This is a genomic window from Parendozoicomonas callyspongiae (assembly GCF_023502345.1).
In the GTDB taxonomy this organism is placed as follows: domain Bacteria; phylum Pseudomonadota; class Gammaproteobacteria; order Pseudomonadales; family Endozoicomonadaceae; genus Sansalvadorimonas; species Sansalvadorimonas callyspongiae.
Genome location: NZ_JAMFLX010000028.1, coordinates 1 through 57,671 on the forward strand (window position 1 = coordinate 1; position 57,671 = coordinate 57,671).

The 57,671-nt window shown below is 49.4% G+C and carries 51 protein-coding genes (1 of these 51 running past the window's edge); 22 read left to right on the forward strand and 29 right to left on the reverse strand.

Annotated elements, in window-relative coordinates; all coding sequences use genetic code 11:
• Positions 1–77: 77 nt before the first annotated feature.
• Positions 78–500 carry a VOC family protein gene (locus M3P05_RS16790; protein ID WP_249701203.1) on the reverse strand — a complete coding sequence of 141 codons (423 nt, stop codon included), beginning with the start codon at positions 498–500 and terminating at the stop codon, positions 78–80.
• A 407-nt stretch (positions 501–907) separates the two neighbouring features.
• Positions 908–1,513, reverse strand: coding sequence for a uracil-DNA glycosylase family protein (locus tag M3P05_RS16795; protein ID WP_249701204.1), 606 nt, complete (start codon positions 1,511–1,513; stop codon positions 908–910).
• A gap of 341 nt (positions 1,514–1,854) precedes the next feature.
• Here M3P05_RS16795 and M3P05_RS16800 point away from each other — a divergent pair, with 341 nt between their 5' ends.
• Positions 1,855–2,748 (forward strand): tetratricopeptide repeat protein, encoded by an 894-nt coding sequence (locus M3P05_RS16800; RefSeq protein WP_249701205.1) that lies wholly within the window; start codon positions 1,855–1,857, stop codon positions 2,746–2,748.
• 63 nt (positions 2,749–2,811) lie between these two features.
• Here the strand turns inward: M3P05_RS16800 and M3P05_RS16805 are convergent, their stop codons facing one another.
• Positions 2,812–5,568, reverse strand: coding sequence for a response regulator (locus tag M3P05_RS16805; RefSeq protein ID WP_249701206.1), 2,757 nt, complete (start codon positions 5,566–5,568; stop codon positions 2,812–2,814).
• A gap of 125 nt (positions 5,569–5,693) precedes the next feature.
• On the opposite strand from M3P05_RS16805, the gene cysM reads away from it, so the two are divergent.
• The 6 genes from cysM (at position 5,694) to M3P05_RS16835 (ending at position 13,446) form a co-directional block, all read left to right on the forward strand.
• A complete protein-coding gene (gene cysM / locus M3P05_RS16810) occupies positions 5,694–6,590 on the forward strand; it encodes a cysteine synthase CysM (protein ID WP_249701207.1) in 897 nt (298 codons plus the stop codon).
• Between the two features lie 88 nt (positions 6,591–6,678).
• Positions 6,679–7,296, forward strand: coding sequence for a DUF3605 domain-containing protein (locus M3P05_RS16815; RefSeq protein WP_249701208.1), 618 nt, complete (start codon positions 6,679–6,681; stop codon positions 7,294–7,296).
• Positions 7,297–7,431: 135 nt separating this feature from the next.
• Positions 7,432–8,775, forward strand: a complete 1,344-nt coding sequence (gene rlmD, locus M3P05_RS16820; protein ID WP_249701209.1) for a 23S rRNA (uracil(1939)-C(5))-methyltransferase RlmD — start codon at positions 7,432–7,434, stop codon at positions 8,773–8,775.
• Positions 8,776–8,859: 84 nt separating this feature from the next.
• Positions 8,860–11,124 carry a GTP diphosphokinase gene (gene relA, locus M3P05_RS16825; RefSeq protein ID WP_249701210.1) on the forward strand — a complete coding sequence of 755 codons (2,265 nt, stop codon included), beginning with the start codon at positions 8,860–8,862 and terminating at the stop codon, positions 11,122–11,124.
• A gap of 1 nt (position 11,125) precedes the next feature.
• Positions 11,126–11,977 carry a nucleoside triphosphate pyrophosphohydrolase gene (gene mazG / locus M3P05_RS16830; protein ID WP_249701212.1) on the forward strand — a complete coding sequence of 284 codons (852 nt, stop codon included), beginning with the start codon at positions 11,126–11,128 and terminating at the stop codon, positions 11,975–11,977.
• Positions 11,978–12,510: 533 nt separating this feature from the next.
• Positions 12,511–13,446, forward strand: coding sequence for a helix-turn-helix transcriptional regulator (locus tag M3P05_RS16835; protein WP_249701213.1), 936 nt, complete (start codon positions 12,511–12,513; stop codon positions 13,444–13,446).
• 322 nt (positions 13,447–13,768) lie between these two features.
• Here M3P05_RS16835 and trmJ read toward each other — a convergent pair whose 3' ends face one another.
• Positions 13,769–14,503: a tRNA (cytosine(32)/uridine(32)-2'-O)-methyltransferase TrmJ gene (gene trmJ / locus M3P05_RS16840; RefSeq protein WP_249701214.1), complete on the reverse strand. Its 735-nt coding sequence runs from the start codon at positions 14,501–14,503 to the stop codon at positions 13,769–13,771.
• A 133-nt stretch (positions 14,504–14,636) separates the two neighbouring features.
• Here trmJ and M3P05_RS16845 point away from each other — a divergent pair, with 133 nt between their 5' ends.
• The 3 genes from M3P05_RS16845 to cydC all read left to right on the forward strand — a co-directional run bounded on the left by M3P05_RS16845 (position 14,637) and on the right by cydC (position 18,629).
• A complete protein-coding gene (locus M3P05_RS16845; protein WP_249701216.1) occupies positions 14,637–14,858 on the forward strand; it encodes a hypothetical protein in 222 nt (73 codons plus the stop codon).
• Positions 14,859–15,127: 269 nt separating this feature from the next.
• On the forward strand, positions 15,128–16,936 hold the full coding sequence (gene cydD, locus M3P05_RS16850) for a heme ABC transporter permease/ATP-binding protein CydD (RefSeq protein WP_249701218.1): 1,809 nt from the start codon (positions 15,128–15,130) through the stop codon (positions 16,934–16,936).
• Positions 16,929–18,629 carry a heme ABC transporter ATP-binding protein/permease CydC gene (gene cydC, locus M3P05_RS16855; protein WP_249701219.1) on the forward strand — a complete coding sequence of 567 codons (1,701 nt, stop codon included), beginning with the start codon at positions 16,929–16,931 and terminating at the stop codon, positions 18,627–18,629. Before cydD ends, cydC begins: the two co-directional genes overlap by 8 nt.
• Positions 18,630–18,665: 36 nt before the next feature.
• On the opposite strand, the gene M3P05_RS16860 is transcribed toward cydC, so the two are convergent.
• A complete protein-coding gene (locus M3P05_RS16860; protein WP_249701220.1) occupies positions 18,666–19,562 on the reverse strand; it encodes a sensor domain-containing diguanylate cyclase in 897 nt (298 codons plus the stop codon).
• Between the two features lie 479 nt (positions 19,563–20,041).
• Here M3P05_RS16860 and ushA point away from each other — a divergent pair, with 479 nt between their 5' ends.
• Positions 20,042–21,628 (forward strand): bifunctional UDP-sugar hydrolase/5'-nucleotidase UshA, encoded by a 1,587-nt coding sequence (gene ushA / locus M3P05_RS16865; protein WP_332842026.1) that lies wholly within the window; start codon positions 20,042–20,044, stop codon positions 21,626–21,628.
• Between the two features lie 69 nt (positions 21,629–21,697).
• Here ushA and M3P05_RS16870 read toward each other — a convergent pair whose 3' ends face one another.
• From M3P05_RS16870 to M3P05_RS16900, 7 genes are all read right to left on the reverse strand, one after another.
• Positions 21,698–22,792 carry a lipin/Ned1/Smp2 family protein gene (locus M3P05_RS16870; protein WP_249701221.1) on the reverse strand — a complete coding sequence of 365 codons (1,095 nt, stop codon included), beginning with the start codon at positions 22,790–22,792 and terminating at the stop codon, positions 21,698–21,700.
• 149 nt (positions 22,793–22,941) lie between these two features.
• Positions 22,942–23,355 (reverse strand): nuclear transport factor 2 family protein, encoded by a 414-nt coding sequence (locus M3P05_RS16875; protein WP_249701222.1) that lies wholly within the window; start codon positions 23,353–23,355, stop codon positions 22,942–22,944.
• 74 nt (positions 23,356–23,429) lie between these two features.
• Entirely contained in the window at positions 23,430–24,425 is a 996-nt protein-coding gene (locus M3P05_RS16880) for a threonine ammonia-lyase (protein WP_249701223.1), read from the reverse strand.
• Positions 24,426–24,436: 11 nt separating this feature from the next.
• Entirely contained in the window at positions 24,437–24,976 is a 540-nt protein-coding gene (locus tag M3P05_RS16885) for a GNAT family N-acetyltransferase (protein WP_249701224.1), read from the reverse strand.
• Positions 24,977–24,984: 8 nt separating this feature from the next.
• Positions 24,985–25,356 carry a GNAT family N-acetyltransferase gene (locus M3P05_RS16890; RefSeq protein ID WP_249701225.1) on the reverse strand — a complete coding sequence of 124 codons (372 nt, stop codon included), beginning with the start codon at positions 25,354–25,356 and terminating at the stop codon, positions 24,985–24,987.
• A gap of 99 nt (positions 25,357–25,455) precedes the next feature.
• Positions 25,456–25,791 carry a hypothetical protein gene (locus tag M3P05_RS16895; protein WP_249701226.1) on the reverse strand — a complete coding sequence of 112 codons (336 nt, stop codon included), beginning with the start codon at positions 25,789–25,791 and terminating at the stop codon, positions 25,456–25,458.
• A gap of 860 nt (positions 25,792–26,651) precedes the next feature.
• Positions 26,652–27,974: a dicarboxylate/amino acid:cation symporter gene (locus M3P05_RS16900; protein WP_249701227.1), complete on the reverse strand. Its 1,323-nt coding sequence runs from the start codon at positions 27,972–27,974 to the stop codon at positions 26,652–26,654.
• 571 nt (positions 27,975–28,545) lie between these two features.
• Between M3P05_RS16900 and M3P05_RS16905 the strand changes: the two genes are divergently transcribed.
• Complete coding sequence (locus M3P05_RS16905; protein ID WP_249701228.1) at positions 28,546–28,830, forward strand: hypothetical protein; 285 nt, start codon at positions 28,546–28,548, stop codon at positions 28,828–28,830.
• Positions 28,831–29,711: 881 nt separating this feature from the next.
• Here M3P05_RS16905 and cydX read toward each other — a convergent pair.
• From cydX to brnQ, 5 genes are all read right to left on the reverse strand, one after another.
• Positions 29,712–29,825: a cytochrome bd-I oxidase subunit CydX gene (gene cydX, locus M3P05_RS16910; protein ID WP_249701229.1), complete on the reverse strand. Its 114-nt coding sequence runs from the start codon at positions 29,823–29,825 to the stop codon at positions 29,712–29,714.
• A gap of 12 nt (positions 29,826–29,837) precedes the next feature.
• Positions 29,838–30,971, reverse strand: coding sequence for a cytochrome d ubiquinol oxidase subunit II (gene cydB / locus M3P05_RS16915; protein WP_249701230.1), 1,134 nt, complete (start codon positions 30,969–30,971; stop codon positions 29,838–29,840).
• A gap of 14 nt (positions 30,972–30,985) precedes the next feature.
• Positions 30,986–32,566, reverse strand: a complete 1,581-nt coding sequence (locus M3P05_RS16920; RefSeq protein ID WP_249701231.1) for a cytochrome ubiquinol oxidase subunit I — start codon at positions 32,564–32,566, stop codon at positions 30,986–30,988.
• 312 nt (positions 32,567–32,878) lie between these two features.
• Complete coding sequence (locus M3P05_RS16925) at positions 32,879–33,403, reverse strand: ATP-dependent zinc protease family protein (RefSeq protein WP_249701233.1); 525 nt, start codon at positions 33,401–33,403, stop codon at positions 32,879–32,881.
• 26 nt (positions 33,404–33,429) lie between these two features.
• On the reverse strand, positions 33,430–34,746 hold the full coding sequence (gene brnQ / locus M3P05_RS16930) for a branched-chain amino acid transport system II carrier protein (protein ID WP_249701234.1): 1,317 nt from the start codon (positions 34,744–34,746) through the stop codon (positions 33,430–33,432).
• Between the two features lie 302 nt (positions 34,747–35,048).
• On the opposite strand from brnQ, the gene M3P05_RS16935 reads away from it, so the two are divergent.
• The 4 genes from M3P05_RS16935 to M3P05_RS16950 all read left to right on the forward strand — a co-directional run bounded on the left by M3P05_RS16935 (position 35,049) and on the right by M3P05_RS16950 (position 39,534).
• A complete protein-coding gene (locus M3P05_RS16935; protein WP_249701235.1) occupies positions 35,049–36,380 on the forward strand; it encodes a Na+/H+ antiporter NhaC family protein in 1,332 nt (443 codons plus the stop codon).
• Between the two features lie 9 nt (positions 36,381–36,389).
• Complete coding sequence (pyk, locus tag M3P05_RS16940) at positions 36,390–37,829, forward strand: pyruvate kinase (protein WP_249701236.1); 1,440 nt, start codon at positions 36,390–36,392, stop codon at positions 37,827–37,829.
• A gap of 140 nt (positions 37,830–37,969) precedes the next feature.
• The gene (locus tag M3P05_RS16945) at positions 37,970–38,746 is read left to right on the forward strand and encodes an SDR family NAD(P)-dependent oxidoreductase (RefSeq protein ID WP_249701237.1); all 777 of its coding nucleotides are present in this window, start codon (positions 37,970–37,972) and stop codon (positions 38,744–38,746) included.
• Positions 38,747–38,772: 26 nt separating this feature from the next.
• Positions 38,773–39,534, forward strand: a complete 762-nt coding sequence (locus M3P05_RS16950; protein WP_249701238.1) for a sulfite exporter TauE/SafE family protein — start codon at positions 38,773–38,775, stop codon at positions 39,532–39,534.
• Here the strand turns inward: M3P05_RS16950 and M3P05_RS16955 are convergent, their stop codons facing one another.
• Positions 39,535–40,020 carry an aminoacyl-tRNA deacylase gene (locus tag M3P05_RS16955; RefSeq protein ID WP_249701239.1) on the reverse strand — a complete coding sequence of 162 codons (486 nt, stop codon included), beginning with the start codon at positions 40,018–40,020 and terminating at the stop codon, positions 39,535–39,537.
• A 180-nt stretch (positions 40,021–40,200) separates the two neighbouring features.
• Here M3P05_RS16955 and M3P05_RS16960 point away from each other — a divergent pair, with 180 nt between their 5' ends.
• The gene (locus tag M3P05_RS16960) at positions 40,201–41,199 is read left to right on the forward strand and encodes a pentapeptide repeat-containing protein (RefSeq protein ID WP_249701240.1); all 999 of its coding nucleotides are present in this window, start codon (positions 40,201–40,203) and stop codon (positions 41,197–41,199) included.
• Here M3P05_RS16960 and M3P05_RS16965 read toward each other — a convergent pair.
• The 4 genes from M3P05_RS16965 to M3P05_RS16980 all read right to left on the reverse strand — a co-directional run bounded on the left by M3P05_RS16965 (position 41,180) and on the right by M3P05_RS16980 (position 46,883).
• Complete coding sequence (locus tag M3P05_RS16965; RefSeq protein ID WP_249701242.1) at positions 41,180–41,566, reverse strand: hypothetical protein; 387 nt, start codon at positions 41,564–41,566, stop codon at positions 41,180–41,182. The two genes, M3P05_RS16960 and M3P05_RS16965, sit on opposite strands and share 20 nt — an antisense overlap.
• A gap of 149 nt (positions 41,567–41,715) precedes the next feature.
• Complete coding sequence (locus M3P05_RS16970) at positions 41,716–42,219, reverse strand: aminoacyl-tRNA deacylase (RefSeq protein WP_249701243.1); 504 nt, start codon at positions 42,217–42,219, stop codon at positions 41,716–41,718.
• A gap of 308 nt (positions 42,220–42,527) precedes the next feature.
• Entirely contained in the window at positions 42,528–45,677 is a 3,150-nt protein-coding gene (locus M3P05_RS16975) for an efflux RND transporter permease subunit (RefSeq protein ID WP_283777852.1), read from the reverse strand.
• On the reverse strand, positions 45,678–46,883 hold the full coding sequence (locus tag M3P05_RS16980; RefSeq protein ID WP_249701245.1) for an efflux RND transporter periplasmic adaptor subunit: 1,206 nt from the start codon (positions 46,881–46,883) through the stop codon (positions 45,678–45,680). It abuts the gene before it with no gap.
• A gap of 585 nt (positions 46,884–47,468) precedes the next feature.
• On the opposite strand from M3P05_RS16980, the gene M3P05_RS16985 reads away from it, so the two are divergent.
• From M3P05_RS16985 to M3P05_RS16995, 3 genes are all read left to right on the forward strand, one after another.
• Positions 47,469–48,161 (forward strand): response regulator, encoded by a 693-nt coding sequence (locus M3P05_RS16985; protein WP_249701246.1) that lies wholly within the window; start codon positions 47,469–47,471, stop codon positions 48,159–48,161.
• 134 nt (positions 48,162–48,295) lie between these two features.
• A complete protein-coding gene (locus M3P05_RS16990; RefSeq protein WP_249701247.1) occupies positions 48,296–49,741 on the forward strand; it encodes an ATP-binding protein in 1,446 nt (481 codons plus the stop codon).
• 183 nt (positions 49,742–49,924) lie between these two features.
• Positions 49,925–50,500, forward strand: coding sequence for a hypothetical protein (locus M3P05_RS16995; protein WP_249701248.1), 576 nt, complete (start codon positions 49,925–49,927; stop codon positions 50,498–50,500).
• Here the strand turns inward: M3P05_RS16995 and M3P05_RS17000 are convergent.
• From M3P05_RS17000 to efpL, 6 genes are all read right to left on the reverse strand, one after another.
• Positions 50,478–51,251: a lipopolysaccharide kinase InaA family protein gene (locus M3P05_RS17000; protein ID WP_249701249.1), complete on the reverse strand. Its 774-nt coding sequence runs from the start codon at positions 51,249–51,251 to the stop codon at positions 50,478–50,480. The two genes, M3P05_RS16995 and M3P05_RS17000, sit on opposite strands and share 23 nt — an antisense overlap.
• Before the next feature lie 157 nt (positions 51,252–51,408).
• A complete protein-coding gene (locus M3P05_RS17005) occupies positions 51,409–52,197 on the reverse strand; it encodes a lipopolysaccharide kinase InaA family protein (RefSeq protein ID WP_249701250.1) in 789 nt (262 codons plus the stop codon).
• A 237-nt stretch (positions 52,198–52,434) separates the two neighbouring features.
• Positions 52,435–54,099: an acyl-CoA dehydrogenase family protein gene (locus tag M3P05_RS17010; RefSeq protein ID WP_249701251.1), complete on the reverse strand. Its 1,665-nt coding sequence runs from the start codon at positions 54,097–54,099 to the stop codon at positions 52,435–52,437.
• Positions 54,100–54,139: 40 nt separating this feature from the next.
• Positions 54,140–54,343, reverse strand: coding sequence for a DUF2788 domain-containing protein (locus tag M3P05_RS17015; RefSeq protein ID WP_249701252.1), 204 nt, complete (start codon positions 54,341–54,343; stop codon positions 54,140–54,142).
• A 141-nt stretch (positions 54,344–54,484) separates the two neighbouring features.
• Entirely contained in the window at positions 54,485–55,093 is a 609-nt protein-coding gene (locus M3P05_RS17020) for a YjaG family protein (protein ID WP_249701253.1), read from the reverse strand.
• Positions 55,094–55,106: 13 nt separating this feature from the next.
• On the reverse strand, positions 55,107–55,673 hold the full coding sequence (gene efpL / locus M3P05_RS17025) for an elongation factor P-like protein EfpL (RefSeq protein ID WP_249701254.1): 567 nt from the start codon (positions 55,671–55,673) through the stop codon (positions 55,107–55,109).
• A 143-nt stretch (positions 55,674–55,816) separates the two neighbouring features.
• Between efpL and M3P05_RS17030 the strand changes: the two genes are divergently transcribed.
• Both M3P05_RS17030 and M3P05_RS17035 read left to right on the forward strand, forming a co-directional pair.
• Entirely contained in the window at positions 55,817–56,041 is a 225-nt protein-coding gene (locus M3P05_RS17030; RefSeq protein WP_249701256.1) for a hypothetical protein, read from the forward strand.
• A 126-nt stretch (positions 56,042–56,167) separates the two neighbouring features.
• Positions 56,168–57,136, forward strand: coding sequence for a phospholipase C/P1 nuclease family protein (locus M3P05_RS17035; protein ID WP_249701257.1), 969 nt, complete (start codon positions 56,168–56,170; stop codon positions 57,134–57,136).
• Positions 57,137–57,293: 157 nt separating this feature from the next.
• Here the strand turns inward: M3P05_RS17035 and M3P05_RS17040 are convergent, their stop codons facing one another.
• A protein-coding gene (locus M3P05_RS17040) for an HAD family hydrolase (protein ID WP_249701258.1) crosses the window boundary here: on the reverse strand, positions 57,294–57,671 show its 3' portion. It continues 270 nt past the right edge of the window; only the last 378 of its 648 coding nucleotides appear in the window; its start codon lies off the right edge, out of view; its stop codon occupies positions 57,294–57,296.

The window sequence follows — 57,671 nt, forward strand, 5'->3', positions numbered from 1 at the left end:
TTGGTAAATCAAGTAGGCAATGCTCGGCAAGTGTATCGTATGCAGGGTTACGGTTGAAAGCTGCCTCGGTTTTGTTCTTATGTTTGTCTTTGTGATATGGGATGCTCAGGGTTCAGCTGCAGTAAGTCCCAAAGGTTGCCATATAAATCTTTAAAGACAGCGACAGTCCCGTACTCCTCAGTTTTTGGATCTCTGACAAAATGAATGCCTTCAGAGACCATACGGTCGTAGTCTCTCCAAAAGTCATCTGTATTAAGGAATAGAAAGACCCTGCCGCCGGACTGGTTGCCAATAAAGTCATGCTGCTCTGGTTTAGATGCTTTTGCCAATAACAGAGTTGTACCAGAGGTGCCTGGTGGGGAGACGACCACCCAGCGCTTATCTTGTTCAGGCTGGTAGGTATCTTCAATCAGCTCAAACTTCAGCTTGTTCACGTAGAAATCAATAGCCTCATCATGGTCACGAACGACTAAAGCGATGTGTACGATGGATTGCTTCATTTGTAATGCTCTATCTGCTGGGAAGGTGCGGCCTGGAGCCGTTTATTGGTTACAGAACTGTGAGAATGCCTCTGAGGTATTATCTAAACTTTCCTGCTCGGCAAGCTCCCAGGGACGTTCGCACTGGTTGGTTCGTTGACACCAGGAGTAGCCTGCTGAACCGATGCACCCGTGAGCATCTCTATCAGCTCCTACTTTGAGTTCTGTATTAGGGGCTGGCTCATTGGTGCTACATCCAGCAAGGAGAAAGCTGCAAAAAACTACGGTGGAAAATACTTTAGCCATTAAGCGTACTCTATGGTGAAGCTCTTTAGGGTTGATGTGCTGAGATATCAAAGGCGTGATCAAGTTTAACATCGGTCGTTTAGGTACCGAAGTTATCCGGGCTCAATGGTATAAATCCCTGATCACATGATATTACTCATGCCCTGGAGAAAGTCTCTTTTACCGCCATAGGATGGATGTCTTATGTATTGCACTTGAATATCTGGAAAGGCTTTCTTTATAGCGGTTTCACCTTTTCGGCCAATGCTGGCTATGACTTCCGGCTCATAGATATCTTTTAACTTTCTTAGAATGGTGACGCCAAATTCAATTTCTTTTGACGTTGGAGCTCTGTTTGAATTGCTCTTTCCTTTTAGGTGTGGGTGGAAAGGGAAGGAGTTCCAAAATAGAGGAATTGACCGTTCATGACTTAAGAAATCCCAGACAATTTTTGCGGTGTTTTCTGACTCGGTTTTTGAAAAAACAAGTTTGTCTTTAAAGCGGCAAATATTCGGGTTCTCTGAGTTTGTTAGTTGATAGCTACTTGTGAATGGTATGCCTGTGATACGACAGCCTTTGTATCCTGGGGCTTCGCCAACCAGTAAAACCCTTTTACCAGCGTGTTTATCCATAAACTCAAGGTATACCCTTAAGTTATTGAGAATACTTTTATCCTTGTAAGGATTGTAAATGGTATCGCTGCCATCAAAGCTGTTTAGTGTTGATAAGAAGTCTTCAAGTGTTCTCATATACTGCATTTTCTCAGTGAACAGTCTGTATATACGAAGTGAAAGATTGCTAAGAAATAATACAATCTGGTTAGATTAATTCTTCCAGGGTCGCTGCTGGCAATGACCTGTAATTGAGCAATAGTTCCCTGAAATATCCCGAAAAGCTGCAGGCATACTGCCACTGCTTCCTTCTGTGAGCTATGAGAGATATACGAACAGGCCCAAGCTGAATAACCATGTAAGGCTTGGTTTCGAATATGATCCACATTTCGGCCGGCCGCGAAACGAGAAATTCCCGCCAACCCCCACTTTCAAGTACAATTCCCCGATTATGGATATTCACGGTCAGGAGTTCCGTTTTGTCGATTACTGAACAGCCAAATATCGCAGGCCTGATAACTGAGATCACGGCAGATAATCTGCAGCAGGTCGTGACAGAAGTCTCAAAGGAAACACCGGTTCTTCTGGATATCTGGGCTGAGTGGTGTCAGCCCTGCAAGGCACAGTTGCCAATCCTGATGAAGTTGCTGGAGGAGTACCAGGGCAAGTTCCGTCTGGCCAAGCTGAATGCGGAAGACCCCGATCCCCGTGTCCAGCGTCTGGCCCAGGACCTGATGATGCAGCTGCAGGTGCGCAGTATTCCGGCTCTGGTGCTGGTTCATGGTGGTCAGGTTGTGAATGTGATGGTGGGTTTGCAGAAGGAAGCGGATCTGCGCGCTCTTCTGGATGAAGTAACCATGAGCCCGGCAGACCGTATCCAGCAGCAGATTGAGCAGCTGGTGGCAGACGGACAGGCGGAGCAGGCTCTGCAGCTTCTGCAACAGATTTTGGTGGAAGAGCCCAATAACGGTGAGCTGCAACTTCTGCAGGCCAATCTTCTGCTGCAACTGGGGCAGATTGATAATGCCCGCCAGGTGATCGAAGCGTTGCCGGATGATCTGCCCGGTGCCGAACAGCCTAAGGCCAAGCTGGCGTTTCTGGATATGGCCCAGGATATTGCCCCTCGCGCACAGGTGACAACCCAGCTGGAGGCTCATCCGGACGATCATGAAGCGCGTTACCAGATGGCAATTCACCAGGTGCTGTCTGATGAAATGGAAGGCGCCTTTGAAAACCTGCTGGAGATTGTCCGCAAGGACCGAGCCTTCCGGGAAGATGGTGCCCGCCTGCTGATGCTGCGACTGTTTAACCAGCTGGGTGCTGATCCTCTGGTGCGCCGTTTCAGAAACCGGCTGTTCAGCCTGATGCACTAAAGCACAAGTTCTTATTACCAGGGCGCAGCTTGCACACTGCGCTCTTTTCTTTTTTTCTTCCGCTCAGGCAAGCTTGTCAAAGTTAAACCGTTCCTGCCAAACCAGAAGGCGATTAATCTCGCCCAGCAGTTCATCGAAGGCTTCTTCAAGACTATCCAGGTTTTCAGCCTGTTTCAGCAGTACCTCTAGCTCCCGGCAGGACTTTCGCAGATGGGGAACACCGCAGTAGCGGGCAGCGCCATGAAGCTTATGAACCGCTTCAAGAAGGTGCATGTATTGCTGCTGATGATGCAGGGTTTGCAGTTCCTGGGCATTTTGCTCAAGGTCTTTCAGCAGCATATCCAGCAGCTCATCGGCCAGTTCCTCTCTGCCTCCGGCCAGTCTGACTCCCTCATCTTTATCAACCGGGCCATAACCTCCTGCTGTGGGTGTTTGAGCAACCATGGCTGGCTTTTTGGGGGGGAGAGGCCGGGAATGACTCCAGATAGAAATAACATGGCGCAGCTGCTGATCGCTGATGGGTTTGGTCAGGTAGTCATCCATCCCGGCAGCCAGCAGTTGCTGCTTTTCATCTGCCAGGGCGTGGGCGGTGAGAGCGATAATGGGTAAATGTTGCTTCTTGCCCTCGTTCTTTCTAATGCGGCGGGTGACTTCCAGACCATCCATTTCTGGCATCTGGATATCCATAAATACCAGGCTGTACTCATCTTGCTTGATAAGCTCCAATGCTTCTCTGCCGGAGAAGGCGGTATCAACAGTAATGCCTATATCCCTCAGCATGGTTGCCAGAAGCTTCAAGTTGGGCTCGTTGTCATCTACTGCCAGAACGCGCAGTGAGCTGCAGGGCTCAAGATGACTTCCATTATGGGCTACTGTCTCATGATCTTTTTGGGGAGAGTAAAGTCGTTCCAGTATTTCCTTGGTGCGTACCTGGGATAAGGGACGAGGCAGAATAGCAACTTTGCTGCGACGCAGATGATTCAGGTTGCTGATATCCGCAGTGCTGGACAGAATCAGGAAACGGCTGCCCTTGGGGCTGCATTGCAGGGCTTCACGAATCTGTACTTCTGAAATACATTCCCGGTCATGACCGATGACGATAAATGTTGGCTCCTCGGAACCATTTAACCTTTCGGAGAGTTCTTCGATGTTATGAACATCCTCCACGGCAAAACCACTTTCCTGTAACAGCTGTGAGGCTGAAACCCGATTCCAGCGGCCGGGTTCCAGTAGATAAGCCTTGGGTGGAATGGGTAGCAATTGAGGAGAGTGAACCGCGTGCCGGTCCAGCGGTGCCCGGAAGGTAAACCAGAAACGTGATCCCTGGTCTGGCTGGCTGTCAAACTCAATAGAGCCATGCATCTGTTCTACCAGGTTTTTACAGATAACCAGACCAAGCCCGGTGCCGGTGCTGTTGCGGTTGCGGGAGGAATCAACCTGTGAAAAAGCCTGGAACAGTTTCTTGGCATTATTCCTTGAAATACCAATGCCGGTATCCTCAACACTGATACGCAGGGTGGCATAGGAATCCAGCAGGGTTTCGCACATAACCCGTACAATCACAGAACCTTCATTGGTGAATTTGATGGCATTGGAAAGCAGGTTGGAAATAATTTGCTTCAAGCGGTTGGCATCGCCAATAAGGTTCAATGGCGTATCGGGATAACAAAGTGCAGCCAGTTCCAGGTTTTTGCTGTCGGCGGCCGGGCTGTTCATTGCCAGTACCTCATCGACAACTGTGCGCAGATCCATCGGTGCTTCTTCCAGTACCAGTTTGCCCGCTTCCAGTTTGGCGAAATCAAGAATATCGGCAATGATGGACTGCAGGGCGTTGGCCGCTGTTGAGAGCGTACGCAGATGCTCTTTCTGGATATCATCCAGCTCTGATCTTTGCAGCAGACTGGTATAGCCGGAAATGCTGTTCAGAGGTGTGCGCATCTCATGGCTCATATTGGCCAGAAACTCTGACTTGGTACGACTGGCTTCCAGTGCGACTTTGCGTGAAAGGTCCAGCTCGGCATTCTGCAGCTCCAGAGTTTCCATATTCTCCTGTAACTCTTTAGAGGTCTGCTCGACTTCCTCCTGCATTTCCCTGTGGCTGTTCTGGACCTTGGCCAGCAGCATATTGATATTATGGGTCAGGGCTTTCATAACTGACTTCTGTTCAGGAATCAGACGAACATCCAGATTATTTGCCTTGATCTGTCGTATACCCATGGTGATACGCGACAGTGGATAAGCAATGCTGTTAGCCAGACGAATATGAAAAATAATGGCGATTGACAGAGTGATCAGTGAAATCACCACCCCCAGTAGAATCCACTGGTATTGCTCCAGAAGAACACTCTCGCGGGTGTATTCCAGTTCCAGCCAGTAGCCGGGTTCGACATTGATAGGAGTGGTGGTTAGTAAAGTGTTTCTGGATTTCAGGAGCAGAGGGCGGGTTTTCGGAGCTGGTGTTGGGTAATAGTTATCGGTATTGATTGGCGGTCCAACCTGAATCAGTGCATGACCATCACGGTCACTGATGCGCAGGCTGTTTAGTCCTCGCTGTTTCAAAGCTCTCTGTTCCAAAGCTCGCTGCTTCAAAGAAAGTCGGGCAATATCATTGATCTGCTCAGCTGTCTCATTGTTAAGAACCGATTCGGCATGGATGGCAATCTGCCATGAATCAGCCTCGACCTGGCGAATAAAGTTGTTATTGATCTGGTTAATGGCCAGCAGGGTGCCAAGAGTGCCAAAGCTGACAGTAAGAATCAGAACCGGAACCAGCCCCATTTTAATGATATGGCGCTTCAGCCCATTGAAAATTGTGTCCATGGTCGGTGCTCCCGGCCTTATTATTTTTCTATCTATGGTTATGGTGAAGAAGTCTACTGGTGTTGTCTATAAAACCGGTAGTATGAAAGGAGTATCGGGAAAGAAGAACAACGAGTGGATTTCACGTGAAGTATCCGACCATAGACGCCCTTGTTGGTGGAACGCCTTTGATTCGCCTGCAGCGAATGGGAGCGAACGACCGCAATAATACCATTCTGCTGAAGCTGGAAGGGCAGAACCCCGCCGGTTCGGTGAAAGACAGGGCTGCTCTTTCCATGATCAGCGAAGCTGAGAGAAAAGGGGTTATCAAACCCGGCGCAACACTGATAGAAGCAACCAGTGGTAATACCGGAATCGCTCTGGCCATGGTGGCCGCTATAAAAGGCTACAGGATAAAGCTGATTATGCCGGATCATATGAGCGCTGAAAGAAAAGCCGCCATGACCGCGTATGGTGCTGAGCTGATTACCGTCAGTCAGAAGGAAGGTATGGAAGGTGCCCGGGATCTGGCTTTGGCTATGCAGTCCAAAGGAGAAGGGACGGTTCTGGATCAGTTTGGTAACTCTGATAATCCTCTGGCTCATGCTGAAACCACAGGCCCTGAAATCTGGCAGCAGACTGATGGCGAGGTCACTCATTTTGTCAGTGCCATGGGGACTACCGGAACCATTATGGGAACCTCGTCTTATCTAAAGCAGCAGAATCCGGATATTGAAATTATCGGTCTGCAACCGGCCGATGGTGCACAGATACCTGGTATACGTCGCTGGCCAGAAGCCTATATGCCAGCCATTTTTGATTCCAGAAGGGTGGACCGGGTTCTGGATATTTCCCAGGAGGAAGCAGAAACAACAGTGCGGAGGCTGGCACGGGAAGAGGGGATCTTCTGTGGCGTTTCATCAGGTGGTGCTGTATCTGCTGCATTGCGCGTTTCTTCAAAGGTGAGCAATGCCACCATCGTCACCATTATCTGTGATCGTGGTGATCGTTATCTCTCTACAGGGGTATTTGGAATCGAGTAGTTTGTTACGGGCAGCTGAGTTATAACCAAATCTCCCAGGCCAGTTTGTTGGGCTATAGTCCTGTTTGCTTCAGCTAAGAAAATCGTGAATGCAGTCGATCAATATCAGCAGGATATACCAATGGATTCTGGTTACGATTTTGCTTTCTTCCTACGGACAGGCCTACTCAAATCCGATTTCCTGGCAGGAGCTGATATCTCCTGAATTCACTCCCCGCCGCACTCCAGAGCAGTTGAATTATTACCGCAATCATCTCAAAACTCATCGTGATCTGGGGTTCTCCCCTGAGGTGACTGCCCTGATGGGGATTTTTGGGCTGACGGCAGAACAGGCTCAGAAATGTGTGACTAATGGCTGCCCGCAAGAATATCGTCTGGCGATAACAACGTTTCCGTTCTGGCTGGAAACCGATATTGTTCACTTGGTGGCGTTCAGCAATAAACCTGACTGGAACCGAAATAAACTGCTTACCGGAACCAAAGAACTGTTAAGAAAGAAATTGCCGGAAGTCTTCGAAAGCGGTCACTTTGAATATCATATTTATATCAATCCGCCTTCCAGACGATCTGTTAGAAAACTGGCCCACAGCCATGTCTTCATGCGTGGAGTGAAGCCGGGGCGGGATATTTATCAGCTGGTTTCCCGTCTGCCTTTTAGTCTGCCATCAGTCCCCCCGAAATCCTGGCAGCAGGTATCTGCAGATTAGGGGGGGCACAATCAAACATCGCTGAGTTTGACGTTTAATTGTGAACACCCCCTAAATTGATTTTCCAACGTATTAGTGGATTACAGTATGGGGTAGAAGCTATACAATACTGAGTTTTTCACGCTGTACACCTGCATGTCGTTCAAACGCACCAATCCCTCCCGTCCTTCCAGAATTTCCCGTAACCAGGGGCCACTGGAAGTCACCATTGATTCATTGACCCATGATGGCCGGGGCATTGCCCGTGATCGCGGGCGAGTTGTGATGGTGGAAGATGCTCTTCCCGGTGATCGGGTAAAAGTACGCGTCACTCGCCAGACCACCAAGCGACTTGATGGTGCTGTTGCCAAAATTCTGGAGCCTTCCGCTGATCGGGTTGAGCCTCCTTGCCCATGGTATCAGCAGTGCGGCGGCTGCAATATGCAGCATATCAGCAGTGAAAGCCTGATTGCTTTCAAGCAGGATATTGTCCTGAACCAGTTGCAGCGTTTTGCTGATCTTAAACCCGAGCAGGTTGTTGATCCTCTGCTGAGCCCCGAGTGGGGATATCGTTCCCGTGCACGTCTTGCGGTGCGCTGGTGGAATGGTGAGTTACGCATGGGATTCCGTGCTTCCGGCAGCAAAGATATTGTTCCGGTTGGCACCTGTCCGGTTTTGCATCCGGAACTGGCAGAACTGATCCCGGTTTTAAGAGAGCGGCTGGAAAACAGCAAAAAGAAACGCGCGGTATCCCATATTGAACTGGCCTATGCAGAAAACGGGCATGGCATACTGCTGCGTACTCCGGAAGCCCTTCATGAGCAGGATCGTGAAGCCTGGATGGAGCTGGCGCAGGAAAAGGGCATCCACCTTTATCTTCAGCTTGATTCCCCGGATTCTTTAGTCTGCATCCATTCACCCGATGACTGTGATCATTTACGATATGATCTTGCTGAGCAGAAATTAAAACTGGAGTATTTACCGGTAGATTTTACCCAGGTGAATCCCCATATAAACCAGCAGATGGTTTCCCGGGCGATGGAGTGGCTAGCCCCTGGCAGAAATGATAGGGTGCTTGATCTGTTCTGTGGACTTGGGAACTTCACTTTGCCGCTGGCGCAGAAGTGCCGTGTGGCTGTGGGTGTAGAGGGCGTGGATGCCCTGGTTGAGCGTGGCCATCATAACGCCCGCCTGAATAATCTGAATAACGTTGAGTTTTACCAGGCTGATCTGGCTGCAGAACCCGGTAACCGTCCATGGGTGGCAGACAAGGCTGATGCCCTGCTGCTTGATCCGCCGAGGACCGGTGCGCTGGAAATTCTCCAGCGGCTGGTGAAACATCTCCCGAAAAAGATACTCTATGTATCCTGTAATCCCGCAACTCTGGCCCGGGATGCCAGTTTCCTGAAAGAGCAGGGTTTTCATCTGTCCCGTTTCGGGGTGATGGATATGTTCCCCCAGACAACCCATGTCGAGAGCATCGGGTTATTCGTCCGGTAACAGGTGTTACCGCTCAAGAGGTAGAAGTACCAGGTTTCTGAGGACTGGAAACCTGATGAATAAAGAGGTTGAGAATAGATTCCAATGGTTAAGGTACGTGAAGATCACCCGGTTGCTCCGGATGGCTCCATCGACATTCCATCCTGGCTGGAGAAGCTGAAAACCTATGTCTCCCTGAAGGATGAGCGAGTGGTGATGGAGGCCTGCGAGCTTGCGCGTACTGCCGCAGATGCTCCGGGGGAGAACTCCGTCTGGTCTGAACAGCAGGGACTGCTTCCCATTGGTCTGCAGATGGCCGATATCCTGGCCGAACTGAAACTGGATCAGGCTTCACTGGTTGCCGCTGTCCTCTACCGTGTTGTGCGGGAAGACAGAGTTAGTCTGGAAACTGTCAGGGAGCACTTTGGCGCAGAAGTGGCCCAGCTGATTCAGGGTGTCCAGGGAATGGCTGTTATCAGTGCCATCCAGAACCCGGCCCGCACCCAGGTGCTGGGCCAGCAGCAGGATCAGCTGGAAAAAGTCCGTAAGATGCTGGTCTCCATTGTTGATGATGTGCGGGTGGCATTGATCAAGCTGGCTGAGCGGACCTGTGCCATTCGTGCTGTTAAACATGCTGACCGTGAGCGCCGTCAGCGGGTTGCCCGTGAGGTTTTCGAAATATATGCCCCTCTGGCTCACCGTCTTGGTATCGGTTATATCAAGTGGGAGCTGGAAGACCTTGCGTTCCGCTACCTGAAACCTCAGGACTACAAAAAGATTGCCCGCCTTCTGGATGAGAAACGGGTTGATCGGGAAAATTATATCCAGACCACCATGGACAGTATCCGTGAAGCCCTGGCAGAACAGGGTATTCATGCAGAAGTCAGTGGTCGGGTAAAGCATATCTACAGCATCTGGCGCAAGATGAAGCGCAAGGGTGTGGAATTCAAAGAACTCTATGATATTCGCGCCATGCGGATCTATGTGGATGAGGTGCGGGAGTGCTATGCCGCGCTGGGTATTGTTCATGCCCTGTGGAACCATATTCCCAAAGAGTTCGATGATTATATCGCTACACCCAAAGAGAACGGTTATCAGTCTCTTCATACTGCGGTTGTTGGACCACGGGGGAAAACCCTGGAAGTGCAGATCCGTACCCATGCCATGCATGAAGAGGCGGAGCTGGGTGTGTGTGCTCACTGGAAATACAAGGGCACCGACACCAAGAGTGAAAGCGATAGTTATGAAGAAAAATTGAACTGGCTGCGTCAGGTTCTCGACTGGCAGGAAGAAATTGGCCAGGGCATGGAAGGACTGGCTGACCAGTGGCATCTCGATGTGGAGCCGGACCGGGTCTATGTCTTCACCAAAGATGGTCACGTTGTCGACCTGCCGGTGGGTGCGACACCGGTTGACTTCGCCTACCGTGTTCATACTGAAGTTGGCAGCAAGTGTCGTGGTGCAAAAGTCAGTGGTCGTATTGTTCCGCTGAATACCCCATTAAAAACCGGTGATCAGCTGGAAATTCTGACAGCGTCTAATGCTTCTCCCAGCCGTGACTGGCTGAACCCATCCCTTGGCTATGTTTCTACCAGCCGGGCGCGGGCCAAGATTGTCAGCTGGTTTCGGCGTCAGGATCGGGATTCCAATATCTCTGCCGGTCGTGGCATGGTGGAAGCTGAACTCAAGCGCATGGGCATTGACGGCATCAAGTTCGACAAGCTTGCAGAAAGTATGAAGCTGCAGGATGACGATGAGCTGTTTGCCAAGGTTGGTTCAGGCGATCTTCGTACTCTGCAGGTTGTTCATGCTGCCCAGCGTATGGTTGAGCCTGAGCATCAGGAGCCGGCCACTTTTGAGTTCCGTCCGCGCCAGGCCACCAAGCCCAAGAGTGACAGTGATATCACAGTCCAGGGTGTAGGTGATTTGCTGACTCATATGGCCAAGTGCTGTAACCCTGTACCAGGCGATCCCATTGTTGGCTACATTACTTTAGGCCGTGGTGTTTCTGTTCACAGGGCTGACTGTACAAATGCCCTGCAACTGCGGGAGCAGGAGCCGGATCGGGTGATAGAAGTGAACTGGGGAGTTGATCATGAACCCGAGTCAACCTACCCGGTCAAGGTGGTTATTGAAGCTTATGATCGTGCCGGTCTGCTGCGGGATATCACCATGGTGGTGGCCAACGAGAAGGTAAATGTGACCGATATGAGAACCCATACCCGGTCAGATAATATTGCCAATATCTCTCTGATTATGGAGATATCCGGTCTGGAAATACTGGGGGTTGTTTTGGCCAAGCTTAACCAGCTTCCCAATGTTCTGGATGCACATCGCGACCGCGCTTCCCTGGTGAAAGAAAAGGCCTGATGTGCAGAATAGAAAACCGGAACAGGATGGTTACTCAATCTCTGATCTTTTGAATGTGATGGCCCGCCTGCGTGATCCGCAGGCGGGGTGTCCGTGGGATATTGAGCAGACATTCAAAACCATTGCCCCATACACCCTTGAAGAAGCCTACGAAGTTGTTGATGCCATAGAGCGTAATGATATCGACCATCTCTGCGAAGAGTTGGGTGATCTGCTGCTGCAGGTGGTTTTCCACGCCCGCATGGCGGAGGAAGAGAAGTCTTTTGATTTTTCTGATGTGGTCAATGCCATCGTAACCAAGCTTTTGCGCCGCCACCCTCATGTTTTTCCCAATGCCTCTCTGGCGGACCTGCAACTGAAAGAGTCTCCTGATTTAACACCCGAGGAAGTCAGGATAAAGTGGCAGGCCATTAAAGCAGAAGAGAAAGCGGAAGAGAAAGCGGCCAAGCCGGTACAGGATTCTTTGCTTGATGCTGTGCCCAATAATCTTCCGGCATTGATGATTGCCCAGAAGCTTCAGGACAAGGCTGCCAAAGTGAATTTTGACTGGCCGGATGTTCGTCCGGTTCTTGCCAAACTTCGTGAAGAGCTTGATGAGATTGAAGAGGCTTTAGATAAAGGTGAGCAGGAAGAAATCGCTGCCGAGGTTGGAGATTTCCTCTTTGCGGCTACTAATCTTGCCCGCCATCTGGATGTTGATGCCGAGCAGTCTGTCCGGGGTTGCAACCAGAAATTTCGCAATCGCTTTTCTTATATCGAACGTGCAGTGAAAGCTCAGGGCAGAGATATTAATAAATGCACGCTGGAAGAGCTGGATGCTCTTTGGGATGAAGCCAAGTTGAAAAACTATTAAGGCAAAGGATTTTTCCAGCTTCTCACTGTTTCCAAAATTAAAGCTGATTACCCAGCTGCGTTTATTCGCTACTGGGGAACTTCAGCTGTTATCAAAAACGTACAAAAAAAGAAGTTGGAAAAACGCCGAACTCACTTATTGTAAGAGCTTCATTTTTCCCGTGAACAAGCCTTCCATTTGATTTAATTTCTGCATGCAGAAGTCCGCTTTCCAGAAACCCTTTGATTTCGTAAGCAAATATCTATTTTGTGTGGATTTACCGAAAAAAATACGGCTTCTCTATATGTATTATGAGAAATCCTTACAAAAATGTTGGGCTTTTATCGATTAAACAAGGCATTTGTTGGCATAAAGCAATATTTTCTTCTGTGCCTAGTTTTATGATTCATGTGTCGGAACTTTCCTGATCAGGCATCCCGAAGGTGGGATACACGTTGTTTATTTCTGGAAGGATGCCGATGGCTGCCGTTAATTGCAGCCCGAAATGAACATGATATGACCAGGGTAATGGTCAAAAAGTAAAGGCACCACGCATGCTTGAAAATTTCGGATCCTATCTGAAAAAGCGGCGCAAGGAAGCCGGTCTCACACAGGATCGGCTGGCAATGGCTTTATCGTGTTATTCACCGGTTCTCGCGGGAATTGACTCGGTAACAATCAGCCGCTGGGAACGGGCGACGACAGAACCTACGGGTGAACGTCAGCGCCAGGTTATTGCCTATTTCCACGATGACGTCGAGAAAATCTTCCCATTCCGCTCCAGCCGTTCGCAGGTGCTGACTCCTGATCAGTCTATGGAATACCTGATCCGTCACTACCTGAACTCCCCGAAACTGGGCAGTAAGATCGGAACGTTCCCTGAACGTGATGGACGTAGCTACAGTATTCAGTCGCTGAATAATACAGAGGAAGATCGTTCCTTTCTGGAAATGATTCTGGAATATGACCGTTCCATTTCCAAGAGTGCCGTACCGGTTGAACGGGAACGTCTGGGAGGTTGGCTGGGCAAGTGCAATCGCCTCACTATGGTATGTCGCAAATATGGCCACTATTTTGGTCATGTCGTGGCTTTGCCGGTTAAGGATGAGGTGTTCTGGCAGCTGATCCATGCCCAGAAAGAGATCGCCTCTCTGTCACTTGATGATATTGTGTCTCCCCATGAGCCACACAGTCTCTACGTCTCTTCATTGTACGGTGCCAGCCGTATTGCGGCAGGGCGTTTGATTCTGGAAGTGGTCAGCTACCTGGGGCGTCATTACGACAATGTCAGCCATATTGGTGGTTTGTGTGCAACCAGTGATGGTGCCCGCCTGGCTCGCTCATTCCATCTTGAGCCCTGTGAAGTCGGACCTTCTGTTCCTCATGGTCCGGTACGTTACCAGGGACGTGAAGTGAAGTTTGTTACTTACACCTCACAGCTTGCGCATATTCTGGAAGATCCGGGTCTGCGTAAACTGCTTCCTGCCTAGAAAACGAGACGATTCGGGTCAGTTAACTGACCCGAAAACTTTAGGGGGCGTTCTCAATTAAACATCGAACTCAGCGCTTTCGAGAGTTTCTGTAACGAGGCGTAGTGCCGCAGGAATGCTTATTGCCTTTCAAGGCGCTACAACGAAGCTTACAGGAACTCTCGGAAGCGCCCTGCGGGTGACTCTAAAAGCGGCTATCTGCTGCGTCAGGCTTGCTCAATGTAGAATAACTACGATTTTCACAAGCCCTTCTAACATCTGACCGCTTTTAGAGTCACTGAGTTGATGTTTAATTGAGAACGCCCCCTAATCTCTTAAGCTGTTATTCCGTCGACTCTTTAGTTGCTGCATTCTGGCGAATACGGCTGAGAACTCCCCGCAGAATATTCATCTCTTCCTGTTCCGGACGCGCTCTGTTAAAGAAGCGGCGCAGCTTGGTCATAATCTTTCCCGGATGCTGGCGGATAATAAAATTAATATCTCCCAGTGCTAATTCCAGTTGCTTATAGAACTGCTCCATTTGTCTAGAATCCGGGTAGGGGACAGAATCTTCCTCATCCAGTTTGGAATCAGACAGACTTGCCTGGTATACCTCGTAACACAGGATCTGAACGGCAGAGGCTACGTTTAAAACGGGGTACTCAGGATTGGCATCAATGGAAACATGGAAGTGGCACTGCTGCAGCTCTTCGTTGGTCATCCCTGAAGTTTCCTGACCAAATACCAGAGCCACTTCACCGGTGCGGGCTTCCTGAACTGCCTTTTCGCCACAGCTGCGGGATGTCAGCATGGGCCAGGGGAAGCTGCGACTGCGTGCCGAAGTTCCTATCACCAGGTTGCAGCCTTCAATAGCCTCTTCCAGAGAGCTGACCACCTCCACTTTATCCAGAAGATCACTTGCGCCTGCTGCCATGGCTTCCGCTTCCGGAGATGGGAACTGTTCCGGGTTAACAAGTACCAGCCGTGTAAGGCCCATGGTTTTCATGGCACGAAGGGCAGATCCAATATTTCCGGGGTGCCATGTCCGGAGCATGACAATACGAATGGCGTCCAGCATATATGATGTGTGCGTTCTGAAAGCAAAGCGCGGATTATACATGTGACCGGCCATTTACCGGAAAAGAATAACTTTGAAATGATTCACTATATTGAAAAGAGAGCTGAAAAAAATTCTGTGAGGAGCAGTGGGCATGGATGTCCGGGCGGAACGAAAACAGTATCTTCAGAAGCTGGTCTCTTATCTTCAGCAGAGAATGGGGCTGCCAAAGCGCAGGTTTGTCTGTGCCGTAAGAGATGAGTTTGATAATGGGCTGGGTATGCGTCCCCATGACCGCAAGGTGATTGGCAGTGAAACAGTGACTGCCATTGCTGAGCTGGAGCCGGGAAGGTGCCAGTCTGCAAATGATGATTAAATAAAAATAAGTACCCGGACATACGTAATCATATATTTCTGACTCAATCTCCAGGCCGCCCAGCCGTACCGCAGCTCCGGTCACATAGCTAAGGCTATGCTCCCTGCGCTGCAACCCAACTGGACAGCCTGTTTATTGGCCAGAAATATACGCTTACACATGACCGGCTACTTTAAACATGAAATTGTAATAACAAAGCTGGGCTATCGGATATTTGATGCGTACAATCCGCATACTCTTCAGTAATTGTTAGCTCGGTAGTCATTACAATGCAGAAAGAACGGGAACAGGTATTGCAGTCCTGGCTCCGCTCTCACCAGGTTTCGGTCAAATCATTTATTCGATGTGCTGTTATTCTGGGAGTTGGTCAGTATTTTCTGGTCGTACTTCAGGCCGCTCTTCTGGCCTGGATTATTGATCAGGCCGTTATGTCTGGTGTGGCGTATTCACAGCTCACTTGGCCTTTTATCACCCTGATTGTTGCCGGAATCCTGCGCGGTTTATGTGCGCGGGGCAGAGAACTGGCCGGACATCAGGCCGGAGAAAACCTCCGCCGTAAAATGCGCGGTGAAATTCTGGAAAAAATCTCTGAACTCGGTCCTGTGGTTTTGGCTGAGCGACCTTCCGGCAGCTGGCTGACCTTGCTGATGGAGCAGGTTGACAAGCTCAATAATTTTTACTCCCATTATCTGCCCCAGATGATACTGGTGCGCATACTGCCCCTGTTTACCATTGCCCTGGTTCTTCCTTTCAGCTGGGCTGTTGCTGTGATTCTTCTTGTGACAGCACCTCTTATAGTGGTCTTTATGATCCTGGTGGGTAACAGGGCTGCCGCAGCCAGTCGGCGCAATGTGCAGGCACTGTCACGCCTGAGTGCCCATTTTCTGGATCGCCTGCAGGGGTTGGCGACTCTGCGTTTGTTCTACCGCAGTGCCCAGGAGCGGGCCTCTGTTGCCAGTGCGGCTGAATCGTTCCGGCAGAAGACTATGCAGGTGTTAAGGTTGGCGTTTCTCTCCTCCACTGTTCTGGAATTTTTTACTGCAATTGCCATAGCCTTGACAGCCATGTATCTGGGGATGAGTTATCTCAGTTATCTGGATTTTGGAACCTGGGGTGAGCCGCTGTCTCTGTTTACCGGTTTGTTTCTGCTGTTGCTGGCTCCGGAATACTATCTGCCCCTGCGGGAGCTGGGTACGCATTATCATGCCAAGGCTGATGCCGTTGGCGCGGCCGATGACCTGGAAGCTTTTCTGGAGCAGCCCCGCGAAGTCTTCACGGGAGGAGAAGAACAATGTCCCGATGAAGCCGCTGCCACTGTTTCATTCCGAAATGTTTCTGTTGTGGCTGAAAGTGGTCGTCAGTTATTGAAGGATATCTCTTTCGATATTAATGCTGGTGAGCGTCTGGCGATTGTCGGTTTATCGGGTGCAGGCAAAACCACGCTGATCAATGTTTTGCTTGGTTTTATCCCTTATGAGGGCGAAGTTCTGGTCAATGGCATATCACTCAGGGAGCTTGATCTGGCCAGCTGGCGGCAGAATATTGCCTGGCTGGGGCAGAACCCAAGATTGTTTAGTGGCTCTATTCGGGAAAATATTCTGCTGGCTGATCCCCATGCCTCTGAAGAGGTGGTCAACCGTGTGGTGAGTCAGGCTCATATCGATGAATTCGTCGGACGCCTGGGTAATGGGCTGGATACCCGTGTCGGTGATGATGCGGCAGGTTTGTCGGTTGGTCAGGCACAGCGTGTTGCTTTGGCCCGGGCTTTGATTAGACCATTCCAGCTGCTTGTTCTGGATGAGCCAACAGCCAGCCTGGATCAACATAGCGCCGGTATTGTCAACAGGGCTTTGGATAAAGCCGTTGAAGGGCGAACCATGATTACTGTCAGTCACCGCCAGGACAGTCTGATTAAAGCTGATCGGATCATTATGCTGGACAATGGCTGTATAACAGCCCAGGGCAATCAGGAGAAACTCTGGCAGGAATCCTCTCGTTTCCAGCAGCTATGGCAGAGCTGGCAGGAAGAAGAGCAGGCGATCAACAGTTCAGAAATCGGGGAAGTTGCCTGTGTTTAACTCAAATACTTCAGTATTGAATGATCTGTGGCCCTTCCTGCGTCTTTCTGGTCGTTATGGAGGACGCTTTTCTCTGGGCTTTCTTCTGGGTTTGGTCACTCTTGTGTCCAGTGTTGGTTTGCTGGCTTTATCCGGCTGGTTTATTACCGCAACTGCACTTGCCGGGCTGACTGTTGCCACTGCTCAGGTTTTTAACTTTCTTACACCGGGAGCTGGTGTTCGTGGTTTCTCGATTGCCCGTACTGCCGGGCGTTATGGGGAACGGCTGGTCAGCCATGACGCGACGTTCCGGCTGCTTGCTCATTTGCGCACCTGGTTTTTTGAGAAAGTGGAACCGCTGGCTCCATCCGGGCTGAGAAAGTATCGGCAGGCTGATCTTTTAAACAGACTGGTTGCAGATATTGATACCCTCGATGGCCTTTACCTGAGACTGGTCAGTCCGTTGCTGCTGGCGGTTGCTGGCAGTTGTGCGCTGGTGATTCTGGCGGCCATTTATTCCGGCTCTGTTGCAATACTGCTGGCGATTATTCTTTCTGTCTGTCTTCTGGTGCTGCCTGCATTGTTTTTCAGACTGGGCCGTCAACCCGGTGAAGATCTTGTGCGGGAACGGAGTCAGCTGCGTGTGCAACTGCTGGATTATGTTGCCGGGCAGACTGAGCTGCAGCTGCTGGGAGCGGTTTCCCGTTACCGCACCCGGGTAGAGCAGGCTGAGGAAAAGGTTCTGACCACTGAGCATCAGGTAAACCGGGTAACAGCACTGTCTTTGCTGTTGATTACCGCTCTGACGGTCTCAACAGTAACAGGTGTTCTGTGGTTTGGAGCCCGTGATATGGCAGTTGCCGGTTTGTCTGGTCCGCTGGTGGTTATGCTTGTTTTGGCAACCATGGCGGCATTTGAAGCCATTATGCCGTTGCCGGGAGCCTTTCAGATGCTGGGTCAGACCCAGAGAGCAGCTTCCCGTCTGCGTGATATTACAGAGCAGAAGCCAACTGTCGTTTTTCCTGAAAAGAGCATTAAGGGTGTGTCGCCGGAGGGTCGGGTCAAGCTTCAGTCTGTTGAATTCTCTTATGTACCAAGTGTTCCGGTTCTTCAGAATTTTGATCTAACCCTTGAGGCTGGTGAGCGGGTTGCTCTTATGGGGGCAACTGGTTGCGGTAAATCCTCTGTTTTGCAGTTGTTAACCCGGGACTGGCCTCTGGGCAGGGGAAGTATTGAGCTGGACGGGCTGCCACTGGAACAGTTTTGCGAACAGGATCTGCGTTCCCGTATGGCGGTTATGCCCCAGCGAATCCATATTTTCAGTGCCAGCCTGCGGGATAATCTGCTTTTGGCTTGTGGCGACAGGTCATCTGAGGTTGATGATCGGGAACTGCTGAAAATTCTGGAGCAGGTCGGGCTTGATCATCTGGCAACAGAAGATCAGCTGCTTGATATCTGGCTGGGGTCGGCCGGGCGAGCTCTCTCCGGCGGTGAACAGCGACGTGTTGGTCTGGCTCGGGTTTTATTGCGTTTAAGGGACAGCAAATGTCGTCTGGTTTTACTGGATGAGCCAACAGAAGGGCTGGACCCGGAAACGGAAAAGAAAATGGTTGAGGTTCTGGAGCAGTTGCTGGGGGATCGAACGCTTCTCGTTGTGACCCACCGTCATGCACTTTTAAAACTGGTTCAGCGAGTTGTTAGAGTCGGTAACTAGAAATCAAAAGGCCCTGTAAATCAGGGCCTTTTGCAATCAACCGACTGTTATACAGTTCCGTCCTGAATCCTTGCTTTGATAAAGCAGTGTGTCAGCCCGCTTGATCAGTGTTTTCTCGGTGTCAGTAATGTTGACGACGGTTGCTCCAATGGAAATGGTGACCCGGATCTTATTATCCCCTTCCAGAACATGTGAGCTTTCAATAATCCTGCGAAGTCTGCAGCCAAGCTGTTCAAGGCCAGGCTGCTCAATGTTTCTGATAATGCCGATAAACTCCTCACCCCCCCAGCGCCCATAAAAATCGAATGGGCGCGATGATGATGAAAGGGTGTCAGCAACGAATTTGAGTACCTTATCACCGACATCGTGTCCGTAGGTATCATTGACTCGTTTGAAGTTATCAATATCAAAGAAAAGTATGCCGAAAGGAGTGCCTTTACGTTTGAACTCACAGAGCCGTTCTTTGATTTCCTTATCGATAAAATTCCGGTTGCCGAGCTGAGTGAGATTATCCAGAAGGGCAAGCTTCTCAAGCTCTTTAAGTTTCAGAGTGTTTGCCGCCTGGTTGCTGATATCGGCAATCAGAGCGCTGGCACCCACAACGCAATCATTGTCGTCTGTCAGGGGGCTGACTTTAATATTGACGGGAATTCTATGACCTTTCTTATGGCGCAGATACAGCTCTGATTCATGCATTTTTCCATCATCCATAGCCACGGCCAGTGGACAGGTTCTGATGTAGTTACCTTCGCTGTCCACATTTATCAGGGCGCTGTCTGTGCAGAGTGTGCCAACAATTTCCTGACTGCTGTAGCCAGAGATTCTTTCAGCAGCTTTATTCCAGTATGTGATGACCAGATCCTGGTCCACGAAATATAAGCCGTCATGAAGGTTTTCAATGATTTTCTCAAAGCTGTCCGTGCTAAGAATCATAATGGAACCTCAACATCTTTTTTATGATTCCGGGAACGATCATTTGATCATACGTTTTGCAGGTGAAAAATGTGAGCGATAGGTGTAAAGCATAAAGTTATACGACAGTATCTGTCATTATGTGCTCACTATATTATCATTTTTGACTCTTGAAGGGACGGCGTGCGTTTCATAAAAATGAACAGTATTCAATGCCTATTTTGTATTTTATCGTCTAAGGAGATTAGTAATTATGTCTGATCATATCTATATGCAGACAGAAGCATTCAAAGTGACTGGTTAAATGAAAACTGTGACACTGGTGACATAATAAAAGGCACCATTTGTCAGCTGGATAGTAAATAAACAGAAAAGTTCTGCCTTAACAAATAATTACCTTTGGCTTCCTTGATGTTGGTCAAATTGAAGTCAGCTTGCAAAAGCACACAATACCCTCCCCGGTTTCTCCGGTCTTTTTAATACACACCAAAGACAAGGATATGCCAGCTATGTTAAGCCGTGGTAATGGTATTAAGCTTGGTGCGGTTTCAGTTTTAGCGCTGTCTATTAGCGCCTGTTCCGTATTTCAAACCGAAACAGTCGATACGCTCAAACCTATTCAGGACAAGACGTACAAACTGACTGTTCTTCACACTAACGACCATCACGGCCGTTTCTGGCAGGACCGCAAAGGTCGCTGGGGTATGGCTGCACGTATGACTCTGGTCAACAAGATTCGCAAGGAAGTTGAAGCAGAGGGCGGTAACGTACTGCTGCTTTCCGGTGGTGATATCAACACCGGTGTGCCTGAGTCTGATCTGCAGGATGCCGTGCCCGATTTCATGGGTATGAACAAGCTGGGCTACGATGCCATGGCTGTTGGTAACCACGAGTTCGATAACACCCGCGACATCCTGATGATGCAGAAGGACCTCGCCAACTTCCCATTCCTGTCTGCCAACATTATTGATGAAAAGACAGGCAAAGCACTGTTTACTCCATACAAGATGTTCGAGTTTAACGGTCTGGAAGTTGCGGTGATGGGTCTGACCACCACTGATACCCCCAAGCAGTCTTCTCCTGAGAATGTGAAGGGTCTAGACTTTGTCAGTCCGGTAGAAGTTGCTTCTGAGCTGGTACCTGAACTGCGTAAGACAGCTGATATTGTTGTCGCTGCTACCCATATGGGTCACTATGCCAATGCCAACTATGGTGTAAACGCTCCTGGCGATGTCACTCTTGCCCGCAGCGTAGATGGCATTGATATGGTCGTCGGTGGCCACTCCCAGGATGCGCTTAAGGAACCAGATCAGCAGAACGGTGCTTACATCGTTCAGGCTCAGGAATGGGGTAAGTATGTTGGCCGTGCTGACTTTGAATTCAAGAATGGTGATCTGAAGCTGGTTGACTATGAACTGATTCCGGTCAACCCCAAGAATGCCAAAGTAAAAATTGCCCAGGATCCTGAAATGCTGGCTCTGCTGCAGCCATACCAGGACAAAGGTTCTGAGCTTGTTCAGGGTACTGTTGGTTCCGTTGATGAGCGACTGATGGGTGAGCGCGGTGAAGTCCGCTTCCAGCCTACCAACCTGGGTACTCTGATTGGTGCCGCCTTTATGGAGAAGACCGGTGCGGACTTCGCAACCATGAACGGTGGCGGTATTCGTGCCAGCGTTGACGGTGGCGAGATCACCTATAAGGATGTTCTGACTGTTCTGCCATTTGGTAACACGGTTACTACCGTTGAAATGAACGGCAAGGAAGTAATGGACTACCTGACTGTTGTGGCCACTAAGCCTACCAACAGCGGTGCATTTGCCCACTTCACCGGCATTGATATGGTGATTGATGGTGACAAGGTCAGTGATGTGAAGATCGCTGGTGAAGCGATCGATATGAACAAGACCTACAAGATGGCTATCCTGAGCTTCTCTGCTGGTGGTGGTGACAAGTATCCCAACGTTAGCAAGATGTCTGGTTACGTTGACACCGGTTTCACTGACGCAGAAGTCTTCCGTGAGTTTGTTGAGAAGCACTCTCCTCTGAAGGTTGCTGAATATGAGCCTAAGGGTGTTGTTCGCAAGTAATCTCAAAGAAAAGAGATAATTTGTGATCTATAAAAAAAGGCCTGATAATCAGTCGGGCCTTTTTTACGTCTATTGGTTTCGACACATGGCATCCGGAGTGGATTGAACAACACTCATGTAGTGGTCTCTGTAGCCATCGTGCAAAGCCTGTGTTCCTTTATTTCCCGCATTCTTACCAATAATCCAGGTTTCACTGGCTGGGATACCGGCATCTGCATAGGCGCTGATATCTGTTGAGGCGTTGCCATAGGCACGGGTGATTTTCAGACCTTTATCCTGTTGCAGATGGGTCAGGTATTTGCGTTTAAATGTCTCGGTATCATATCCAAGTGGGCTGCCACCATCATTATTAGTTCGCAGGTGCCATTGGGGGAGGTTGATAACACTGGTAAACCACTCCCTGGTGTCCCTGGTATTCCAGTATGGACGTCCAGTGACGTATATTACTCGATAACCTTTATCAACATAGGCCTGGACAGTTTCTTTGGCGAAGTCCCAGCTGGCAGCTACAGATGTGCCCAGGTAATCACCAACCTGCTCAAAGTCTTTGGTTGTGAGAGTGCCGTCAATATCAAACAGAACTGTTTCCTGACCTTTTGGAACTACAGAAATAAAGCCATCAGCCCAGCTCAGATCACCTTCAACAATCATTCTGACAATATATTCACCTGCAGGCCTGGCCTGAACAGGAACATGCACTTTGCCATCAGAGTCCGTCTTGTAATTACCAAGATATTCCCACTTATCCATCCCGGCTCCGAACAAATATGCATGAACGACTTCATGCTCCAGATCTTTGTGGGTAACAAGGTTGTAATCAAATTTGCCGACGATAGTAACGGACTCAGAGGGGTTCACTATCTCGTCATGAACCATATGGTAGGGTGCACCAATCCGGCTTAGGTAACGGTACTGCCAGTGACTGAACTTCTTTCTTTTCGGTCCTTCAAGGGGAGGAAGGTTAATAGCTCCGCGATAATCCGGACAGGTGCCCAGCGTGACAGGAAGATCAGGTGTCGGGTTGGGATCCGGTTCGGGGGGATTAAGTGCCCAGGCGCTGGATGTACCCAGCGCCAAAGCTATCCCCAGCGATTTTATAAAGGTGGAAACGCTATCGCTATATGTTGCACAGATAAAAGACTGTGAAAGCTTGCCCATAGACATAATGGATATCCAGCTTGTTTCTACCGATAGCAGAAAAAAGTAGGACAATTTTGCAGTAAGTAAAAAAGTTCTGGCAAGATTTAGTCAGAACTTCCATGTTTCATTCTGTTGCTGCATATAACTTCAGTGGCTTTAGCTTGATCATCCCTTCACGCAGGGATGGACATTTTGCCACTCTGAACCAGCTTCAGCATTTCGCCCATTTTCTGATGTACCAGATTGATGGCCTTAAGTGGGCGCAGCATCACTTTAAACTCAGTGATCAGGTTATCCTCATTCCAGCTGATCATATCCACACCGTTGATTTGAATACCATCGATTTCTGTTGTGAACTCCAGAACGGCAAAACCATCACCGATGACTTCTCTCTCATACCTGAAGGGTCCGGACAGCAGAACATGGCTGGCACCCATCAGGTACATCCTGGTCAGTTGTTTTCCTTTCTGCGGGGTGTGGACGACAGGTGAATAAAAAAACACATCATCTGCAAGAATATCCCCCAGAGTAGAGGGATTTTTTGTGGCGATAATGTTATGCCACTTCTCGATCACGGAAGGAATCATAGAGAACCTATTATTCGTGTTATGGCAGCAAGATCCATGTTAGTGGTCACGGTTAATCTGGTATAGCGAAAGCTTTACTCTAATTGCCCGTTAAGAAAGCACGGTTGCTGACTGGTGGTGATTAATTCTTCTGGCGAAGCATTGCAGCCACTGAACTGAAGAGCAACTTTTTTCCCTGCCAGTCTGTCCTTGATTTTCAAGGCTGCCATTATTGATGCACTACCCGCACCTTCAACCTGGTTGTGGGTGTAGTAGGAGGCTAAAGCCATTCCCTGGTAGATCTCTTCTTCAGAAAGCAGGATGAAATCTGCCAAATCGTTTTTATAGATATTGAATGGCACCTCGTAGGCGATTCCGGTCGCAAAGCCTCCGGCAAAGGTTGAATTCTCTGAAGAAAGAGTGGTGCCTTCCCGCCATGATTTGCAGGCTGCAGACGAGCATTCGGCCTGAACAGCGTAAATGTCGATATCAGGATTGATGGTTTTCAGTGTGGTAATAGCAGCCGCTGCTTCGCTGCCTGCGCCGACCGGAACGATCACCGCTTCAATATCTGGTTGTTGATCAATGATCTCAAGAAACTCAGTACCCACACCGTTAATCAGGTGAGGTTCATTGGCGGCGTGAACATAGTAGAGATCTCTGGATTGGCACAGTGATTCAACAACTCTCGAAGCCTCTTCAAAAGTTGAACCCGCTTCAATCAGCTCTGCACCGGTTTCCTGGATAATTCGATTTTTTGCGGGGTTATTGTTTTCCGGGACAACAACCACGGCCTGCATATCAAACCATGAGGCGGCAGTGGCAATTGAGATTCCATGGTTACCTGTTGAAAAGGTAATAACTCCCTTCTCTCCCTGTTTTTTAAGGTGGGCCATAAGGTTGACTCCCCCACGAATTTTAAAGCTGCCAGTGGGGTTGTGATTTTCGTGCTTGATGTATACCTGTGCGCCAATAAGATCCGATAAGCCCTGGTACTGTATCAACGGAGTGGGTTTCAGCCAGTTGTAGACATTGTGTTTGGCTTTAAGAGTTTCCTGCAGAGAGATCGGGTAGTTTTTATTATTGTGCATGCTTTTTACTTTTATCGTGATGTCCACTCTTGTTTTAATAATGCCATGATCACTGTATCCCACCACTGCTGTTTGAAATAACGGTTTTCCCGAAAGAGGGCTTCCTGTCTCATTCCCAGCGATTGGCACAGACGAATGGCTGCTCTGTTTTTGCCGATGGTATCAGCATATATTCGGTGAATATCTAGATGGTTAAAACCAAAATCAATTAAACCTGAGGCAGCTTCCAAGGCGTATCCAGTTGTCTGAAATCCTCTTGCCAGACCGCAGCCCATTGAAGCCTGGTGTTCCCCTTCGAGACGAAGGCCGCAGGTACCAATAAACTGACCGGTTGATTTTAAAGTGACAGCCAATTGATATTTGCTGCGGGGAGACTCCAGAGCCTGTGCAATAAAGAGTTGTACCAACTCTCTGGCTTTGCTGGTTGAACAGTCTTCTTCATCGTAAAAGCGCTGATACTTGGTATCCTGGCACATAGAGATATAAGGCTCTATATCTTGACGCTGGAAATCTCTGAGCTTCAGCCGCTTGGTTTCAATAGCGAATGTCATACCTGTGTTCAGCTCCTGTGATTAAAGCAACTTCGACATATAAAGCTCGTTAACATAACTGCCATCAGTTTTTTTCCCAGACCCTGACCATTATATTTCTGCTTGATACCGATAACACAATACAGCGAATGTCTGTTGCGAAGAAAGTTTCCGCCGATTCCGACAATAAATCCGGTGGCTTCACCGGTATTTTCATGACATGCAATCAGCATGGCCTTTGATTGGGAAGTGCAGAAATCTTCAATATGCTTCTCCTGCTCTTCGGTGGAGGTATTTCTCTCCCCTGGCTCCATCATCATAAAGCGGGTTTCATTATCAAGAGTGTTCAGAAGTTCTGCTAGAGGTTGTCCATCACCTGGCTGTACTGCTCTGATCTGCAATGACGGCTCCCTGTTGTTTATAGATTGGCTGCAGAGATAATTCTGAAAACAGGGAGAGCATACAATCAAAATGGTCAGGGAAAAATTGCAGCAGTGTTGTTATTTTCTGATATAGCGAGTTGATCGGCCATGACAGGTCAACAAGTCAAGCTGGGTCTTCAGCCTGCTGACCACTTTACTCTGCTTTTGCAGTTCTGATTTATCGATAAACAGCTTTTCAAGAGGGCTGGCTTGATTCCTCTTGTAGTCGTACTCGTTACAGAGATAAGTCAGCTTGGCTTTTTCAACAAGCAGCTGGTGGGAGAGGTTGTCGACTTCAGCCTCGGACTCTCTTGCCCACTCTAATTCTTCCCTGCGTTCACGACTGATAGATTTTAAAATCATAATGATGACGGCAAGAAAAGAAAATGCGATAAGGGCAAGGCTGAACTGCATAGGCTTGAATACTTATTAGGAAGCTGATGGCTTGATGTTCCACCAAAAACGGGTGGGGTTCAACAAGTAATCGGTGAAAAATACAGATTTAAAATTGTTCAAAACTACATTGAGTGCTACCAGGGGCTGTTGCAAGTCATAAGAGCCTGTTCATTCATGTGAATGAAGGAGTTTCCAGGTTTTCTCGATTATATCCAGCAGTTAAGGGAATATTGTTCTTTACCGCTGATTCGGATCGCAGCAGACACATCTTGACCGGTAACCTGACTGCTCCGGTGACCTGTGTGATTCTATAGTGGGTCAGTCTGCTCAATCAGATGATCAGGAACCAGATCATTCGTTAGAGCGACAAAAGCAGGTCTGTGATTGTTAGCTGCATTTTTAAACCCCTGTGCTGGAGGTCCAGAGAAAATCAGTTTCGGAACCTGAGAGCTCTCCTGTTGATATAACAGTTTTTGACTGCCAGGTGATTAAAGCTGCCGGGAGAAGCTTGTACATATATAGAAGAGGAAGGAGCTGCACTCTTTCTGTTAGCTCATTGATTGCGTGGGCATTCAGAATATTGAAGCAGGATGAGGCTGCAACGATGAAAATCCGGAGCAGTTGTTTGGCCACTCTATCTGATATCCGATTTCTCCACACAACCAATGATCCCCGATTGAATAAAACATTCCAGATTGAGCCAACCTCATCAGCTGCCTCTCTGATTGATCTATTAAAGGATAGAAGCATTGAGAAAAAAAAGACCTGGGCCTTGTGGCACCAGGTCTTGGATATTGGATTGAGGGCTAGCCTCTACATAAGCCTTTCTGGCTTACTAATAGTGATATATGGCCTGATCCTGGTGTGTTGCCTCAGTATCAGGTAGCTTCACCGGAAATATGGTGAAAGTCGATATGCTCGTCTTTGCTGGCAGCATTGGGATCTTCGAAAACATCCAGATCCATTTCGCCTTCAGACTTGGCAACAATACAGGTTACTGCGCAGTCACCGGTAATGTTAACGGCGGTACGAACCATATCCAGCAGACGGTCAACACCCATAATCAGCGCGATACCTTCCAGCGGCAGACCAACCTGCTGCAGAACCATGGCCAGCATCACCAAACCTACACCAGGAACACCAGCAGTACCAACAGATGCCAGAGTGGCTGTCAGGATAACAGTCAGGTAATCACCCAGACCCAGTTCAATACCAAACGCCTGGGAGATAAATACGGTGGCAACACCCTGCATGATGGCAGTGCCGTCCATATTAATAGTGGCACCGAGAGGAATAGTGAAAGATGCAACCTTATTGGAAACACCCAGACGACGGCTGACAGTTTCCATGGTTACAGGAATGGTCGCGTTACTGGACGCAGTACTGAAGGCAAACATCATGGCATCTTCCATCTTGCGCAGGAAAATGCGAGGGCTCAGACCTGCGAAGATCTTCAGCATGGAGCAGTAGGTGACAAACAGATGGGTAATCAGTACCGCAACCAGCAGCACGAAGTACTTCATCAGGTTGGCGATAGCGCCAAACTCGATTTCGGTAAACAGGCGTGCCATCAGAGCGAATACACCGTAAGGAGCCACGTTCATCAGCAGGGCAACCAGCTTCATCATCACTTCGTTCATAGACATGAACAGATCAGCAACCTTCTTGCCTTTCTCACCGGAAGCGGCAATGGAAATACCGAACAGCAGAGCAAACATAATGATCTGCAGAGTGTTGCCGCTGGCCATAGCTTCAATCGGGTTGCTGGGGAACATGCCCACAATAACGTCACCCAGTGATGGAGCGTTCTTTGCGGCAAAGGTAGAAGTTCCTTCCAGGTTGGTGCCGATACCAGGCTGAACCAGGAGACCTCCAAGGATCGCCAGAGTTATCGCAATACAGGTAGTTGCCAGATAAATGCCAACGGTCTTGAGGCCGAGACGGCCAAGGGAAGTCGCATCGCGCAGGGAACAGGTGCCGCAGACCAGAGAGGTGAAGATCAGGGGAACAACCAGCATCTTCAAACAGGTGATGAAGATCTTGCCGATGACATTGAATAGGCCATTTGTGACATAGTCAGTTACAAACGGATCTGCAGGGAACAGAGAACGAGAGAGCAGGCCGAAGGTCACACCGAGGACCATTCCCACCAAAACTTTGCTCGTCAGAGACAGGTTATTCCAGCGTTTAATCGCAGGCATTCAGTCTTTCCTCTTACTTGAGAATGATTGATGCCATGTTTGAGAGCAGTACTGCGTACAAAGCGCAGGTGCCGGTGCCGGAAATTGTTATCCGGCTCCCGATTGAGCGTAAAGGGTCGGGAAACATGGCGCTGTTATTTGTCGATATTCCGGGCGGGAGAGAAGCGAGGTAAGGCTTAAAAATCTCCAGGTGAGTCAGCAAAAAAGCACGGCTGACAGCGGGCCAATAACAGGCCCAAAATGACAAAACTGCCCGGATAAGACAGATGGAGTCAGGCTGATGGCGAGCACCCTACCAGCGGGGCAGTTGGTTGGGACATGGCATAAGTATTTAATTTTATTGGTTGTTGTGCCTAGTATGGTCGGTTGGATAAGACTTTTTATCTGATAAAAGATGGTGGTTTTCCAAGGTATTTATATCTTTTTTGGGGTAATGCTTCAGGCGCTTGCACGGGGTATTCCCAGGGGATGAACCATCTTGTTATTCATACGAGCAAGTCTGTTATGAGTAGTTAGTGTGGGAAGGGTTTATAAAGAGAGCCTGTGGTCTAGAAAAGGATTTATGATATGGATGGCCGAAGACGAACTCGATCAAACTCACTCTCTGAAGATTCCTTACCTGCTACGAATAGACATGCAGCAAGTACTGAGTGTTCGATCTGTTACAGTGATTACCCGATATTCATTCCAGATCCATCAGGAGAAACTGGTTATATCTCCGATCACGCTATCCAAATTTGTGATCAGGGGCATTATATGTGCTCCTACTGCGCTCCAGAATATTTTCGAAATGAAATTCTTGAGGATAGAAAGTGTGAAATTAAGTGCCCAGGGACTGGGTGTGATCATCGAATGACCAGTGAGCAGATTGAAGGTTTTGTAGGAGCATTCTCTATCCATCTGGGATGGAATCAGGAAAAAACATTCAAAAAACACTTAAGGAAGGTACCACATGCTGTGTCGGAAAGAAGAAGGATGGTTCCCCATGTCCAGAGGTGTTTGAAAGAACAGTTGAGGCAATTAACAAACCCTATCCATGGCTCTGTGAGGAATGTGGGACATTCTATTGCCTGGGGTGTGGTGAAATGCCATTCCATATGGACAAAACCTGTGAACAGGTAGCATTAGAGTCCTATCGAGTGAATGAAGTTGGTTTTCCCATTTCTGTCAAAATAAAAGCAGCTGCGGGAAGAGGGGGGATCTGTAAGTGTGAGGAATACTATGAGCGTTCATCAGGGTGCAACCATATAGTCCATACTCTGGTCACTTCCGGTGGATCTGGCTCTAGCCCTGTTAAAGCATGCGACGCTGCATACTGTTATATTTGCAGGACTCCCTGGGGCGATAAAAACTGTGGCTTCTACAAATGTAATCAGACTCTGATCAAGTGTCTTAAGTGTGACCATCATGCTGTCAGAATACAGGTTGGAACTGAGCACTATGTCTGCAAGAACCAGATGAGCCCTCATGAGTTCTGTAATGGCTGCAAAAGTGTCTGGGGAAATGAGCATCATGATAACAGGGGGTGCCCTCCACCTTCTGGAAGTCCTGGCTCTTCTGTAATGGCGAATGTGTTGTGATACGCAGAGTTGCAGGCACAGGGAAGAGATCTCCGGTGACAAATCTTTAAACACTGGTGGGACTTTAAAAGGGATGGGTGAGTTGCTGAGACATCTTGTCTAGATAATAAAACGCCCCTGGGAGCAGGGGCGTTAAAGTGTTAATTAAACTCTGGTCTTATTCTTCAGTCTTATCATCAAAATCATGCTCATGAAACTCATACCACATGGTATTGATAATCCCGAATGAGCAGGCCAGCAATACGCCGAGTATCCAAGCGAAATACCACATACAGTCAGCCTCCTAGTACAGGGAATGGGTATTGGTTTCGATATGGGCGCTGTCGACCTTGCCCCACATCTTGTAGAAACACCAGATGGTGTAAGCGAACACTATCGGTACAAAAATACCGGCGACGATAGTCATAATACCCAGGGTCAGTTCACTGGAGCTGCCATCCCAGACGGTCAGGCTAACGTTCGGATTGCTGCTGGAAGGCAGAATGAACGGGAACAGGGAAAGACCTGCCGTGGCAATCACGCCTGCCTGGCACAGAGAGCTGCTGACAAAGGTCAGGGCCGCACTCTTTTTGGAAAGCAGCATCACGCCAACACTGCCGATAAAGGCCAGGGCTGGAGCCAGAATCATCAGCGGATAGGTCTGGAAGTTATTCATCCATGCACCAATGGCGCCGAACTCAACAGTTTTGTTCAGAGGGTTGGCTGCGGCATTGGCATCAATGGCACCAACAATCTCATAACCAGGCAGCTGGGTGACCCAGGCACCGCCAAGAGCAAAAGTGACAAACACCACAGCTGCCAGAATGCGAGCCACATGAGCCGCGCGCTGCTCAACCACTCCGGAGGTGCGCAGGTTCAGCCATGCTGCACCCTGCATCATGATCATGCTGATGCTGACCACGCCGCAAAGCAGTGCAAACGGATTCAGCAGATCAAAGAAGCTGCCGGTGTAACTCAGGCGCATGGTGTTATCAAGGTTGAAACCATAACCCTGGAACAGGTTGCCGAAGGCAACACCGAAAATCAGGGCGGGAATCAGGCCACTCAATACCAGGCCCAGGTCACACCATTTCTTCTGATGATCTTCCACCTTGGCGCGATACTCGAAGGAGAGCGGTCGCAGCATCAGGCAGAACAGCACCAGCAGCAGGGCCCAGTAGAAACCGTTGAAAGCTGTGGCGTACACGGTTGGCCAGGCGGCAAAGATAGCGCCGGCGCCGGTGATCAGCCACACCTGATTACCATCCCAGTGAGGGGCGACCGCATTGATAACAATCCGACGTTCAGTGTCGTTTTTACCCAGGATAGTCAGCAGACCGGCAGAACCCAGGTCGTAACCATCGGCGATGGCAAAACCGATCAGCAGCACGCCAACCAGCAGCCACCAGATCAGTTTTAATGTTTCGTAATCAAACATAAAGGCTACCCCTGTCAGTGAGTGCTCATGGCGCTGTCGCCAGAGGTTTTCTGTTCAAAGTGATAACGTCCGGTATGCAGGCTGCTTGGCCCCTGACGGGCATACTTAATCATCAGATACATTTCTACGGCCAGGAAAATGGCATAGAAGATGGTGAAGGCCGCGATGGTCATATACAGATCAGTTTCCGTCAGACTTGATGCCGACATCCACGTTGGCAGCATTCCGGCAATCGTCCAGGGCTGGCGACCATATTCAGCAACAAACCAACCGGCTTCAGCAGCAATCCAGGGCAGAGGCAGACACCACAGTACAATTGTCAGGAACTTGCGGCTCTTGTATTCGGTGCGACGTGCTGTCTTATAGAATGCCGTTGCGAATACCAGCAGCATGATAAATCCACAACCCACCATAATCCGGAAGGAGAAGAACAGCGGCCACACAGTCGGGATCGTGTCTTCTGCAGCCTGACGGATCTGCTCAGGTGTGGCATCGACGACTTTGTCTGTATAACGCTTCAGCAGCAGGCCGTAACCCAGTGTGTCTTGAACTGCGGAGAAGGCTTCGCGGATTTCGGGAGTCTTGTTACCTGCACGCAGCTCTTCGAGCAGACGGTAGGCTTCCATACCATCCTTGACACGCAGCTCGTTGCGATCGATCAGATCCTTGATGCCGAGTACCTGCTTATCAAGAGAGCGGGTTGCAATTATGCCCATCGCCCAGGGAATCTTGATGGCAAAGTCGGTCTCCATGTTTTTCTGGTCAGGAATACCGATCACAGTAAAGGCGGCAGGAGCTTCTTCGGTATGCCATTCTGCCTCAATTGCTGCCAGCTTCACCTGCTGAACATCGCCCAGATTGTAGCCGGACTCGTCACCCAGAAGAATGGTGGACAGGATAGCAGCCATACCAAAACCGGAAGCTACGGCAAAAGAACGACGGGCGAAGCCGATATCGCGGTTGGTCAGCATGTAGTAAGCACTGATGGACAGTACAAACATTGCTGCTGTCGTGTAACCAGAAGCAACGGTATGAACGAACTTCACCTGGGCAATGGGGTTAAAGATAACTTCGGCGAAATCAACCATCTCCATACGCATGGTTTCAAAGTTGAATTCGGCACCAACGGGGTTCTGCATCCAGCCGTTGGCGATCAGGATCCACAGTGCAGAAATATTAGAGCCCAGGGCAACCAGCCAGGTACAGGCAAGGTGTTGAACCCTGGACATGCGGTCCCAGCCGAAGAAGAACATGCCGACAAAGGTGGATTCCAGGAAGAAAGCCATCAGCGCTTCGATAGCCAGGGGGGCACCGAAGATATCGCCGACATAGTGGGAGTAGTAAGACCAGTTGGTACCAAACTGGAACTCCATGGTCAGGCCGGTAGCAACACCGAGAGCAAAGTTGATGCCGAACAGTTTACCCCAGAAGCGGGTCATATCCTTATAGACCTGCTTCCCTGTCATCACGAACACGGACTCCATAATGGCGAGCATAAAGCTCAGGCCAAGAGTCAGCGGCACAAACAGGAAGTGGTACAGGGCCGTCAGAGCGAACTGCAGGCGCGAAAGATCGACAACATAATCAGAGATCATAATATTCTCGCGCGGAAAAATAACAAAAAGAAGAAGAGGTCTACAGGCCAGAGGAGTTCCGGTACTGCAGTGGAACTTGCCCTCGGAACACACCAGTATGAAGTCGTCCTTGAGCGCGGGTCATTATAGTTGGGTCATTTGCGGCTGAAAATTGATTTGAGTCAATATCTGGTTATTTGTACCTATTTCGGTATATTTTGGCGAAATATTTTCCTGGGGGTGTAGCGATAATGTTTGTTTTGTGCTGTAAGTTGTCGTTTCCCAGTGACGCATCATTTCGGGAGTGTGCGTTGAATGCTACGAGTGACCAGTTTAGCCCGTTAAAATGTTTAGAACGGGTTTGCCGGTTAAATTCTTCTTATTGATATCAACTAGCAGGCCGGATAAAAAGCTTCGGCCAAGCAGGATGGGATATTCAAATTTACGCCTGTCAGTCAGAGTAAAAGGTGTACTACGCTGGTCACTGCCCATAACAACAGGAAGGCAGACGACAGGGCGGCACTGGCTCTCGGCACCATGGCGTTTAACCCGGACATAACGCTCAACCGGCAGCTCCATGTTTTTTGTACAGCCGCCACCTCTATTCACCAGTTCAAAACTGACCCAGTCTTTTCCATCCTTTTTGAAGTCTTTGATATTGCGGGCATCCAGTGAGGAGAGCTCTGCGCCTGTGTCAATTCTGGCATCGAGAGCCATTCCAGCAGAAGGGAGGCCAAGGGTTTCCACTCCTCCCAGGATTTTTGTTTCTTTCTGCTGAAATGGTGTGGTTTTGGTATCAGCCTGTAAGGGCAGGTGAATCAGGCAGAAAAGGCAGGCGATAAGCAGGGTTTTGTTCATACCTTCTCCGTCTTTATTTGGGGCTGTTACTTTGGTTTCAGTCCTGACAGTCTTCCAAGAAACTGCATGAGAATCAGTATGATAATGGCGGGTATTGCCCAAATCATATGACTCGTACTGCCGGGCCATGAGGGAATTAAAGTTAGCAGGCTTTCTGGAATTGGGTAGTACGAACGTTCTGTGTTTAGTGCAAAAAGACTGAAAAGGGAAGTGGTAATCAATATCAGCTGAGTTGTTGTCCTGCGCCAGATCAGCCAGTTACGCAGCAGGTTCAAGACCAGCAGGCTGATGGCAAGCGGATAGATAAACAGCAGCACTGGTTCGTAGTAGTAGATCAGTTCTTCCAGGCGCAGGTTCACAGCCAGCAGACAGGCTGCTGCCAGAATCAGAACATAGCCTTTGTATCCCGGCTTTGGCATCAGTCTGGTGAAATAGCTGGCAACGGCGCTCAGACATCCTGCCGCTGTTGTCAGGCAGGCCAAAAGGACAACCCCACCCAGTAGAAGTGCACCTTCGGGGCCAAAGCGCCAGGTGGTAAACCTTGACAGAAGCTCACCACCATTGGCTGGCGCTTCAATCAGATTCCGGCTTGTGGCTCCCAGATTGAAAAGACTCAGGTAGACCGCCGCCAATCCGGTAGCGGCAATAAATCCGGCAAAAATGGTGTAACGCACCAAGGTTCTCTGGTCATGAATACCATGGGACTTCAGGGTGCTGACAATGACCGAACCAAACAGAAGTGCGGCAAGGGCATCCATTGTCATATAGCCATCTGTAAAGCCTCTTCCAGCAGGATCGATAGCGTAGGCTCCCAAAGCTGAACTCGGTGCCAGGTTATTCACAACCAGGGGAGCCAGCCCAAGAACAGCCAGTAATATCATAAGTACTGGAGTCAGCTGCTCACCAATGCGCTCAGCCATTCGACCAGGATTCAGGGCGAGGAGGGCGGCGACAGAGATAAAGGAGATATTAAAGCCTATTCTGACGGCTTCGCTGCTTTTCGGGAAAAATGGATGAACAGCAATTTCATAGGCTACAGCGCCTGTTCGGGGAGTGGCGTAGAGGGGGCCGATCATCAGGTGAATAAAGAGACCAAGAATCAACAGAAACCAGGGAGGAGTATCTCGACCGAGTGCCTGGAAGCCATGGTCACAGCGGGCCAGAGTGGCTATGGCCATCAGTGGCAATCCGACAGCGGTTAACAGAAATCCGACAGCCGTCAGCAGCCATTGATCCCCGGACAGATACCCTGCCATCACTGGAAAAATCAGGTTGCCTGCGCCCAGAAACAGGGAAAAGGTCATAAACCCTGTTGCCATCAATGTACGGGTTGCCTGGCTCATCCCTGCCATCCCCTGTCTGTGTCCTGGTGATTATTCTGTGTTATCGGCTAAAAGAAAGATAATCTATTGATTAGAGGTTTATTTTTAGAGAATTGTGATAATTTCTCATATGCCGGACAACAGGCTCCCTACAATGCGCAGCGTTCGTAAACCCTGTGAACAAACAGCCTTGAGCGGGAAGTTGCTTTTCATTACCTCTAGGTGATGAAAAGCAACTTCTGTAGAAAAAGACAGATGCCACCAAAAGTGGCTGCCTTTGTCGCTTCAAAATACGATATTGAACCGAGCCTTACGTTAACGGTATGAATCCAGAAACCCCTGTTAAACCGATTTCCAGGCCTCTGGCCATGGTCCCTCTCTGCATATTTGTTGCCATTTTCTTTGGCAGTGGTGTCTACCACATGATGCAGGGCACTGAGTTTGCCTTCTATCAAATTAAAGCCCCTGTGGCGGCACTTCCTGCCATGGTTGCAGCTGTCCTGCTGGCCAAAGGCTCGGTGGAAGATCGTGTTCTGCCATATCTGCGTGGCGTGGGTGATATCAATATCGCCACCATGTGTATGGTCTTTCTTCTGGCGGGTGCATTCAGTCAGGTGACCAATGCTATTGGTGGCGTGGATGCGACGGTGTCCCTTGGTTTGAAGCTGCTTCCTGCACCTTTCCTGCTACCCGGTCTGTTTCTGGTTTCCGGTTTTGTCGCTACAGCCATGGGGACATCCATGGGAACGGTTGCAGCCATTGCTCCAGTGGCTGTCGGTATTTCTCAAAGTACCGGTATTGAGATGGCCCTGTGTGTTGGTGCCGTGGTCGGTGGGGCCATGTTTGGTGATAACCTCTCCATGATTTCCGATACCACCATTGCTGCCACCAGAACCCAGGGCTGCAAGATGCGGGATAAGCTGCTGTTTAACCTGCGTCTGGCTTTGCCCGCAGCTCTGATAACAACTGTGATATTGCTGCTGCTCAGCTCTGGTGGCGAGCCAGTGACAGGTGATGTGGAAAACTACTGGCTGGTGCTGCCGTATTTATTAGTTCTTGGCCTGGCTGTGGCAGGAATTAATGTCCTGGTTGTGCTGATGAGTGGTATCCTGTTCTCAACCCTGCAGGGAATGCTGACAGGCAGTTACTCTATCGGAGTGGCAGCTGACGATATCTATCGTGGTTTTGAAAGCATGATTGAAATCATGCTGCTGTCCCTCTTTATTGGTGGCCTGAGTCGCATGATGACAGAAGGCGGTGGTAAAACCTGGCTGACAGACACGGCCCGTCGTCTGTTATCCCGTGGTGGCAAACTGAGCAGTCGTGCCGGTGAGGCGGGAATCGCTATCCTGGTGAGCATCTGCAACCTGTTTACCGCTAACAATACCGTGGCCATTCTGGCTACAGGTGGTGTGGCACGCGATCTATCCAGCGAGGCAGATATTGATCCCCGCCGCTCAGCCAGCCTGCTGGATATTTTTTCCTGCATTATTCAGGGTGTGATTCCCTGGGGCGCGCAGATTCTTCTGGCAGGTTCTATCGCGAAGATTTCACCGCTGGAAATTGCAGCTACTGTTCATTATGTATGGATTCTCGCAGCGGTAGCCATACTGGCGATTATCACCGGGTTCCCCCGTATCAGGAGGGAATCCTGAGGAGACCCAATGCTGAGACGTACAAAGATCGTTGCCACTCTCGGGCCGGCAACGGATTCTGATGAAGCACTGACCCGCCTTATCAAGGCAGGTGTAAACACAGTGCGATTGAATTTCTCCCACGGCGTTCCCGAGGACCACCAGCGCCGTGCACAGCAGGTACGCAGGATTTCTGCAGAGCTGGGCCGGGCCGTTGCTCTGCTTGGAGACCTGCAGGGGCCCAAAATCCGTATTACCAAATTCAGTAACGGTGCTGTTGAACTGGCACCGGGTGATACATTTATTCTTGATGCGGCCCATGATGCTAATGCCGGCAGTCAGGAACGGGTTGGCCTGACCTACAAGGATCTGCCGGGTGACTGCGGCGCCGGAGATATGCTGCTTCTGGACGATGGTCGTGTCACCATGCAGGTGGAAAAGGTTGAAGGTTCAGCCATTCACTGTCGTATTGTTATTGGTGGCAAGCTCTCCAATAACAAAGGTATTAACCGCCAGGGAGGAGGTCTCTCGGCGCCGGCACTGACAGAAAAAGATATCGCTGATATCAAGGTTGCTGCCGGTCTGGAGCTGGATTATCTGGCAATTTCCTTCCCCCGTAGGGCAGCCGATGTTGCACAGGCCAGACAATTGTTGGAACAGGCTGGTGGCAATGCCGGTATTGTTTCCAAGATTGAGCGGGCTGAAGTGGTGAATGATTCTGCGGTGCTGGATGAGGTAATCCGCGCCTCCGATGCGGTTATGGTTGCCCGTGGAGATCTTGGTGTCGAGATTGGTGATGCCGAGCTGGTTGGTATCCAGAAGCTGATTATTGAGCAGGCCAGAATCTATAACCGTCCAGTGATCACCGCGACCCAGATGATGGAATCGATGATCACTAACAGTCTGCCAACCCGGGCAGAAGTGTTTGATGTGGCCAACGCGGTTCTTGATGGCACCGATGCGGTGATGCTGTCTGCCGAAACCGCCACTGGTGATCATCCTTACAGTGTGGTTGAGGCCATGAACCGTATCTGCCTGGGTGCAGAAAAGCAGCCAGCGGTACAGCTCTCGACTCACCGTATGGACTGGAACTTTGCCCGTATCGACGAAGCCATTGCCATGGCCACCATGTATGCGGCCAACCATATGGAAGGTGTTAAGGCGATTGTCTGTCTGACTGAGTCCGGTTCTACTCCTTTATGGATGTCCCGCATTAATTCGGCTCTACCCATCTTTGCCCTGACGCGAACTGAGGCCAGTCAGAGAAAAGTTGCTCTCTATCGTGGCGTTGAAGCACTTCTGTTTGATCCGACTGTCTACAAGGCGGGCAATGATGTCAATGAAGCTGCTTTGCAGGTTCTGGTGAAGGAAGGCCTGTTGCAGAAAGGTGACCGGGTTATGATGACCAAGGGCGATACCATGGCTGTGGTTGGTGAAACCAACACCATGCAGATTCTTAAAGCCAGATAGAAACAGTTATCGTCTGTTGAATGAGTATTTTGCCTGATAATGTCACTTTCTGCTGGTTACACAGGGGTTCTCTGACCTTACAATTAAGCTGCAAATAACAATAGACATCCATAGTAAACATTAAGAAGTGGGAGCTAGGAGTGATTCTTCATAATAAAACAGCCTTGATTACCGGCGGAGCCTCGGGTCTAGGGCAGGCGACAGCGCAGGCCCTGGTAGAGAAGGGGGCGCGGGTATTTATTTTTGATCTGAATGAAGAACTGGCCAGGGTAACTGTCTCCGAACTTGGAGCGGATAATGCCGGTTATGCTGTGGTCGATGTTGCGGATGAAGCATCCGTTGAGCAAGGAATCAGGGAAGCCATGGAGGCATTCGGTGAACTGCATCTGGTTGTGAATTGTGCCGGTATTGCGCCACCTGCCAAGGTAATAGATCGAGATGGGAATCCTCTTCCTTTCAGCAAGTTCAAGAAGATTATTGATATAAACCTGAATGGCACATTTAATGTTCTGCGTCTGGCAGCGGAACAGATGGCCAAGAACCACCCGTTTAATGAAGATGATGGACGCGGCTGCATTATCAATGTTGCATCAGTTGCGGCTTTTGATGGCCAGATCGGACAACCCGCTTATGCGGCTTCAAAGGCTGGCGTGGTTGGTATGACCTTGCCCATAGCCAGAGAGTTTGCCCGTTATGGTATCCGCGTGAATACCATCGCTCCCGGACTGTTTAGAACACCAATAGCCGCTTCATTACCTGAAGCTGCCATCGAGTCACTGAGTCAGGGCGTGGAATATCCTAAACGCCTTGGCCGGCCTGAAGAGTTTGCCAGTCTGGTTGTGACTATTGCAGAAAATGATTATCTCAATGGTGAAACAATCCGTTTGGATGGTTCTATTCGAATGGCAGCACGCTGATTTAAATAATAAAAAAGAGGCAGACGATGTACGAGCTGACCCTGGTAAATGGACTGATTCTGGTTGGTGCCGGAATCGCTGCCGGTTTTATCAATACCATTGCTGGTGGCGGCTCAATGCTGACTCTGCCAGCCCTTATGCTGATGGGAATGCCTGCTGATATTGCAAATGCCACAAACCGTGTTGGCGTGGTGATGCAGTCGGTGGCCGGGTTACAGGGCTTCCACAAGCATAAGCGGTTGGATACCTCGGCAATGATGGCTATTGTTTTGCCAACATTGCTGGGGGCTGCTGCCGGAGCCATCCTGGCTTCATGGTTACCTGCCGATATTCTCAAACCGGTTTTACTGGGAACCATGATAGTGATGGCCCTGGTTATGGTCATCAAACCCTCTGCGCTGTCCCCAAAAGAGGGAACACAATCACTCTCTTTTTCTGAAAAGCCATCTGCCTGGCTGGGGTTATTTTTTGCAGGAGCCTACGGCGGTTTTCTACAGGCTGGAGTGGGCTTTATGCTGCTTGCGGCCATTGCCGGAGGCTTGCGTTATGATCTGGTGCGGGCCAATGCCCTGAAGGTGTTTTGTACATTTGCCTTCAGCCTGGTTGCCCTTGGTATTTTTATTTATAACGATCTGGTTTTGTGGATACCCGGACTGATTCTCGCCCTTGGCAGTATGATCGGTGCCAGGTTAAGCGTGAACTTCACAGTAAAAGCATCCATGCGAACACTTGAGTGGATTCTGTTTGCAATGATTGTTCTGGTCTGTGTGGCTGCGCTGTTTAATTAATCAGAAGTCATTTCTGACAGGCTGGCTGATGCGGTCATGCATGGCATCAGCGGCAAGTGTCTGAAACCCTTCTCCGGAAACATGCACTAATGTGGTGTGATCACCGGCTTCCAGAAAAATATCCTGACAGGATAGAAGTTGGTCATCCCAGATCATTTCCATATTGAATGCCGGTCCCATGGGCGGAATGGCACCTGTTTCACAGTCTGGAAACCGGTTAGCCAGATCTTCCTCAGTTGCCAGCTTTAATGGTTTATCCACCAGATCTTCCAGGACCCGCAGGTGTAACCGCCTGCCAGCTGGAATAACGGCCATCAGGTAATTTTCCAGAGGATCATGAACAACCACAGCTTTGGCAACCTGGCTGGACTGGATATTTGACGCTATGGCGCTCTGCATGGCTGTGCAGCTGTGGCTATGAGTGACTGTGTCATAAGGAACATGCTGCTGAGTCAGGTAGCGGGTCAGATTGCGGGAAATTGTCACAACTCATCCCCTTGAGATGATCTTACATTGCTACTTCAGGCTTCCATTATAGGCTTGGGAAGCTATTTGGTTGTGCTGATATTACGTAGAAAATGAAATTTTCAGCCGTTCAGCGATAAGCCTTTCTGGCTCCTATAATCATTAGTCATGGAGGAATGAATACTAAAAGGTTGCCGCTGCATGGAAGCAGAACAGAACTCTCAACATAAACACCAGAGCCATCCCGCCTGTGAATACCCTGGCTGTCAGGAAGTGGCATTAGCAGGAAAGAAAATCTGTTTCTGGCATGACCCTGAAAGCAGCAAGCAAAATGAAGACGTCCGTCCGCAGCTTGAACAAATGGTGCGCGAGGGCAAGTCTCTGGCTGGTTTTCGACTGGCACGTGCAAACCTGGAAAATATAGATCTTGTCTGCCGTCGACACAGTTCAGGCCCTGACTTGAGCCATGCTGATCTCTATCGTGCCAATCTCAGAGGGGCACATTTATATAAAGCGAATATGAAGCAGGCCTGTCTTATGAAGGCCCACCTGTCATCAGCCAATCTGAATTTTGCCGAACTCTCTGGAGCCAATCTTTTGGGTGTGCGACTGGATTACAGTCGAATGGAACATGTGAACTGGGGCAAGACTCTTTTCCAGGAGCTGGAAATCAAGGAAAAAGCCAAAAACAAATCCGCTGAAGAGAAACGGCAGATGTATGGCGAGGCCGAAGAGGTTTGCCGCAATATCCGAAAAAGCTGTGAGGCTCATGGACTGTTTGATGATGCCGGACGATTTTTTCAGAAAGAGATGACATTTCGTCGCTATCAGTACCCCCTGGGAACCTGGCAGCGCTGGACTTCGAAAATTGTGGATCTTCTGTGTGGTTATGGAGAAAGGCCGTTCAGGGTTTTTGTTTCGTCAGCCGGTCTTGTTTTTGCCTGTGCCCTGTTTTATTTCATTACCGGAATGGTGTCTGGTGATGAAATACTGCGTTTCGAGTTTAATGCCTCGCTGGCTACAAACCTCAGAACATTCTTTGATGCGCTTTACTTCAGCGTGGTGACATTTACCACGCTGGGGTATGGTGATCTGACGCCGTTAGGGCCAGCGAGAACAATGGCTGCTCTGGAGGCCTTTATCGGGAATTTTGCCCTGGCTTTGTTTGTTGTGGTGTTTGTTAAGAAAATGACCCGCTGACTTCAGGCAGTGATACCCCGGAGTCGGTATAGCGCACACCAAAATAAACAATGCCTTCTTTGTCTACACGGTTAGGGCGTCCATCTTCGTTGTCCAGACCGAAATAACTGAAGTAATGACCATCTTCGGTCTGTATCCAGTCCGGATAGTCCGTGTCGTTGAAGTGAATATGGAAAGGTCCCTTACGGATAATATTGGGAATGTGTTGAGGCTCTTTTTCCGGATCGGTGGTATCCATCAGGTTGTAACAGATCAACCCGAGAATAATGGCTGCAGATAACGAGATAATATAATCCCCTTCAACAGCCGATAGCAGAGCGATTGACAGGGTGACAGCAGGTGTAACAAGACGATAAAGAAAGCGCATGTCAGCTCCAGTGCTAGTAGGCACTGCCTCTACTATGAATCCCGCTGGCGACTATATCATACGGGTTATCACCCAAAATTTGCGGGAGGTCAGTTTCTGACACTGTCATCCAAAATATTTTCCTTACATCCCGGGCGTTGGAGAACTGATTATTCAACGCCTCCCTTATAGAGTTCCTGCTCATCGGGAATACAGCTGAGATGAAGATGAAGCTGGCTTGTCATCAGCTGTTGATATTGATCCCTGTGCATATGAATCAGCTCTCTATGATTGCCTCCTTCGAAGTAAATATCCGTGACATCATTAAGGCTGTCATCACAGGCTGTCATCATTCCCCACGGTTCTCCAATTGCTGGAATAGAACCCGCCTGGCAGTCAGGAAACAGCTCTTTCAGGGTTTGTTCCTGCACCAGCTTTAAATGGCGATCCATACTCTGGTTCAGCTGTTTGAGCATCAGCTTGTTATTGGCGGGCATGACCGCCATGACCAGCCCTCCTTCATCTTTCAGAACCACAGCCTTAGCCATGGTTTTTGTTGGAATACAGGCACTGTGAGCGGTGTCCAGCGCTCTCTCTGTATAAGGGTGGGCAACAACATCATATTCAGCATCATGGGTACTGAGGAAGTTTTTGAGGTGCCGGGAGATGGTCATAAAATTGTCTCTTACATCAAGGCGAATTCACCCACCACTCACAACAGCAAAGCTTGAGTGTTTTGAGTTTCTGCCTAAAGGCGGCAAAGTGCAGATAAGTATAAGCAAAGACGATAATTTCGCAGCGATACAGCTACTTTTTTGAATCATCGAACAAACGGCAATGGGACACTGTTGACTGAGAATATGTTATGCAGCTTGCAGTGGGTTTCTTCTCATGTATTTGAAGTCTGAAAAGATAACTCCATGGGACAAAAGAACCCCGGCCTAAGCCGGGATTCTTTCAAAGGGGTGATAAAAACAGAAAATCAGCTTTTGTTATGGGGGGCATGCTCAATGGCATCCACCATATGTTCAGCAACAGCTTTCTCACGCTCACGCATCGCCTGGATAATGCGATACAGAACCGGAGTCAGCAAGGTGCCAATGATGGTTGCCGCCAGCATACCGCAGAGTACGGTCATGCCCAGGGAAACCCGGCTGGCCGCACCCGGACCGGTTGCCATAACCAGGGGCAGAATACCCAGCACAAAGGACAGTGCAGTCATCAGTACTGCCCGGAAACGCAGGTGGGCTGCAGTCTGGGCCGCTTCGATAATACTCATGCCGTCTTCACGCTTCTTCATGGCGAATTCCACGATCAGGATCGAGGTCTTGGCCGCGATACCTATCAGCAGAACCATACCGATCTGGGCGTAGATATCATTTACCATGCTCGCCAATGTCAGGCCGGCGGCAGAACCAAAGATGGCAATAGGCACTGAGGCGATAACCGCAAATGGGATATTCCAGCTCTCATATTGCGCCACCAGGAACAGGTATACGAACAGGATGGCCAGTCCAAACAGGATCGGGGCCAGGTTGCCGGCTTCGATCTCCTGGCGGGTCTGCCCGGCCCACTCGAAGGTGTAACCGGCAGGCAGTTTGTCTGCCAGTTCGGTCATAACCCTGATGGCATCACCGGTACTGTAACCCGGTGCCGCGTTGCCGTTGATGGTGGCAGAACGGTACAGGTTAAAGCGGTTGATGGTGGTCGGTCCCTGGATTGGCTTCAGCTTGACCATGGTCGAGAGTGGAACCATCTCATTTGAAGCATTGCGAACAAAGAAGTTGCGCAGATCTTCAGGCTTGGTCCGATACTCGGCTTCGGCCTGCATAATCACCTGGTAGATACGGCCAAAACGGGTAAAGTCATTGATGTACAATGAACCCAGCTGAGCCTGCAGGGTGGTATAGACATCAGCAATGTTTACTCCGAGAGCCTTGACCTTGTTACGGTCAACCTCAACCTCAAACTGGGGCACGTTGGCACGGAAGGTACTGAAGACCCTTGATAGTTCGGGTTGCTGGTTGGCTTCATAAATCAGGCCATTCAGAACTTGAGCCAGCTCCTTTGGATCACGACTCATAGCATCCTGCAGGCGGAAATCAAAGCCGCTGGTGGAACCCAGGCCGGGGATGGGTGGCATTTCAAAGGAAAATGCCTGCGCATCATCCAGAGTCCAGAGGCGGCCCTGGATCTGACCGTTTATGGCTGCAATCTGCAAATCCGGAGTGGTTCGTTCATCCCAGTCCTTCAGTACTACTACGCCCAGGCCGTTGTTGGATCCGGCACCGCCCAGCAGACTGAAACCGGAAACGGTGATCACACTGTCGACCCCCGGTACTGACTGAACCAGTCCGGTGATTTTTTCCAGCACCTTGTCGGTTCTGTTGATAGACGCCGCATCGGGAAGCTGAACGTTTACGAACAGGAAGCCCTGGTCCTCATTGGGTACGAAGCTGGAAGGAAGTTGCTGGATCATATAACCGGCGGATCCGGCCAGGATCAGAAACAGAATTCCCATACGGGCAGAACGTTTGATCATCCAGTCGACCCACTTGCTGTAACCGCCTGTGGTTCGGGTGATCATACGCTCAAACGGCTTCATAAAGCCCATATGACTCATGCGGCCCGGCTTAAGAAGGGTTGCACAGAGTGCCGGACTCAGGGTCAGGGCGTTGATGGATGAAATAACCACAGCCACAGAAATAGTGACCGAGAATTGGTTATAGAGTGTTCCGGTAATACCCGGCATAAAGGCCACAGGCACAAATACCGCCAGCAGAACCAGAGTGGTGGCTATAACCGGGCCGGTTACCTCTTTCATCGTCAGTCGTGTTGCTTCAACCGGCGACATGCCATCGGCGATATGCCGTTCAACGTTTTCAATCACCACGATGGCATCGTCTACCACAACCCCGATGGCCAGCACCAGGCCAAACAGTGATATGGTGTTAATCGAATAACCCAGCACATTCATAATGGCGAAGGTACCGATCAGGGAAACCGGAATGGCAATGGACGGAATCAGAGTCATCCGCCAGTTCTGCAGGAAGAAGAATACAACCAGAATAACCAGGGCCACTGCCTGGAACAGGGTTTCTACAACTTCATCAATAGAACGCGTGATAAACCTTGTGGTATCAAACTTGATGTCGTACTCAAGCCCGGGTGGGAAATCTTTTGCCAGAAGCTCAACTTCGGCACGAACATCTTCAGCTACCTGAGTCGCGTTGGCTGATGGAACCTGATAGGCAACAATAAAGGCGGTCGGGTGACCATCAATATTAGCCTTGCCGGAATAGCTTTTGGAGCCTAGCTCAATACCGGCAACATCCCGCAGCCGTACGGTTGAGCCATCCGGGTTGGCGCGCAGAACGGTATTACCAAATTCCGCTTCGGTTTTCAGGCGGCCCTTGCCCTGAATGGTGTATTCAAACTGCTGGTCCGGAAGTGTAGGCCCCTGACCCAGTTTACCGGCTGCAACGATAAGGTTCTGTTCCTTCAGGGCACCGTTAATATCACCAACAGTGATATTCATGGCATGCATCCGGTCAGGTTTCAGCCAGATACGCATGCTGTAGGTGAGTTCACCCATTACGCTCATCTTGCTGACACCGGGAACACGGGACAGAGGTTCAACCATGTAGTTCGTGGCGTAATTGCTCAGGAACATCTGGTCAAAAGTGCCATCCGGTGAAACCAGGTTAACACCCAGCAGCATATTGCTGGATTGCTTGTTTACGCTGACGCCCTGGCGACGAACCTCTTCCGGCAGTTTGGATTCTGCTCGGGCCACCCGGTTCTGTACGTTGACCTGGGCAATATCATCATCAATACCAGACTTGAAGGTAACCTTGATCGAAGCCGCGCCGTTATTGTCGGCTGAGGATTCGATATAGATCATATCCTCAACGCCGTTAACCGCCTCTTCGATGGGGCGAATAACAGATTCTTCCACCACCTGGGCACTGGCACCGGGATAGACTGCATTGATGCTGACCGTTGGGGGAGCAACCTCAGGGTACATATTGATCGGCAGGGTTGTCAGGGAGAGTAAACCTGCCAGTGTTATCACTATCGAGATAACAAAAGCGAACTTCGGCCGCTTTATGAAAAAGTGACTGAACAACATTTACTTGGCCTCGGCGCTTTTGTCAGCACTGCCAGCATTCGCTGGATCACTGAAGGTACCGGTTTCCATATCAACAACCTTCATCACCGGAGTGACAACAATACCGGGGCGTACCTTCTGTAGGCCAGATACAATAATTTTCTCACTGGCTTTCAGGCCGGACTCAACCACCCACATAGGGCCAATGCGACGGCCGGTTTTAATAATCCGGGTATCCACTTTGTTTTCGCTGTTGACAACGAGGACAAAGCGACCCTGCTGGTTTTCCTGAACGGCAGCCTGAGGAATCAGCGGCTTGTCCTGTTTCTGGGTGCCTTTGATGATCAGGGTGACATACAGACCGGGTAGCAGCAGTTTATCCGGGTTGGGGAATGCCGCACGCATATTGACGGTGCCGGTGGTTTCATCAACCTTGATATCGGCAAAATCAAAGCTGCCAGGCTCATCATACATGGCACCATTAGGCAGCTTCAGTGATGTGGAAAACTCCTGGTTTACATTACCGTTGCCCTGGTGTTGCTGCTGATAAGTAATCATCAGCTTTTCGTTAACCTGGAAGTTAACATACATCGGGTCAACCTTGATCAGGGATGCCAGCGGATCACTGGAAGGGCCGACCAGGTTGCCAACGCTGTAGGTTTCCTTGCCGATTTTGCCGGAAAAAGGTGCGTTAATTTCGCTGTAGGAAAGGTTGATTCTGGCAGTTTCAACCTGAGCCTTGGCAGACTCTACATTGGCCACTGCCTGTGCTTCGGCGCTAATTAGTGAATCCAGATTGGCCTTGCTGATATGTCCCTGTGGAAACAGCTCACGGCCTCGTTCGAGGTCAGCAGCGGCCTGTACTTTGGCGGCACGGGCACTGGCGAGCTTGGCATTGGCCTGGCTCAGGGATGCCTTGAAAGGAGCTGGATCAATTTTGAACAGCAGCTGGTCTTTCTGGACGGTTTCACCCTCAATAAAGTTCCTTTCCTGCAGGAACCCTTCTACTCGTGCACGCAAATCCACAGATTCGCTGGCTTCCGTACGGGCAACAAACTCGGCATAGTCTCCAACGGCTTCATTGGTCACGGATGCCACAGACACAGCGGGAGGTGGTATCTGATGCTGGGTTGCACCTTGCTGGTTCTCTTCCGAACATCCGGCCAACAGGGCCATGCCAAGCAGCAGTGGTGCGGCCTTGATGGACAGGTTTTTGGTTATCTGCATAACTTTACTCCTTGTTAGACAGGGCTTGGGTTTTCTTCCTGAGTTCATGTGCCCATGAACTGGTATGTATCAATAAGAATTAGGCGCTGTGGTGCAGCTTGCTCGATTAATAGTTTTTTAATCGGACAAACTTACGTCAAAAGAGCCTGATTTGCTGTGAAAAAGGTAGTTCAGCCAAACGTAACAGGGTCAGGGGGTGTTTATGAATGGTCTGTTGGACTAATCAGCGTTAATCTACGCTCAATGGTTATGCAAGTCTTGGCCATGTTAGCGTTAGATAATGTAACGCAAAATGCAGAGTTTGCAGCCGGTGAACAACCTCACGAACAGAATCTGTGAATGACACCATAATATGGAGCAAAGGGCGTGCAGTTTTTTGCTTTTTTGGCAATTTACAGTCATTTAATTATGACACTGGTCAACAATTGCTGTAGTTGACAAATTCTTTACGGGATATAAATACACTGAAAAGACAGTCAGCATAGAATGCAACACAGTGGTTATTCATACCCGCCGTAATCTGTATTTTCCCCTGTGGATCGGTGTGGTTTTTTTTGCTTATCTTTTGTTGAAGTACCGCGCATCATGATCGATATCCTTCTCGTCGACGACGACCTAGAACTATGTGAGCTGCTTGTTGAGTTTCTTGGATCGGAGGGCTACCGGGTCACCGCAGTCAATGACGGTCTCGAAGGGGTTGAAACTGCATTGAGCCGTAACTTTGGAATAGTGTTACTGGATGTTACGCTTCCCAAGCTGAACGGCTTTGAGGTCTTGCGTAAAATACGGCAGCAGTCGCAGGTCCCTGTGCTTATGCTGACGGCTCGTGGTGATGATGTTGACCGTATTGTCGGTCTTGAGATCGGTGCTGACGATTATCTGTCCAAACCTTTCAATCACCGTGAACTAGTTGCACGCATGAAGGCTATCCTGCGTCGTGTTAACTCTCCTGATGAAAGTGACCGCACCCGTCGCAAAGTCCTCGAAATGGATGATCTGTCCCTGAACCTGGCTAATCATGAGGTTTTGCTTGGTGAAACAGTTCTGGATATCACGGCAACTGAGTTTGTGGTTCTTAAAACTCTGATTGAAAAATCCGGAGAGCTGGTGACTCGCGATGAACTGACTCAGGTTGCCCTCAACCGTCGCCTGATGCTGCACGATCGCGCTATCGATATGCATGTCAGCAATCTGCGTCGCAAGATTGGTAACAAGCCTGACGGTCGTCCTCGTCTGAAAACTGTACGTGGCTCCGGCTATTTCTATATTGCCGACTGATTGTTGAATCGTCGGCAGGAGCTGTTTCCGTGACGGCTCTATCTTGATTTATATATGACAGCCGCATCCTGTTGCGTTGATAACTGGATCGTTAAGCCAGCAGGGGCTTTGTTGTAACATTTCTGGTTGACGAAATGAAAAAAGTGAATTCAGGGAGAGGGAGTCGGGATGGCTTTCTGCGCTACCTGAGAGGTTTTTACCTGAAAATTCTGATCTGGTTCTGGCTGGCCGCTTCCCTGCTGCTTGGTGTAGTCCTGATTTCTGTTTCCATAACCGTCAATCCCGAGCAATCATTGCCTCAACAGCGGGAGTTAAAGGAGAGCCTGAGTCTCTATGTCCGATTTTTAAGTGCTCATCTTGGAACCGGCCATACACCGGCAAGAGCACTGGCTGCTGTGAAAGGCAGTGATACCTACGCTAACGACAGTTCTCTCATACTTGTTTCTCCAGAGGGTGAATGGCTGAGTGATGCGGCTGTTGACACCATGTCAGTGAAGGTTGCGGTGACCCAGCTTTTGAATGGGCATCGGATTGGTTTTGTTGTCCATCCCAGTGAAATTATTGTTGGTCCTAATCATCTTGTGTATCAGGGTAAAGCCTGGCATGTCTTTATGGTATGGCAGAATCATTCCCTCTGGTGGAAGCGTCTCATGGTCATGGGGCGAACATATCCCGGGCTACTGCTGCTTGCTCTGTTGTCGAGTGGATTTCTTTGCTTTCTGCTTGTTGCATGGCTCGTCACGCCACTGCGTCGTCTTCAAAGCGGTGTGAAGCAGATTACGGATGGAGATCTGGATGCCCGTCTCCCTGAGAAGCTGACTCAAAGGAGAGATGAAGTCGGTGTTCTTTGTCGCGATTTCAATGTTATGGCAAAACGATTGCAAGCGTTGGACAAAAGCAAACAACGTCTGCTGAGGGATGTTTCCCATGAACTGCGTTCACCTCTGACCCGTTTGCAGCTGGCGCTGGCACTTGCCCGTAGCAAGGCCGGCTCTGTGGCATCCAGCGAGCATGAACGTATGGAGCGGGATATTGACCGACTTAACGGAATGATTGGTCAGATACTGGCCTGGTCCCGGATGAGTACGGCGGCCAATGGATCAGCGCCGGAAGTGTTCAGTTTCGATGAGGTGATTCGTGAACTGGTTGATAATGCTGATTTTGAAGCCGCCATGGCCGGGCACTCGGTGTTGCTTGTTCGCTGTGATACCTGTTCATTTTATGGGGTGGCTGAATGGCTGGCCAGTGCAGTAGAGAATATCGTCCGTAATGCGATCCGCTTCTCCCCATCAGGCAAAAATGTTGAACTTCGTCTTTTGAGAGGAAGCTCTGAGGTTGAAATCTGTATTCGTGATTATGGCCCCGGTGTACCAGAAGAGGATTTATGTCACTTGTTCGAGCCATTCTTTCGGGTAGACGAGACCCGGGGAGGCGATAACAGTGGTACTGGTCTGGGAATGGCAATCGCCCACGCCGCCGTCGATAACCATGGTGGGATTATCATGGCTGAAAATGCCAATCCCGGGTTGCGTATTACTATCAGGTTGCCTTTTAGAGAAACACCTGCTGAATCTGCTTGAGGTTAAACAATTGTACCCTGAAGGCGGCTAATTAAGCCGCTTGATCGGTTCTCATGGCAATGTTGGAGAGCTGGTTTTGGAGGCCTGTCGGGGGTATCGTTTACCGGAACCTATACGCTGGGGCCGATGGTATCGCTTCACGTCGGCCAGGCATTATAAAGAAACTGACGGATGGGAATAAAAATGGTGTCTGTGATCCGTAACTTCTGTCTTTATGTCATATCAGCCCTGTTTCTGGTGGCCTGCTCAGGAGATGGCAGTGTCAGACTGACTTTAAGTGATTTTCAAACACTGGTTAATAATGGCTTTCAGGCGCCTCGAATAGTGACTGTCGAATTGCCCATGTCTACGCGAGCCCAGCTCTATCTGGAAGCCCCAAAGCTGGAGTTTGCAGATAGCCGTAAAGCCCTTAATTGGGTTATGGATGGTGAAGTCGATATCGATTTTGCCGGAAAATATACTTCTGGAAGAATGCAGGTTCAGCTGGAAGGTAAAGCTGATCTGTTTGTCGATCCCAAAGATCAAACTGTCTTCCTGAAAAATGTGGCGATAACCGGTAAGGACATCATGGTAAGATCCAATTTGGTACAAATGTTGGTTATGGATGCCTTGGCAGCGCAGGTGGCCCAGGGGATGGATAATATGCTGTTGTTTATGATCCCTGAGAACTCACCGCTGGCAAGTCTTGGCAAGATGAGAGCCGTGAGTTATCAGATTGAGCCAGAGGAAATTGTCTTTACCTCTGAGGCCGGGTCATAAGGTAATCAAGGCGCTGGCGTATGACTTTCTCGGATGAAAGTACGCTCCCGGCCGAGAAGTAGCTGGAGATAAACTTTTCACGAGCTTCAAGGCTGAAAGCTTCTGTATGGCGCATAAAGCATTCCAGGTCTTTGAAACGGCGGCGTGATTCCAAAATATCCCGGCGGGCTTTTTCGAGGTCAATTAAGCGGATATTTGCCGCGCGGCCATTGATTTTGGCAAAGCTATGGTTGGGATAGAGACAGTAGTGAGCCATCCCTCTGTCATGCATTTTGCGTACAACCTTACCAAGTTCTTGCAAGGCAGGAATTGTACGCGAATCATTGCCTTGGCGGTTAATGCTGCCAATATCAAGATACCCATCAAGGGCAACTGTGATCAAAATAGCCTGGTGTTTACCGGAAATAATTCGTTCACCATAATAAATTGGTGTAACTGTAGGAATTTCATTCGCATGAAATCGTTGAATATTGCAAAGCTCTCGCCGGTATGTCGGAATACCTGACAACGGGTGAAGAAGCGTCTTGGTGTTATGATTCTCTTGCCTTTTGATATAAAAGGAAGAAGTCCGGCCAGGAAGAGTCATCCGGCAGACCCCGCTCCAACCTTTTCTCCGCTGGTTGGGGGCCTCAAACCACTGCAGGTTAACATTCCACAGGCTTCTGAAGTTATCAAGCCCCTCTTTCCTGAAAGTGGCTTCAATGTCATTGCCCAGAAAGCCAGAAACCAGCCCCGATGAAGATGCAACCATTTCTTTTTGTTTGTTTTGGTTTCGAGGTGTGCAGAATAACAGAATTAGGTGTAAATGCGTACCTCTGGAGGTGGGGGGAGTGCCCGGGCCGCCTGGCGGAAGCCTGTTCTGATGATTTTTTACTGTTCGGCAATTGAAAAATCAGGGGTATATAGAATTATTCTCTTCCATTGAAAAAGTTGGTGATTTTTTTTACTGCCTTTTTGTCTTTGGAAGAAAGTCTATCGATACCCTTGTACTGCTTATAGAACTTGAGCCGTTGGGTGTTGCTTAAATATTTTTTACCTAACTTGTCTAGACAGGCTAAGTCTTTGATTATTCTATAGCTAAGAAAGGGGCCAAACCATCTTTGGCCAGTTGGGCAATCAATGAAAAAGACTTGCGGTGACAGCGAGTCATTTGTAACAAGAATATTGCGCCATTTGAGGTCATTATGAGCAAAATTGTAGTTATGAAGCTTTTTGGTAAAACAGGCAATTTGATTTGACACAGTTGCGACCCACTTTGGGTCTTTCAATCGGGCATCTTCACGCGATGCCAGTTCTGCCAAATCAACACTATCTGGTAGTGAGGCTGTTATCAGTGCGCCTTTTCCTGCCCTTAAAAGACAACGCTCTTCTCCAAAAGCGACTAGCTGTGCAGTTGATATGCCAAGCTGGCTGAAGAGTTTCAGGTTGTGCCACTCACCTCTTAACCGACTTTTACCCAGCCAGCTTCTGATCCCCCTTGTTGAGTGAAAACGTTTTACATAAAAAATACTGCCATCAATATTCTGCCGGAAAACAGTACTCTCCGAGTCACTGGTTACACGGTCTTCAGTGTCGGAAAGTTCAAAAACTTTCTCGATGGAAGAAAATGTATCCCCAACTTCGGAATTGCGGAATTGAGGGAGAACTCTCCAGCGGTTTCTGCGTAATAGGCTGGTGGTCACAATATCTACATTCATAGGCAGATAGTTTTTTTTATCGGAAAGTGCATAGAGCGCTTTATGGAAGGGCTATGGCCACCAAAATTCAACAACATGACGTAAAAACCTAAAAAACGCAGCAGAGTATAGTACTTGAATACTGGAATGATGAAGGGCTCACATAAATATCAGGTTGTTCGATCGGCTACAAGTGAGAGAGTCAGTATTATCTCAAATATATCCCCTTCGAACTGATTAGATGGATCTTACCTTAAATTACAATACAGGCGCAGCACGCTGAACCAGCTTCTGTACAGGAATCCCCGCAGGCAGGGTTCCATAAACCAGGTTGGTGTTGTCTCTCAACCGTGATGCACAGAACGCAGATGCAACCGTAGAGTCTCCATCCAGTAACTGATTTGCCTGCATGCAGATCGCCAGATCTTCAATCATTGATCGAGCCTGATACTCTAATTCTGTAGGATTTCTGACCAGGGTTTTCATTCGGGAACCCAGTTGATTCAGTTTTCGATCCAGTAACGGCTCCATCCCCCGGTTTCTCTGAAACTCTGCCATCAGAGCTTCTAAAGTGGCTGGCTGTTTGTTGAGCGCCCTAAGTACATCAAGGCACTGAACATTACCGCTACCTTCCCAGATGGAGTTGACTGGTGCTTCCCGGTACAGGCGGGGCAGGATCGTTTCTTCCACATAACCAACACCTCCCAAACACTCCTGGGCTTCATTGATATGAGCCGGAGCCCGTTTGCAGATCCAGTACTTTCCAATAGCCACGGCTATACGGGCAAACAGCTGCTCCTGTTCATCCTCAATATTATCCAGAGCCCGGGCAACACGCATAGTCATGGCAATAGCTGCTTCACTTTCCAGAGCCAGGTCTGCCAGAACATTCTGCATTAACGGGTGTTGGTTAAGTGGTTTGCCAAAAACTTCCCTGTATCTACAGTGATGACTGGCCTGGGCCAGAGCCTGACGCATTAATCCGGCAGAGCCTGCCATGCAGTCAAAGCGGGTCATGGCAACCATGGTGATAATGGTGGGAACCCCGCGGCCTTCCTCGCCAATCATCCAGGCTTCAGCATTACGGTATTCAATTTCGCTGGAGGCATTCGCTTTATTGCCCTGTTTGTCCTTCAGTCGCTGTATCTCAATGGCATTCTTGCTGCCATCTGAACGCCAGCGTGGCACCAGGAAGCAACTCAGGCCTCCATCAGACTGTGCCAGGGTCAGGAAGGCATCACACATGGGAGCAGAGCAGAACCACTTGTGCCCCAGTAGTTCATAAAGTTGCCCCGGACCTCTGGCTCCGATTGCAGTGGCAGAGGTTGTGTTGGCACGAACATCAGTGCCACCCTGTTTCTCGGTCATGGCCATACCGATGGTCAGGCCTTCCTTCTCAAACCAGGGCTTGTTGTCCGGGTCGTAAACTTTGGCGTAAATCCTGGGTAGCCAGATTTTGGCAACATCCGGTTGCATATTAATAGCGGGAACCGCTGCAAAGGTCATGGTCAGTGGACAGCAGTGACCGGCCTCAACCTGGTTTTGCATATACATTTGTGCTGCACGAACCACATGGGCTCCTGGTTGGGGATTGGTCCAGGGAAGGGAGTGAAGGCCATGTTCAATAGCCGAACGCATCAGCTGGTGATAGGAAGGATGAAATGTGGCGACATCAACACGGTTGCCATACCGGTCATGGGTTTTAAGCTGCGGCAGGTTTTCATTGGCCAGAAATCCAGCTTCAAACAGGTTGCCAGCAATCTTGCCGTAATGGTGAGCCTGCTCTTCACCCCAACTGCCATTGTGTAAGTGGAGCTGTTCATGAAGAGCAATATCAGAGGTAAACAGGTTCCAGTTATCGAGGGAAGGAACCTGGTTGAAAACGGTATGAGTCCGATGAACAGATGGGATATCTTGAGACATGTTCAGGCTCCATATTTATAGTTCTTGTTATTGCTCTGCTTTATATGCCGAGATTAATGGCAATGACCTTCTTTATACCAAACCCTAATACGCCAAACCCCAGGGTGCCGAAAAGAATCAACGTTCCAAACCTGCCAGCATCGTGTTTGCGGGAGATGTCCCAGACGATAAATGCCATAAAAATAACCAGGCCTGGTACAAGCATGTTTAACATCAGCTGTTCAAATTCTCTGATCTCCACCATCTACTCCCAACTTCAGATGAAGGATAATTATATAGTGGTTAACCGAAGGGTGCACTATGGGGAAGGTTTGCCATAACTGGCAAAATGTATATTTGAAGTGAAAGTTTGGCTGCAGAATTTAACTGCAGCCAGAGGGAGGGTTTATTCTTCCATACTGATGCCGAGTTCGCTCAGCCCATCATTCAGGGCCAGCTCACGCAGTTTCTTTTTCATGTCTGCATTGGGTTTGGCTTTGCTTAGCAGAGTGCAGACTTCATCAATAAAGTCGAGATGCTGCAGAGTCAGCGGGTGTTGATCAATATACTGGCTCAGTTCAGTGCCTTTCAGTTCTGAGGCTTCAGTCTGCCCCAGGAACTTGCCAATAGTAGAGAGCGACAGCTCACCATTACTCAGGGCTTCATCGGCAGACGGCTGCATGGCGCAGTGAACGGCAGTGGTCAGGGAAACAATGGCGTCCAGAGCGGGATACACCCCATACATATCGAAGTCATCAATATCGGGAGTCTGCTCTTCAAGGCGTTCCAGCAGGCGCTCAAAGTTCTTGGCGGACTGCTGTCCGGCAATATGATCCCAGAGCATATTCAGGCAGTGCTTCAGTTCGGATAGATCACCGAAGCCGGTCACTTGCGAGAACAGGCCGAAGTTACTCAGGCTGCGCTGTGCCATGGCTGTGGCAAAGGCTGTCTGTTTCCAGGGCTGAAACTTCTGGAGCTTTTTACCCAGATCTTTCAGATAAGCTGTGTCTGTCAAAGCTGTTTACCTGTCAGGCGCGGGACATGAATTTGCCGGTTTCGGTGTTGATCTTAATCCTTTCACCGGGTTCCAGGTATTCGGGCACCTGAACTTCCAGACCTGTGGCCATACGGGCTGGCTTGGTGCGGGCAGCAGCAGAAGCGCCTTTGATGGCCGGGGAGGTTTCAATGACTTCCATAACAACAGACTGGGGCAGTTCAATGGCCAGTGCCTGACCATCAACCACCAGAACCACGATACCTTCCATACCGTCCTGGAGGTACTCCAGGGAACCTTCCAGGTCAGATTCGTTCAAACTGTGCTGGGTATAGTCTTCAGCATCCATAAAGGTATACAGGCCACCGTCCTTATAGAGGAAGGAGCAATTGCTGCGCTGAAGATCGACATGGGGGAACTGGTCGTTGCCGGTGTACGAGCCTTCCAGCTTGCGGCCGCCAGGAACCTGGTTGAAACGGATTTTATAAAGCGTCTGGGCACCTCGGGAGGAAGGGCTTTTCGCGTCGACGTTTTTGACCTGATAGTAGTGGCCATTGATTTCGACAATATGACCTTTTTTCAGTTCGTTCGCTGCCGGCATTCGGACTTTCTCTTAAAACAGATGAAAAGAATGGAGCGATTATAAATCAGAGCGGCCTTGATTGGGGAGATACTATCGTTTCAGATGTGACGGTGGTTTAGACTGGCAGCTGAAAACGCACAGAGTGGGATATAGGGGAAGGTATGATCGAAACGGTTGCCGTAGCCAATTACCGGTCATTAATCGAGCTGGTTATGCCTACGGGGCAGTTGAACCTGGTTATGGGTTTGAATGGTTGCGGCTTCAGTCTTGTTTGGCAGATGATCGCTGAAGCGAGGATTAAAGACATTTGTTCATTGCTTGTGAACAGGCTCCCAGATGACAGCATTGGTAATCATGCACCAGTAAATGAGGGGTTACCTGGATAACCCGGGTGCTACATTTATTATCCATCCTGAGGGATGCGCATTCCTATCCTGTACCGAATGTTCATATGTGCTGCGTGTGAGCTATAAGAGCTAAATCGATACTTTAACTTTCTCTTGGGTTCTCTCATGCATAATTCCATCGGGTTGAAAAGAAGTGTGCTTATACTCGCCGCTGGGGTGTTTTTCAGCTCCAATCTTTCCGCTTACAACCCGGCTATTCATAGAGAACTGGCGACGTTTGCGATGGTTAAAGTGCTTAAACTGTCGTCTTTTCCTGAGCCACATGCAGAACTGGCAGAAATAGCAGCTAGTGAGGATGCGGGTGAAGATACATCTGTTCGGGCTTGCGTCCAACGAATAACAAACTGGCATTTCTATAATCCACATAAAGAGAATCGACAACGGTGCAGTTGGCTTGGCCTCACCATAGATCGCTCTATGACATCGCTTGTATTGCAACGACAACAAGATCTTTTACAGGCATTGCAAAAACCAGACTTGTTATTCAGGGACTTTGCTCTGGTTTATGGTCGTTGTATGCATTTTATAGAAGATGTAACCGTTCCAGCTCACGTGACACCTGTCTTTCATGGCCCTGCATTGCCAGGAAGAGCGAGTGGATATACCTGGCCTGCCATTATCCGTGACCCTTTTGATGGTTATCCTGTCAATATGGCTGAGCTTGAACGACAGTGGCAGGAATTACAGGATGATTCCGCACTTCTGGAGCATATATGGAATATTCATGAGTTGCCCGGTTTAATTCAGGGGCTATCAATGATGCCAGCTGGTCACACTTTAAATACTGATATTGATATAAATCAGTCTCCAGTACTTTACTGCGTTGATTTGGTCGCCAGGTTGACGTTGGCACGGCTTCCACCTCCCCGAGATGCTTCAAGAACGTATTGGAATGAAGATATAGGTCATGAGTACTTTCAAGGCTATGGAGCCTCTTTTGACGATTCAGCCCAAGGTAGGCAGTTTGTAAATCAACAGCACTTTTTGGCAACGGTTGTTGTTGTCGTTTTAGGTCTTCACTTGTGGAAAATGAGGGAAAATCATGCTTCTTCAGGAGCTGATGTAAGGATGTAATCGGTCAAATCTCATCGCCTGCAAAAATCTGAAACTCGGCCTCAAGCTTTAGGCAGACAACAATCCACTTCCTGAATCGAGCTGATCTCACTGCTGCCACTCGGGTTTAACTGCTTGGCAAAACTTTCATCGTGGCAGCAAGGGGCCTGATGCTTGGTCAGGCTGCTTTCAAGTCAGGAAGGGTTTCCGGGTGCAGAGCCTGGAGTCTTTCCAGAGACTGGTGGCCGCGGGCGATAAGGATAAGGTTGATCCCAAGTGCCTGGGCTACTTCATAGTCATGATCAGTATCCCCAATCAAAACGGTTTCTGATGGGCTGATGCCAGATGCAGCCATCAGCTCGTGACCACGTTCCACTTTGGAAACAGCGTGCAGATTATCCAGCCCAAAGATATTGTCGAAGTACTCTTCAATGCCGTAGTTGTGGACACTCTGGCGCAACAATGGTTCATGGGCAGCTGAAAGAATGGATTGCTGCCAGTCGCCTGCTGCAATAGTCTGCACAACTTCCCGTGCATCATTATATAAAGCGATGGT

What these genes read in the sequence shown, in the direction of transcription:
- M3P05_RS16790 (WP_249701203.1), bottom strand. Translation starts at nt 500, where the DNA reads ATGAAGCAATCCATCGTACACATCGCTTTAGTCGTTCGTGACCATGAT.
- M3P05_RS16795 (WP_249701204.1), bottom strand. Translation starts at nt 1,513, where the DNA reads ATGAGAACACTTGAAGACTTCTTATCAACACTAAACAGCTTTGATGGC.
- M3P05_RS16805 (WP_249701206.1), bottom strand. Translation starts at nt 5,568, where the DNA reads ATGGACACAATTTTCAATGGGCTGAAGCGCCATATCATTAAAATGGGG.
- M3P05_RS16815 (WP_249701208.1), top strand. Translation starts at nt 6,679, where the DNA reads ATGCAGTCGATCAATATCAGCAGGATATACCAATGGATTCTGGTTACG.
- rlmD (WP_249701209.1), top strand. Translation starts at nt 7,432, where the DNA reads ATGTCGTTCAAACGCACCAATCCCTCCCGTCCTTCCAGAATTTCCCGT.
- relA (WP_249701210.1), top strand. Translation starts at nt 8,860, where the DNA reads ATGGTTAAGGTACGTGAAGATCACCCGGTTGCTCCGGATGGCTCCATC.
- M3P05_RS16835 (WP_249701213.1), top strand. Translation starts at nt 12,511, where the DNA reads ATGCTTGAAAATTTCGGATCCTATCTGAAAAAGCGGCGCAAGGAAGCC.
- trmJ (WP_249701214.1), bottom strand. Translation starts at nt 14,503, where the DNA reads ATGCTGGACGCCATTCGTATTGTCATGCTCCGGACATGGCACCCCGGA.
- M3P05_RS16845 (WP_249701216.1), top strand. Translation starts at nt 14,637, where the DNA reads ATGGATGTCCGGGCGGAACGAAAACAGTATCTTCAGAAGCTGGTCTCT.
- cydD (WP_249701218.1), top strand. Translation starts at nt 15,128, where the DNA reads ATGCAGAAAGAACGGGAACAGGTATTGCAGTCCTGGCTCCGCTCTCAC.
- M3P05_RS16860 (WP_249701220.1), bottom strand. Translation starts at nt 19,562, where the DNA reads ATGATTCTTAGCACGGACAGCTTTGAGAAAATCATTGAAAACCTTCAT.
- ushA (WP_332842026.1), top strand. Translation starts at nt 20,042, where the DNA reads ATGCCAGCTATGTTAAGCCGTGGTAATGGTATTAAGCTTGGTGCGGTT.
- M3P05_RS16870 (WP_249701221.1), bottom strand. Translation starts at nt 22,792, where the DNA reads ATGTCTATGGGCAAGCTTTCACAGTCTTTTATCTGTGCAACATATAGC.
- M3P05_RS16875 (WP_249701222.1), bottom strand. Translation starts at nt 23,355, where the DNA reads ATGATTCCTTCCGTGATCGAGAAGTGGCATAACATTATCGCCACAAAA.
- M3P05_RS16880 (WP_249701223.1), bottom strand. Translation starts at nt 24,425, where the DNA reads ATGCACAATAATAAAAACTACCCGATCTCTCTGCAGGAAACTCTTAAA.
- M3P05_RS16885 (WP_249701224.1), bottom strand. Translation starts at nt 24,976, where the DNA reads ATGACATTCGCTATTGAAACCAAGCGGCTGAAGCTCAGAGATTTCCAG.
- M3P05_RS16895 (WP_249701226.1), bottom strand. Translation starts at nt 25,791, where the DNA reads ATGCAGTTCAGCCTTGCCCTTATCGCATTTTCTTTTCTTGCCGTCATC.
- M3P05_RS16900 (WP_249701227.1), bottom strand. Translation starts at nt 27,974, where the DNA reads ATGCCTGCGATTAAACGCTGGAATAACCTGTCTCTGACGAGCAAAGTT.
- M3P05_RS16905 (WP_249701228.1), top strand. Translation starts at nt 28,546, where the DNA reads ATGGCCGAAGACGAACTCGATCAAACTCACTCTCTGAAGATTCCTTAC.
- cydX (WP_249701229.1), bottom strand. Translation starts at nt 29,825, where the DNA reads ATGTGGTATTTCGCTTGGATACTCGGCGTATTGCTGGCCTGCTCATTC.
- cydB (WP_249701230.1), bottom strand. Translation starts at nt 30,971, where the DNA reads ATGTTTGATTACGAAACATTAAAACTGATCTGGTGGCTGCTGGTTGGC.
- M3P05_RS16920 (WP_249701231.1), bottom strand. Translation starts at nt 32,566, where the DNA reads ATGATCTCTGATTATGTTGTCGATCTTTCGCGCCTGCAGTTCGCTCTG.
- M3P05_RS16925 (WP_249701233.1), bottom strand. Translation starts at nt 33,403, where the DNA reads ATGAACAAAACCCTGCTTATCGCCTGCCTTTTCTGCCTGATTCACCTG.
- brnQ (WP_249701234.1), bottom strand. Translation starts at nt 34,746, where the DNA reads ATGAGCCAGGCAACCCGTACATTGATGGCAACAGGGTTTATGACCTTT.
- M3P05_RS16935 (WP_249701235.1), top strand. Translation starts at nt 35,049, where the DNA reads ATGAATCCAGAAACCCCTGTTAAACCGATTTCCAGGCCTCTGGCCATG.
- pyk (WP_249701236.1), top strand. Translation starts at nt 36,390, where the DNA reads ATGCTGAGACGTACAAAGATCGTTGCCACTCTCGGGCCGGCAACGGAT.
- M3P05_RS16950 (WP_249701238.1), top strand. Translation starts at nt 38,773, where the DNA reads ATGTACGAGCTGACCCTGGTAAATGGACTGATTCTGGTTGGTGCCGGA.
- M3P05_RS16960 (WP_249701240.1), top strand. Translation starts at nt 40,201, where the DNA reads ATGGAAGCAGAACAGAACTCTCAACATAAACACCAGAGCCATCCCGCC.
- M3P05_RS16965 (WP_249701242.1), bottom strand. Translation starts at nt 41,566, where the DNA reads ATGCGCTTTCTTTATCGTCTTGTTACACCTGCTGTCACCCTGTCAATC.
- M3P05_RS16970 (WP_249701243.1), bottom strand. Translation starts at nt 42,219, where the DNA reads ATGACCATCTCCCGGCACCTCAAAAACTTCCTCAGTACCCATGATGCT.
- M3P05_RS16975 (WP_283777852.1), bottom strand. Translation starts at nt 45,677, where the DNA reads ATGTTGTTCAGTCACTTTTTCATAAAGCGGCCGAAGTTCGCTTTTGTT.
- M3P05_RS16980 (WP_249701245.1), bottom strand. Translation starts at nt 46,883, where the DNA reads ATGCAGATAACCAAAAACCTGTCCATCAAGGCCGCACCACTGCTGCTT.
- M3P05_RS16985 (WP_249701246.1), top strand. Translation starts at nt 47,469, where the DNA reads ATGATCGATATCCTTCTCGTCGACGACGACCTAGAACTATGTGAGCTG.
- M3P05_RS16990 (WP_249701247.1), top strand. Translation starts at nt 48,296, where the DNA reads ATGAAAAAAGTGAATTCAGGGAGAGGGAGTCGGGATGGCTTTCTGCGC.
- M3P05_RS16995 (WP_249701248.1), top strand. Translation starts at nt 49,925, where the DNA reads ATGGTGTCTGTGATCCGTAACTTCTGTCTTTATGTCATATCAGCCCTG.
- M3P05_RS17000 (WP_249701249.1), bottom strand. Translation starts at nt 51,251, where the DNA reads ATGGTTGCATCTTCATCGGGGCTGGTTTCTGGCTTTCTGGGCAATGAC.
- M3P05_RS17005 (WP_249701250.1), bottom strand. Translation starts at nt 52,197, where the DNA reads ATGAATGTAGATATTGTGACCACCAGCCTATTACGCAGAAACCGCTGG.
- M3P05_RS17010 (WP_249701251.1), bottom strand. Translation starts at nt 54,099, where the DNA reads ATGTCTCAAGATATCCCATCTGTTCATCGGACTCATACCGTTTTCAAC.
- M3P05_RS17015 (WP_249701252.1), bottom strand. Translation starts at nt 54,343, where the DNA reads ATGGTGGAGATCAGAGAATTTGAACAGCTGATGTTAAACATGCTTGTA.
- efpL (WP_249701254.1), bottom strand. Translation starts at nt 55,673, where the DNA reads ATGCCGGCAGCGAACGAACTGAAAAAAGGTCATATTGTCGAAATCAAT.
- M3P05_RS17030 (WP_249701256.1), top strand. Translation starts at nt 55,817, where the DNA reads ATGATCGAAACGGTTGCCGTAGCCAATTACCGGTCATTAATCGAGCTG.
- M3P05_RS17035 (WP_249701257.1), top strand. Translation starts at nt 56,168, where the DNA reads ATGCATAATTCCATCGGGTTGAAAAGAAGTGTGCTTATACTCGCCGCT.